Consider the following 46122-nt stretch of genomic DNA (forward strand, 5'->3'; position numbering starts at 1 on the left):
ACTCGCCGTGAGCGAATGGACCGGGCTTGAATGGCTGCATCATGCCGGCGGGTATCTGGGCATGCTCACCGCCCTGCTGGCGTTTTATCTGTCCGCTGCGGAAATCATCAACGAGACCCATGGACACGTCGTATTACCAACTGGCGCCGTGACAGAGCAACTTGCTGTGACTTTGACGATTCAGGAAGAGCTGCGCAACGCGTGATCAGGTGTGTTGCAAAAGGCGCCTGCTGCCGCGGCGTTCGGGCAGCAGCGCCGCCCCTAGAGCATTTCGATCATCACTTTCAACGCATGCGAATCAGCGGCGCTGCCGAAGGTTTCGTAGGCATCCAATACCTCTTCGAGCTGGAAGCGGTGCGTGATCAGCCTGGCAGGATCGAGCCGGCCTGAGCGCACTGTCTTCAGCAGCATCGGCATGCTGACAGTATCGACGAGTCGCGTCGTGATGGAGATGTTGCGATCCCACAGCGATTCCAGGTGTAGATCCGCCTTCACCCCGTGCACGCCTACATTGGCGATCACACCGCCCGGGGCGATCAGCGCCTCGCACAACTCAAACGTGTCCGGTACGCCCACGGCCTCGATCGCGCAATCCACACCGACGTGGTCGGTCAGTTTCATCACCGCCGCGACCGGATCGGCCACCCGGCTATCGATACACGCCGTTGCCCCGAAGCGGCTCGCGACCTCGAGCCGATGCTCATCGCGATCGATCATGACGATCTGGGCCGGCGAATAGAACTGCGCGGTCAGCAACGCAGCCAGGCCGATCGGGCCCGCGCCGACAATCGCCACGGTGCTGCCCGGTTGCACTTTGCCGTTGAGGACGCCGCATTCGAAACCAGTCGGCAAGATGTCGGACAGCATCACGAGCGCTTCTTCGTCGGCACCCGCGGGAATCGGATAAAGACTCGTCTCCGCGTGCGGAATGCGCACGTATTCAGCTTGCGTTCCATCGATCCGGTGGCCGAGAATCCACCCACCGGTCGTGCAATGCGAATACATGCCGCGCCGGCAATAGTCGCACTTGCCGCATGAGGAGATGCACGAAATCAGCACGTGATCGCCCTCTTTCAACGAACTCACAGCGGCGCCGACCTGATGCACGACGCCCACCCCTTCGTGGCCGAGAATGCGGCCGGGTTGGCAGGTCGGAACATCGCCCTTCAGAATGTGCAGATCGGTACCGCAGATCGTCGTGCGCGTCACCTTGACGATGGCATCGGTGGCTGAGACGAGTTGCGGCATGGGCCGCTCATCGAGCGACTTCTTGCCGGGACCGTGATACACCAGCGCTTTCATGGATGACCTCCGTTGATCGGTGAAACCGCCGAGTGACGTACACCAGTCCTATGTGCGGCGCTCCGTGTCCGCCGCCTCGCGGATCAACAGCACGGGGCACGTCGCATAGCGGACGAACCGCTCCGCCACGCTGCCGATCACCATGCGCCGCAAACCGCGGCGCCCGTGTGTGCCCATCACGACCAGGTCCGCGCCACGGCGTTGCACGCAGCGCATCAATGCGCTGGCGATGTCCTCGGCGATGCCTTGCGTCTCCACGATCTCGGTGTCGCCCGCGACGTTGAGCTCGCGCATCTGGGCGAGCGCGCCATCGAGCAGGCTGACCCCGACTTGCCGAGCAGCGTCCGTCAGCAGATGCGGATCACATGCGCCCGCGTAGGTGAAAGCCGCCGACTGATCCAGCACGTACACCGCCGTCAACTTGCCGCGCGAGAGCTTCGCGAGCTGGACCGCTTCGGAGAGCGCGCGTTTTGCGGCTTCGCTGCCGTCCACGGCCACCACGATGTTTGCGTACATGACTGCCTCCTGAAGAAAACGTTGAAAGACCAGCTGAAGATCAAACGCGCGCGACGCCTCGCTCGAGAAGCCGTTCGGCGGCATCGAAAGCCGCCAGTATCGCGCCGTCGGGATCGGCACCCTGCCGCTGCTCGAGCGGCACCAGCTCACCCGTGCGCAGGACCAGATCGAGACGCGCGTCGAACATGAGGTGGTTCAGCGTCGCGCCCGGCACGCCGCGTCGCGCGCCGGACATGTCGTTCAGCGCTCGCTCGTGAATGGCCTCGATCGTCAGATGGCAACCGGAAATGGCTTTGCCGAACCGTTGGAGGCGCACCAGTTGCGCTGCTGCCTCCGACTCGATTTGTGCGGAACCGGCAAATCCGAGGTAGATGACCTGCATATCGATTCCCATGCTGCCTCCGCGCGCGCTGTTCCGCCCGTCGGCCGTCGCGGCAGCCGACGCCGCGCACGGCAGCGAGCCGATGAACTGATCATCGGCGCTATTCACGCCTGCCGATTGACCTGCATCAACGGCGTGGCAGTGTATGCGGGACGCGATTTGGCGCTAGTCGCCTGCGCTGGCAGTCCCCATCTCGATCCGTTGATCCAACTCAACGGGCGTCCCTGCAGCGCAGGTATGGTCTAGACACCATCTCCACGTCATCAAGGGACCCCCACATGAATAATTCCGCATATCCCGCCATGCAACCGGTCGCGCATCAGACTCGGGAACAAGCGATCGCGGACGGACATTTCTATCTCGTCGGAGGCGGTATTGCGTCGTTGGCGGCCGCCGCCTTTCTGATCCGCGACGCCGATGTACCCGGCTGTCTGATCACGGTCCTCGAAGCGCTCGATAAACCGGGCGGCAGCCTCGACGGCGGCGGCTCGCCCCAGGAAGGCTACGTCGTGCGCGGTGGCCGCATGCTCGAAAGCAAGTATCTCTGCACCTACGATCTGTTCGACTCGATTCCCACGCTCGATGGCCGCGGCAGCGTCACGAAGGAAATCTTCGACTGGAACGAGACGATCCGCACTTCCTCGAAAGCGCGGTTCGTGCGCGACGGCCGCCGCGAAAACGCGCCCCCTTACGGGCTCGCCGAAACACAACTGCTCACGCTTGGCCGTCTTTCGCTCGAACCGGAAGCGCTGCTTGGCGACAGCCGAATCTCCGATCACTTCGAGCCCGCTTTTTTCGAAACCAACTTCTGGACCATGTGGTCCACGACGTTCGCCTTTCAGCCCTGGCATAGCGCCGCCGAATTCCGGCGCTACCTGCTGCGTTTCGCGCATATGACGCCGGGCTTCAACCAGATGCACGGCATCATGCGCACGGTCTACAACCAGTACGACTCGATGGTGCGGCCGCTGCGCAAATGGCTCGACGAACGCGGCGTGCGATTTCGCGCCAACACACGGGTAATTGATCTGCGATATGACGAAAGCGGAGAACTGAATCGGGTCGCGGGCATTGTCTGCGAGCAGGACGATCGCCGTGTCGAGATTCCGGTCGGTGAAGAGGACAAGGTCATCGTGACGCTCGGTTCGATGACGGCAGGATCGAGCCTCGGCGGCACGAATCGCGCGGCGGCGTTCAATCATGACGACAGCACCGGCGCATGGGCGCTGTGGAAAACCATCGCCGCCGGGCGCACCGAGTTCGGCCATCCGACGGTCTTCGCCGATCACGTCGACGAATCCAGATGGCTCTCCTTTGCCGCGACGCTGCACGATCCGACACTGTTCCGCCTGGTCCGCGATCTGACCGGCAACGTGCCCGGCGAAGGCGGTCTGATCACGTTCCCGCAATCGAACTGGCTCGCCTCGATCGTCCTGCCGCACCAGCCGCATTTCATGGGACAGCCGAAGGACGTCGACGTGTTCTGGGGTTATGGACTCTTCGTCGACCGGCCGGGCAATTTCGTCGGCAAGCCGATGATCGAGTGCACGGGGCGCGAAATCATGACGGAGCTTCTCGGCCATCTGCACATTCAGGCGCAAGCGCCGCGTATTCTCGACGACGCGATCTGCATCCCGTGTCTCATGCCGTTCATCACCAGCCAGTTCCTGCGACGCAAGCGCGGCGACAGGCCGAACGTGGTGCCCGAGGGCTGGGCGAACCTCGCGTTCGTCGGACAGTTTTGCGAGTTGCCGAACGACGTCGTGTTCACCGTGGAATATTCGGTGCGCTCCGCGCAGACCGCCGTCTACACGCTGCTTGGGTTGGACCGCTCGGCTCCGGCGGTGTACAAGGGCCCGTACGACCCTCGCGTGGTATATGGCGCTGCTTCGGCGTTGCACAGCCGCTAACCACGATGCAGTTTTCGCGCCCCGTGCCGACACGCGCTGACAGGCCCCGCGGCATGCATACGCTGAGAGGAACGCCGTGGATCTCGACGGGACACCGACGTGGCGCTGCGCACGCTCTGCCCGCACTTCGCCGTGAATGCAAATGCGGCGGCTATGGTGGTCGCCGACGGCGGTAATGGGCGCGACCGCCGTGATGATGCTGCTGCCGGCCTAGACATAGCATGCGGATCAGCAGGCCCACTCCAGCGCCTCGTAATGCGCGAGATGATGTTTGAGCACGCTGACGAAAAGCGCCAGCGACGCGGCCACCACGCCCCGCTGCACCTCGGTGGCGCGCACCTTGCATTGCGCAACGGGCGCCTTGCCGGCCAGGGCGCGCATTTCGTCGAACGCGGCTTGACTACCCAGGCCGCCGAAGCTGCAGAAAAACGCCACATGCCGGAACTTCAACCGGTTCTCGAGCAGATACTCACGCACTGGCGCCGACACCGAGCCGGCCGAGACGGGCGTGCCCACCACCACGAGGTCGTACTGCGAGGTATCGAGTCCTGCCGGGACGATCTCGGCCGGCCGCTTGCGCCACGAGTCGGCAAGACAGCGCATATAACCCATCACGCCGCGCCGCTCGGTGCAGTCGCAGATTTCTTCGAGGTCGGCTGACAGCATCCTGGCGAGCGTGGATGCGAGCACGCGCGTGGTACCGGTACGCGAAAAGAAAACGACTAGAACGCGGGCTTCAGACATGACTCGCTCCTTCTGTGGAAACGCTCGGGCGCGCGCACGGGCGCCACGCATGTCCGCAGCATAGGCTGCAGTGGGCGCCGGTTCATGACACAGTTCAAACAACGCTTTCACGCAACGCGCCTGCGTCGCCGTTGATCTGCATCAACGGGGCCGCCGCCATCGTTCCTAGAATCAAGCTCACTTATCCGCGCGTCACCGTCCCTTCCCAGGAGCGACTGCCATGAGCTACAAAACCATCGTTGTCCATCTCGACACCAGCCCGAACGCGCACCCGAGGCTCGAAATCGCGCTGCGTCTGGCCAAACAGTTCGGCGCGCATCTGATCGGCGCGTTCGCCGTCTTCAGCCCGGATCCGCGCTCGCTCTACGTGATGGCCGGGACCGCGGAGTATTACCGGACGCATGAGGAGTTGCGCGCGGAGAGGCGCGCGGCGCTCGAAAGACTGTTTCACGCCGAACTGCGGCGCGCCGAGGTGCCGGGCGAATGGGTCGCCATCGATGAACCCGCCAGTCTCGCCGTACCGCGTGCGGGCCGCTGCGCCGACCTCATCGTGGCAGGGCAGGACAATCCCGCGGATCCAGAATCGTATGTCGGCGACTTCTTTCCGGAAAACCTCATTCTGTCGTGCGGCCGCCCGGTGTTGCTGGTGCCGTATGCGAGTAATGAAAGGTCGACAGGCGACCGGGTCCTGGTCGCGTGGGACGGCAGCCGCGAAGCCACCCGCGCCGTGCACGATGCGCTGCCGTTCATGCGCACGGCGCGCAGCACGACGATCCTTACTGTCAACGGTATCCACGAGGGCGAGCGCGCCCGCATTCCCGGCGCGGATATCGCCACCGTGATTGCACGGCACGGCGTGCAGGTGGAAATCGCCGACATCGAAACCGGCCCGGGCGGCTCGGTCGGCGACGTGCTGCTCTCGCAGGTGGCCGACGGCGGCGCCGATCTGCTCGTGATGGGCGCCTACGGCCACGCCCGCTGGCGCGAGTTGGTGATGGGCGGCGCCACGCGCACGATTCTCCGCTCAATGACCGTGCCCGTGCTGATGTCGCACTGACTTCCGCACGTTCTCTTCCCGTTCAGGAGTGTTCGCCATGTACCAACAGATTCTGGTTGCCGTCGACGGCAGCGAAACTTCGACGCGCGCGCTGGCCGCCGCGGTCGAACTGGCTCGCGAGTCGGGGGCGCGGCTGCAGCCGCTCTACGTGGTGGACGTGCCGTTGATGTCCTACGACGTGCCCGGCTACGACCCATCCTATGTGCGCGACGCGCTCGTCGAGGAAGGCCGGCACGTGCTCGCCGACGCCACCGCGCTGATGGCCGGCGCGGACGTGAAAGGCGCGCCGCGCATAGTCGAAACCGACCTCACGGGCGAAGACATCGCGCATCGCATTCAGAGCGCGGCGCAGGACTTCAACGCCGACGTCGTGGTGCTCGGCACTCACGGCCGCCGCGGCGTGCGGCGGCTGGTGCTCGGCAGCGTCGCCGAACATTTTCTGCGCATCGCCACCTGTTCGGTGCTGCTGATCTCCATGCATTGCGCGTCGCCCGCAGCGAAAGTCGCCCAGGCCGCGGAAGAACCCGTCAAGGATCCGTCATGAATTGCAAAACCCTGCTGGTGCACCTCGACGACAGCACCCATAGCGCGGCCCGGCTCGCCTATGCGCTCGAGGTGACTGCGCTCCACAACGCCCATCTGATCGGTCTCTATGCCGTTTGCGAAGAGCTGACAAGACCGGTCTTTCTGCATGGAGAGGGGCGCTGGAGCGCCGCCTGCGAGGCGCAACGGGACCACAACCTCAAGCGTGCGCAAGCGGAATTCCTCGCGGCGGCCGAGCGTGCCGGGCACAGCGTCGAATGGCGCGCGCCGGGCGGCCCGCCGACCGCGGCGGCGATCCTGCACGCACGCCATGCCGATCTGCTCATCCTCGGCCAGCATGATCCGCACGACACGAGCGCATATGTGGCGCGCCAGTTCGTCGAGGACGTGATCATGGGTTCGGGGCGACCGGCAATCGTGCTGCCCTATGCAGGACCGGTCCGATCGCAAATGGACAACGTGATGATCGCCTGGGACGGCGGCCGCGAAAGCGCGCGTGCCGCAACCGACGCGCTGCCGCTCCTGCGCCGCGCCAGTTTCGTCACGGTCATGAAAGTGCAGAGTCAGCCGCGCTATGGCGAGCCGACCGGCATCGACGTGGCCGCCTGGCTCGAGCGGCACGGCATCGAGACGAGCTTCACGACGATACCTAAGGTGTCCGGCGTCGACACCGGCGCCACCCTGCTTAATGCGCTGGCCGACCGCCACATCGACCTGCTGGTCATGGGTGCGTATGGCCATGCGCGGGCCCAGGAACGGCTGCTCGGCGGCGTCACGCGCACCATGCTGGAGGCGATGACCGTGCCCGTGCTGATGTCGCATTGAGTGACGCACGATACCGAGCCGGCGCGCGGGCATCCACACCAAGGGACGAGCGCGCCGCCCGGCGGCACTGGCATGTAACTGGCGTTTCACGCACAATGTGCGCAAACCTAGCTATTCGCACCGCCCAAACACTGCCGGACAGACGTGCCTGCTCTGCGCGCCGCCGGACCGACGCCGGCGGGTAGCGCGACCGATCCTTGTCCGCAGTCATTCCAAAGAGGCGCACATGCCCGTCAGCGGTAAGACGCCCACCTCGCGCAGTGCCGGTTTGCGCGGGCTGTTCGGCTCGCTTGGGTCGCGGCCCGTCTTCGTGGCGGTGGCAGCGTTCGTCGTGACGCTTGCTACCCTGCTGGCTGCACGACGCTGGCTCGACCCCGCGCTGTTCATCTGCGTCGCCGCCGCCTTTCTTTTGGCCACAAGCGTGTTCATGCTTGTTCGCGCGCGTCGCAATGGCTCTTCCGCAGGCAGAGGAGCAAGCACCGGAACCAGCCAGTCCGCTTTGAATGAAGCTCGCATGATGGCGATCATCCGTTCGTCGATGGAAGCGATCATCACTATCGACGAACAGCAGCGGGTGGTCATCTTCAATCCGATGGCGGAACAGGTTTTCGCCTGCTCCGCCATGGATGCGATCGGCGCGCCGCTAGCCCGCTTCATTCCGGAGCGATTTCGGGCAGCGCACGCGCAACACGTCGAGCAGTTCGGCGTGACCGGCGTGTCGGACCGGCAGATGGGCAAGCAACGTGTGCTATCGGGGTTGCGCGCCAACGGCGAGGAATTCCCGCTCGAGGCATCGATCTCGCAGATTCGCGATGGCGACACCCGGCTTTACACCGTCATGCTGCGCGACATCACGGAACGCGTCAAAGCGGAGCGCGCGCAACGGCAGGCGCGCGAAGAACTGCGCGAACTGTCGGCCAATCTGCAGAAGATACGTGAAGACGAGAAAACGCGTATCGCACGCGAACTGCACGACGATCTCGGCCAGCAACTCACTGCGCTGAAAATGGACATCTCGTCGGTCGAACAGGCGCTGGACCCTTCGGCAAGCACACCGGTGCGCGAGCAGTTGCAAGGCATGCGCCGGTTGATCGATGCGACCGTGGCTTCGGTACGCCGCATTGCCGCCGATCTGCGGCCGGTCATGCTTGACGACCTCGGACTGATTCCCGCGATCGAATGGCTCGCCAACGACTTCACCAACCGGTACGGCATCGACGTGGAGCGTGACATCGAGACTGGCGACGCGCGCTTCAGCCCGGCAGGCGCCACGGCGCTGTTCCGGATCGTGCAGGAAGCGCTAACGAACGTTGCGCGCCATGCCGATGCCACGCTGGTCACGCTCGGCCTGCGCGCGAAGGATGGGACCTTCGAGCTGAGCATCGCCGACAATGGCCAGGGCGCGCATCGAACGGACGAGCCGGCCGCCAAGTCCTTCGGCTTGCTCGGCGTTCGTGAACGTGCGCACATGCTCGGCGGAGCGGTCGAGATTCATACTGCGCACGGCAAAGGCTTTGTGCTGACTGTCACCATTCCGACGGAGAGCGTGCAAATACAGGAGGTGCAAGCATGACCCGCGTCCTGATCGCCGACGACCATGCGCTGGTGCGCGACGGTCTGCGTCATATCCTGCAGGGCGCGAGCGGCTTCGAAGTGGTCGGCGAAGCGAACGATAGCGCCAGCACGATCGCGCTGATCCGCGAGCGGGCCGCCGACGTGCTGGTGCTCGACCTGTCCATGCCCGGCCGCAATGGCGTCGAATTGATCAAACAGATCAAGGAAGAAAAGCCGACGCTGCGCATCCTCGTGCTGACCATGCACGCCGAGCAGCAATACGCGGTGCGCGCGTTCAAGGCCGGTGCGTCCGGTTACCTGACGAAAGAAAGCGCAAGCGCCGAACTGGTGGTGGCGGTAACCAAGGTTGCCGTCGGCGGTGTGTACGTGAGCCTGGCGATGGCCGAGCGGTTCGCGCAAAGCCTCAATGAACCAACCGATCTGCTGCCGCATCAACGTCTGTCCGATCGGGAGTTCGACGTCTTGAAGCGGATTGCAGCCGGTCAGACCATCACCGAGATCGCGGCCGAACTGTGTGTGAGCAGCAAGACCGTCAGCACGTACAAGACGCGCATCCTCGAAAAAATGCAGATGCCGCACGAAGCGGCGCTGGTGCGCTATGCAATGCGCCACAAACTGGTCAGCGACGACGAAGACGACATCTAGACGGATTTGCAGCGCTCTCAGCGATTCTCGTGGTTCGCCTGATTTATGTAGGAAATCCCCTACAGACCTTCCCATACGCCTACTCGAAGTTCGCTCCCCGCCGATTTTATTTTGAGACAGCGCGACAGATACTTCGAGCCGTGAACTCAAGCCCTGACCGCTCCGCCCTGCGTATTTTTCTAGTCGACGATGCACTACTGGTGCTGCGCCGTATGGCCGCGCTGTTCGGGGCACTTGACGGCGTAGAGATCGTCGGCGAAGCCGAAGAGCCCGGTGCGGCATTCGCGGGCATCGACACGCGCGCGGTCGATCTGGTCGTGATGGAACTGCATCTGAACGGCGGCACCGGCATGGAATTGCTAGCGTTGCTTGCGCAAAGAATACCGCATGTGATTGTCATGGTGCTAACGAATCATTCCGGCGCCTGGTTCCGGCACGCGTGCCTAAAAGGTGGCGCCCATTACTTTTTCGACAAGACCGGCGAATTCGATCTCGCGCGAAACACGATCCAGCGGATCGCCAGCGAGCATCGCACGCGCGCCCTTTTTCAACCAGGAGCACATCATGTCTGACGTCGCCGCCTATTCCGTCATTTCGCCCGCGCTTGCCCGTCAGCAAGCATCGCCGACTCCTGGGCAAGTGCCGGCCAGCGTGCGCGCGCCGCGCAAGGATGCACTGCGCTGCACGGCCTGCTCGATGCGTTCCATCTGCATGCCGCAAGGCCTGACACCCGAGGAACTGCAAAGAATCGAATCGCTCATCTGTCCGTCGCGGACCATCAAACAGGGCGAAGCGATCTACCGCGCGAACGACTCGTTCCAGAATATCTATGCCGTGCGCGTGGGCTCGTTCAAGACCGTCGTCATGCATCGCGACGGCCGCGAACAGGTCACCGGCTTTCATCTCGCCGGCGACTCGCTAGGCCTGGAGGGCGTCTGCTCCGGCCACCATAGTTGCGATGCCGTGGCGCTGGAGGACAGCAAAGTTTGCATCATCCCGTTCCATCTGCTTGAAACCATGTGCCGCGAAGTCAAAGTCGTCCAGCAGCACGTGCACCGGATGATGGGCGGCGAGATCGTGCGCGAGTCGTCGCAGATGATGCTGCTCGGCACGATGTCCGCCGAACAGCGGGTGGCGACGTTCCTGCTGAATCTGTCTGACCGCCTGAGAATGCGCGGGTATTCGCCGGCCGAATTTCACCTGCGCATGACACGCGAGGAAATCGGCAGCTATCTGGGGATCAAGCTCGAAACAGTGAGCCGGATGCTCTCCAAATTTCAGCGCGACGGATTGCTCGATACACACGGCAAGGACATCCGGATTCTCGATCACGAGGGCCTTGTGCGGGTTTGAAGCCGGAATCGGCTCGCATTCCGGCTCGCGGCGGTCGACGCCGCCATTGTGGAACGGCGTCAGCCGTCAACACCGACCACGCTATCGGATAACGAGCACGGCCGCACCTGTCAACCTGCCATCGCGCAGATCGCTCAGCGCCCGATTGGCCTCCGTCAGCGGATAACTCGTCGTTTCAATCGTGAGACGCGTCTCGGCTGCAATTCGCATGAAGGCGAGCCCGTCATCGCGGGTCAGATTCGCGACCGACACCACGCGTCGCTCGCCCCACAGAAACGCGTAAGGGAACGACGGAATATCGCTCATGTGAATCCCGCCGCAGACCACCACACCACCCTTCGCAACCGCTTGCAATGCTTGCGGAACGAGCGCACCGATCGGTGCGAAAAGCAATGCCGCATCGAGCTCGTCGGGCGGCGCCTCGTCGCTGCTGCCCGCCCACGCCGCGCCGAGACGCAGCGCGAGTTGCTGGGCTGCGTGATCGCCGGAGCGCGTGAACGCATACACCGTGCGTTGCTGATGATACGCAACCTGCGCGACGATATGCGCCGCGGCGCCAAAACCGTAGATGCCGATCCGCTGCGCGTTGCCCACCATGCTCAAGGTGCGATAGCCGATGAGACCGGCGCATAGCAGCGGCGCTGCCTCGAAGTCCGTGTACTGCTCCGGCAGATGAAAGCAGTAGCGGCTGTCGGCGACGGTGCGCTCAGCGTAACCGCCGTCGATCGTATAGCCCGTGAAGCCGGGTTCGTCGCACAGATTTTCCCGCGCCGACAGGCAGTAGCGGCAATGCCCGCAGGTGTGGCCGACCCACGGCACCCCCACCCGGTCGCCAACGGCGAACCCCGTCACGCCCGCGCCGAGCCTGGCTACCGTGCCGACGATTTCGTGGCCCGGAATGACGGGCCGTTTGGGATGCTCGAGTTCATGGTCCACCAGATGAAGATCGGTGCGACACACGCCGCACGCGTGAATATCGATCAGGATCTGGCCGGGACCGGCCGCGGGGTCGGGCACTTCCTGCTCTCGCAGCGATGCTGCGCTACCGTCGAACACCATTGCACGCATACCGTTCTCCTTGAAACTCCAAGCCGGTTCGCACCGGGAGGACACGACCGCACTCGGCCGCCTCGCCCGGAATTCACTCGCAAAAACGGAAATAACCGCTGTGTAGGAGCATAGGTTTGCCGCCGATCTCGTTGAGCAACTGTCTCGCTGCGTGTTCGATAGGATGCCGGTTCGAGTTGAACACGCCAATCAGATCATCTTCGCGCAGGGAAGCGGCACCGAAATGATCTTCGAGCGCTTCGGCGGTGATCGCGCACTGGACGCGAACACCATTCACTTCGGCAGGGAACGCGACGACGAGGTCGCGCGCGCAATACTCAGGACATTCTTCGCGGAAATGGATCTTCATGACCATCACCTGGTTCGCTGCGCAGGAAAGGAAGCTGTAACGGGGCGCGCCACCCTTCGAGGCGGTCGGCCTGCGCGACGCCCGCCTGTCACCAGCATAGGAGCTATGCGCGGCACGTCAAATTCGGGCCGTGCATCCAGGTTGATCGAGGTCAATGGCACACGACTCGCCGCCCCTACTGGTGAGCGTTGCGCAACGGAACGGTTTTCGCGTAGCGCCGAGCACTCACCGGGAGGAGGTACTCGCATGGTTTCGCATTCGAATGCACAAGACGCGGACGAACCTCTCGCTGAAGTCAACATCACGCCGCTGGTCGATGTGATTTGTACTGGTCGTGATTCTTCTGGTCATGGCGCCAATGCTGACCGGATCGCTGCAGATCAATCTTCCAAAGCCGCGCGCAACGGCGTGGGCCGCCGCGTTACGAGTCAGGATTTCGCGCCGCCTCACGACCCCAACTCCGCCGGATGCGCACGCGAGATCAACGCGAGCTGCATACTGCTGATCCGGGCACGAAACACCGACCACGCCGGTAGTGAGACCGAACCACCACAGGTGCGACAGTCAATCACCGCACCAGCGCGTTTCTCGCAGCCAGCGCGCCCTACATCCCCCAACGCAACGACGGCGTATGGACCGGGCTGTCCCAGTGGCGGGCCATTTCGTCGTCCAGCACACATAACGTAATCGAGGCGCCCGCCATCTCGAGCGAAGTCGTCAGCGCACCCACCTGTGCCCGGCCCACCTTCAGGTCGCGTTGCTGAAGCCACGCGCGCGTCGAGTTGAAGAGCAGGTAAAGCTCGCCAAGCGGTGTTCCACCAAGGCCGTTGATGAGCACCAGCAATTCAGCCCCGGCTTGGGGCTTGAGGTCATCGACGATCGCTTTGAGCAGTTCCCCCGCAATCGCATCGGCGCCTGAGAACTTTGCGCGGCGCCGGCCCGGCTCACCGTGAATGCCCACACCCACTTCGATCTCATCATCGCCAATCTTGAACGTCAGCGTTCCCGCGGCCGGCACGGTGCAACTGCTGAACGCCACACCCATCGAAGCGGTGCGCTTGTTGATCCGGTCGCCGAACGCCTTGCACTGTTCAAGGTCGGCGCCGCTTTCGGCCATGCTGCCTACCAGCTTCTCAACGATCACCGCGCCAGCTACACCACGCCGCCCGGTCGTGTAGCTGGAGTTTTCCACTGCTACGTCATCGTTGATCAGTACCATCGCGTTTGGGATCTCGGACATCTCCGACGCCATTTCGAAGTTCATCAAGTCACCCGAATAATTCTTCACGATGAATAGCACCCCCGCACCGGTATCGACAGCGTCGGCAGCAGCCATCATCTGATCCGGCGTAGGTGATGTGAAGACTTGACCGGGACAGGCTGCGTCGAGCATTCCATAGCCCACAAAACCGGAGTGCAACGGCTCATGCCCCGAACCGCCGCCCGATATCAATGCCACTTTGCCCGGTTTAAGCGTCTTACGACGCACGTACACCGGTTCGTTGTTGAGTACGACCAGGTCGCTATGCGCGGATGCAAATCCCGCCAGACTTTCGGCGAGGAAATCGTCGACGTGGTTGATGAATTTTTTCATGGTCTGGCCTCCTTTCACACCTGGTTGCGCGCCAGATGCGCGCATACGGCGGTGATCATGATCTGACTGGAACGCGCACCGGGGTCGATATGGCCGCGCGAGCGTTCGCCCAGAAACGATGCCCGCCCTTTGGTCGCGAGCATATCGCGGGTGGCGAGCATGTTCTGCTCGGCCACCTGCGGCAATTCATCCAGCACTGTTTTTCGCGACGTAAGTGATTCGATGGTCGCAAGCTCCTTGAAGCGCGCCGCAACGGGAATCAGCACGTCCATCATCGTCTTGCTGCCTACGCCCGTCTTACCCCGCTGTCCGACCGCTTCGACGCCCGCCGCAAACATGAGGGCGGTGCCCGCAACATCCAGCGGATTGTTCGCCGATGCTTTCGCCATCCCGTTCAGCAACGAAAAGAACAGCGGCCCGGATGATCCGCCGACCGTCGACAGCACCTTGTTCGCCGCGAGTTCCAACGCGGCCCCTAAGGTTTCCGCTTCGATGTCCGCACGCATTGCAAGCAAGGCCTCCATGCCGCGCAGCAGATTGAAGATGTGATCGCCATCGCCGATCTGCTGGTCGAGTACGGCTATTTCGTCCGTGTGTTCCTTGAGCGCTGCGTATGCGGCGTCGATACACTCCATGACCGTTTTGCCGTTCATGTCGAGATCCTCCTGCCGTCTGCACGGAAATATAAGAGGCTGCCAGCGGGCAGCGAAACGCCCACCGACTGCCCCGGGCTGAAATTGCGCTCGGCCATCGTGGTCGCCACAACCGCAGTTCCTGCGTGCTCCAAAATCAACAGATGACGCAGCGGTGAGTATTCGAGCACCTTCAGGTCGAGTGCGTCGCGTGCATGATGGGTGCCGGGTGAATCACGCGCGTCGCCCTCGTGCAGGACCACGTCTTCAGGACGAATCGCCACGGTCGCGGTGCCGGTCGGCACCGCTGCTGAATCGAACAGCGTTGGCGGCAACAGGTTGATCGGCGGCGAGCCGAGCCGCTGCGCCGCGCTCAATGAAACCGGATTACCGTAGACCTCGCGCGGTGTGCCGAGTTGCACCAGACGGCCGTGTTCAAGAATGCCGATGCGGTCGGCGAGTGTGGTGGCTTCCACCTGATCATGCGTGACATAGAGAATGGTCGCGCCAATCGTACGATGTAGCCGCTTCAGCTCGATACGTAATTCCTCACGCAGTTTTGCATCGAGCGATGACAGCGGTTCGTCCATCAGAAACACTTTCGGCTCGCGCACGAGCGCACGCCCGATCGCGACTCGCTGCATTTCGCCGCCGGACAAATGCGTTGCCATGTTGTCGAGCTTCGCTTCCATATGCAGCATCTGCGCGACCGCATGCACGCGCGCGCGGACCTGTTCCTCGCTGCTGCGACGACGTGGCGAGCGCAGCGGAAACGCAAGATTGCCGAACACAGTCAGATGCGGATACAACGAGTATTGCTGAAAGATAAACGCGACATCGCGATCGGAAGGATGGACGCCGGTGGCGACCGCGCCGTCGATCAGCACGTCGCCGGCATCGGGACGTTCCAGTCCCGCGACCAGGCGCAGCGTAGTGGTTTTGCCCGCGCCGCTCGGTCCGAGCAACACGACGAATTCCCCGTCTTTAACCTCGATCGACAGGTCGTCCACCGCAACGATGTTGCCGAAGCGCTTCGATACATTACGTAGCTGGACTTCAGCCATGAACGTCTCCGTTGACAGAAAGCGTGGAAGCAGCGCCCGGCAGCAGGCGTTCAGTAGCGGCGTCATAAAGCAGCGTGCGTTCTTTCCGAAACGACAGACCGACGATCGTGCCCGCGGCAACACCAGCGTCTTTGCTTGCCCGCACGCGCACGACGCCAAGCGCGGTTTCAACCGCCAATACCTGGTGCGAGCCGAGGTATTCGTCGGCGATCACCTGACCGCGCAGCGGACCGTGCTCGTCGAGCATGACGTGCTCCGGTCTGATTCCCAGCAATACGTGCGCGGCAGCGGCATCGCAAGGCGGTACGGAAACCGACGCGCCATGCAGACTCACCTGCTCCTGTCCCGCCGTAACCGCCTCGTCGACGGGCAAGAAATTCATGGGCGGACTGCCGATGAAGTTGCCGACGAACACTGTCGCGGGGAAGTGATAAATCTCATGGGGCGAGCCCGCCTGCAACACTTCACCTTGATTCATCACGACGATATCGTCCGCCATGGCCATCGCCTCACTCTGATCGTGTGTGACGTACACCGTGGTGGCGGCGAGCGCGTTGTGCAGTTTGCGCAATTCCAGACACATCAGTTCACGAAAGTCCGCGTCGAGCGTGCCGAGCGGTTCGTCCATCAAGAATGCTTTCGGTTGCCGCACGATCGCGCGGCCGAGCGCCACGCGTTGCCGGTCGCCGCCGGACAGGCCGCCAGTCTTACGATCGAGAATGTTCTCGATGCGCAGCATATGCGCCGCTGCATCGACCCGGGCGGCGATCTCGCTGCGCGACACGTGTTCGTTCCTCAGTGGAAAAGCAATGTTATTGCGCACCGTCATATGTGGATACAGCGCAAACATCTGGAACACGAAAGCAATATCGCGTTGCCGCGCGCGCAACGCAGTGACGTCCTCACCATCGATCAGGATCTGCCCGGAAGTCGGCAGCTCCAGCCCCGCAATCATCCGCAGCGTTGTGGTCTTGCCGCAGCCTGACGGTCCGAGCAGCACGACGAAGCGTCCCGCACCGATGGTCAGGCTGGTGTCACGCACCGCGACAAAATCGTCGAAGCGCTTGTGGAGATGAGCGAGAACGATCGTAGACATGATTCAGCCGGGAAAATGGCTGGTGACGACGAACGCGAGCGCGCCCACCAAAAGGACCGGAAACGACCAGGTGAAGAGCGCCAACGAAAACGGCTGCACAAGCATCGCTACACCTAAGCCGATCAGTACCGTCGATGCACCCTCGCTGTAGCTGCGACGTAACAGCCAGCGGTGCGGCGGAATGACTTCGCGTTTCATTTGCGCACGGCTCCGAAGGTGATGCCCCGCAACAGATGCTTGCGCAGCAGGACGGTGAAAAAGAGAATCGGCAGCACGAATAATGTTGTTGCAGCTGCAACGGCCGGCCAGTCCTGACCGCCTTCTCCGATGATGAATGGAATGAATGGCGGCATGGTCTGCGCATCGCCGCTTGTCAGCAGCGAAGCAAATGCGTATTCGTTCCATGCAAAGATCAGGCAGAAGATCGCTGTAGCGGCAATGCCCGTCATCGCTTGCGGCAACACCACCTTCACGAAGGCCTGCAAACGCGTGTAGCCATCCACTAGCGCGGCCTCTTCATACTCGCGCGGGATCTCATCCATGAAACCTTTAAGTAGCCAAACCGCAAGTGAGACATTCACCGCCGTGTACAGCACAATCATGCCGACATAGCTGTCGCTCAAACCCAGTGCGCGATACATCAGGTAGATCGGAATGGCGACGGCAATGGGCGGCATCATCCGTGTGGAGAGAATGAAGAACAGCAGATCGTCGGACAGCGGCACCTTGAAGCGCGAAAACGCGTATGCCGCCAGCGTGCCGAGAAATACCGCAAGAAACGTCGAGCCAAATCCAATGACAAGCGAATTCATGAAGCGCGGCAAAACCTTCGACGGTCCGGCGATCACCATGTTGCGCTTGCGCACCTCACGCTCATACCAGGTCCGCGCAGGCGGCAGGCTCGCAATGAACTCAGGGGTCTGCCGCGAGCGGATCGTGAGCAGGTTTACATAGCCTTCCATGGAAGGCTGGAACAGCACGACGGGCGGATACGCTATCGCATCTTCCTGCGTCTTGAAGCTCGTCAGGAAGATCCAGACCATCGGTAACGTAGCAATCAGCGCATACGTGATAACGACCGCAGCCGCGAAGCGCTTGGCGCGCGGAGATGACGCCACCACCGAATGTTGTGTCGTAGTCGGTCTCATCGCTGTTTGATCCGGTTAAGTGCCTTCACGTAAATGTTCGCCGCACCGAATACCGTCACGAACAGAATGATTGCGAGCGCGGACGAATAACCTGTCTGCCACTTTTCGAACGCGGCACGCTTGAGCGTGATCGATACCGTTTCGGTAACCGAGCCCGGGCCGCCCGATGTCAGCAGGTTCACCATATCGAACATCTTGAAGTTTTCGATGCCGCGAAACAAAACCGCCAGCATCAGGAACGGCATGGTCATGGGCAACGTGATCGACCAGAACTGACGCCACGGCGTCGCGCGGTCCACTTCCGCTGCTTCGTAAATATAGTCGGGAATTGAACGCAGACCCGCCAGGCAGATGAGCATGACGTACGGTGTCCACATCCACGTATCGACCATCACAATGGTCCACGGCGCGAGCGCTACGTCGCCGATCATCTGGAATGACCCCGGCGCGATGCCGGTGAAGAAGCTGACGATATCGTTGAAAAGCCCCGTCTGCGGTTGCAGCAGGAACGTCCAGAAGTTGCCCACTACCGCAGGCGATAGCATCATCGGCAGCAGGATTAGCGTAGTCCAGAAGCTATGTCCGCGGAACTGCCGGTTGATCAGCAATGCAAGACCGAATCCCAGCAGCACCTCCAACCCGACCGACCAGAACACGAAACGCGCGGTCACCTGCATCGCGTACCAGATATCTTCGTCGGTCAGGATGTCGACATAATTGTCGATACCGACGAAACGCGCCGGCACGCTCGGCATGTTCGACTTGAAGTTGGTGAACGACAGGCGAAGCGCCCAGATCAACGGAAAGATGTTGATCGCAAGAAGCAGCAGAATGGTCGGAAGAATGAAGAGCCACGCGATGGCCCGATCCGACAGTCCACTTAGCCGCTTCGCTATGCGCGTTGACGCTCCCGCTTCGAGACTCGTGGGAGAAAATGGCTTATCTGCCAACATGCCTGGCTCCTTTAAGCGGACCAGAGACAGGCCGTTCAGCCGTCGCCGGTCCAGTCAAGTCCAGCTAAAACCTAATACTTCCCTTCTTGCTTAAAGACCTTGGTCCAGTCTTTCACCAGCAGATCCAACGCATCTTTGGCCGTGCCCTTATCGGCCACGACGTAATCGTGCACACGCTTCTGCATGTCGAGCAACAGTTCGGCATAAGCCGGCTCTGCCCAGAAGTCTTTGACGATTGCCATCGACTTCAGGAACGCGGGTGCGAACGGTGCGCTCTTCGGGAAGTCCGGTGCGTCCACCACCGATTTGGCCGCCGAATAGCCGCCCAGTTGCCACCATTTCTTCTGCACGTCAGGTTGCGCAAACCACTTGATATATTCGAGCGCGTCTTCTTTATGGTCCGAGTACGAGACGACCGAGATGCCCTGCCCGCCCAACTGAGTGTATTGCTTCAACTCACGCGGATTGACGAAGAAGCCGATCTTGTCGCCACCGACATTCGGGTCTTTATAAAGCCCTGGAAAGAACGCAAACCAGTTCATCTGCATCGCCACCTGACCCGACTTGAACGCGTCGAGCCCTTCCTGCATGTAGGCGTTGGTCATGCCTGGCGCCGTGCAACACTTATAGAGTGCCTTGTAGTATTCGAGCCCCTTCACCGCGCCCGGCGAGTTCACGAAGCCATCGAGGTGATAGGGCTTCTTGGGATCCTGATACTCAAAGCCGAAGTTGTACAAGGCATTGGTCACGCCCATCGTGATTCCCTCGGATCCACGCTCCGTGAAGATATACACGCCATAGACCGTCCTGCCGTCAATCTTTCGACCCTGGAAGAATTCCGCAGTCTGCTTGAGTTCATCGAGCGTAGTAGGCGGCGCGAGCTCACGGTTGTATTTCTGCTTGAATTCCGCGCGCAGTTCTGGGCGCGCAAACCAGTCCTTGCGGTAAGTCCATCCGACCGCGTCAGCCATCGCAGGTAAGGCCCAATAGTTCGGCGTATTCTTTGGCCACTCCGAATATCCCACCACCGTTGCCGGCACGAAGTCGTTCATAGAGATCTTGTTCTTGGTGAAGAAGTCGTTGAGCTTCACGTAATGTCCATTGACCGCCGCGCCGCCGATCCACTGACTGTCGCCAATGATCAGATCACACAACTTACCGTGCGAATTGAGTTCATTGATGAATCGGTCGGCATAACTGGTCCACGGTACGAACTCGAACTTCATCTTGATGCCGGTCTTGGTCGTGAAATCCTTCGACAGTTCGACCAGTGCATTGGCGGGATCCCATGCCGCCCAGCAGAGTGTCAACTGCTTGTCCTGTGCCTGCGCGCCCGTTGCAGTGCCGAGCCCCAGCGATATGAGGGTTGCCGCCACTACCCTCGCTGACGTTAGACGTACCATGTCTCTTCTCCTTGTCTTTCTCGGGTCTCCAACCTGATGACATTCAGCGCCCATGCGCCGGGCACCGCATTTCGGCTCTGGCAGATCAGAAGTCGATCCGCGTGTCGCGAGCGTCAGGCATGCGCATTCTCACGAAGATAAATCCGGGTCTCCGGCGTGGGGATGGCAAGCGCCCCCCGGACGTCGTTAAGAAAATTAATCGCGGCGAGCCCAGCCCAATGGACAATGCCGCGCACGTCCTGATCGAGGATCACGTCGATCGCACGTTCCGACAGTTGGGTGCGGGTCTCCGCAGTGCATTCGTGGCCAATCAGGACGAGGTGAACCTTGTCGCCGGACTCCTGCAATGCCGCTGCAATGCCGGAAATGCCGCCGCCCGTCACATACACGCCGACCAGGTCCGAATGGCGCGCACTTAAGCCCTGTACGGCAAGGCCGGCGCCATCGTCGTCTTCGGCGAAGTCCGGTTCGGCGATCCAGCGCAGGTTGCGGAAGTCCTCCTCCAACACTTGCGAAAAGCCGGTGCGACGTTCCACCTGGTCATGCAGACGCGACGATCCCGATAGCACGGCAACAGTGCCAAGCTTCGCGCAAAGGAAGCGCCCCATCAGTAGTCCTGCCGTGCGTCCGGCAATCCTGTTGTCGACACCCACGTACGCGGCGCGCCGGCTTGCGGGTAAATCGGAGAACACTGTGACGACTGGCACGTGAGCGTCGCTCATCTCTTCGATGAAACGCTCAACCCACGGATAGTCGAGAGGTGCGAGAACCAGCGCGTCGTAGTCGATCACTTCAGCGGCGAATGCCGCGGTCTCGCGTTGGCTGGAAAAATCGCAGCGGTAAAACGAAGGCGTTATGCGATGCTCGCGAAAGAAGCTGGCCGACAGCGCAATATCTCGCTCGACGTGATCGAGAAAGCGGGAGTTCACTTGCGGCAGCACGAACGCGACTCGGAACGAGCTGACCTTTGCCGGCCGGCCGCGGCTCGCCCGCTCATCACGCAGATTCGCGAGTGCAAGATGCACGCGTTCGGCAGTTTCCGGACGCACAGCCTGATCGTCGCGCAGGACACGATCGACCGTGGCCACGCTGACGCCAGCCCGACGCGCAATCATCGTACGAGTAGCCGGCATGGGTCTCCTCCGGTGCCGAGCGAAGAATTGTTTTGTTTTACTGAAGGTAGTTTTTTCTAAGAAAAATGCAAGCTTTTTCTCCAAGGAAAAAGCGTCATTGCTTTGATGAACAGAGCGACCCTTAATAGGGCCCGCGAGCGCAAGGGACGGCGCAGCGGGCGCGGGATCGCGAATCGCACTGAGAGTTGACGGCGTGCGGCGGCGCCTAGCGCCCGAAGAGAGAATCCCGGCCAACTACCTACGGTCCGCGGTTTGTAGTTGATCTCCGCAGGCACCCACGACGCTTGAACGGTGGCGCGAACGAGGAATTTGAAGTCATCGTTTACCGCGTTGAACGCAGCGACTCCAAGGGAGATTGGGGGTGACGCCGGGCGGCGAGCGAGTTCTGAAGCAATGAAGTGCTCGCGTGTGCTTTGGGTCGCACAAATGGAAACGGCCATTTACCGACCCAAGTCTGTTCACAATTCATTAGCCGAAGCGATCCGCCTCGGCCGTCCCACGCTCACGACACCGCCAAACACATACCTTTGCTGCGACACGGGACGGATTGTTACGGCTGTGCGCCGTTTCGGCTCGATAGATGAGCGACGGCTTTCCGGGCAGCACTGCGGGCGGCGACCAATGTCGAGGGGCATTCCGCGCGTGTGACATTGGCGGCCACACTGTCGCCGCGCAGCGGCCCGCCTCGATGCGGGGCCGCTACCCGTGCTTCGATCCGACGACGTCCAGCACCTCCGACGACGGCGCGGGTGTCGCGGTCAGTGCAGCCGCCGACGCTGCTTCAGACGAAACCAACCCATTCAACCTTCGTTCGGATCATATGGCGACGCCCGGTTTTCAACCTTCCATTTCTTCTCAGCTTCCGTATCAGGCCGAGGTGGTCGAATGCCGTCGATCAACCACAATTCTCGCGGCGTTTCGCCGACATGCAACTCGTAGTGATAGCCTCGATCCTGGACGAATGGTGCAATCGCAACGTTCGCCTTGCGCAGCCAGGACGCCGTCCACTCGACGTCCTTGGAAATGTGTCTGGCGAATTGGTCTAATCTGATTCTGACAAAGTCGCTTCGCGGCTCACCCCCCATGAAGAAGGAGTCTTTCGGCTGTTCATGAAACAGAACACCTACGTAGAAGCGAGGAATGATGTAAATGTCGGCGATTCGCTTGGCCATTTCCTGCTTGTCATCTGCCGTGTAGGCGCCGACCGGATGATAGATGTTCCACAAAGGCATTTTTGTCTCCATGCATCAATAGATGCCGCGTTTCTTAAGTCAGAACATCTAAGTCTCTTGCGAGAAATGATGAACTTGACATCAGTGAGGCGGCGGTATCGGTAGCCCAGGGACAGGCTACCGGTTAAAACCATTGCTCCTCGCAGCGCAGCGTTCTTAGGGAAGGCGATCCCGCTACCCATCAGTTCGCTTTAGAACCAGGCCGGATTCACAATCCATCAATTGCGACTCATCGGACGGAAGCGCACAGTCACTTCGTCGTTCCAACATCGGAGTCTTTCGACCCTGCACTGCACCGATGATCGGCACCGTAGCACGCTCTTACCCCGTTCTATTGGCGACCGGGAAGGCTGAGTATGCAGCGAGCTTCGTCAGGCGTTGCCACGTCTGCGCCGATACTTTTGACGATAGCGACCGCACGTTTAACCAGTGCTGCGTTGCCCGGCGCCAGTTCGCCTTTGGCAAGATAAAGATTGTCCTCGAGACCGACGCGCACATGGCCGCCAAGAATCACGCTTTGCGCCACGATCGGAAATTGGGCGCGCGAGATGCCGAACGCCGACCAATGCGCGTTCTCGGGCAGATACCGCTTCATCTGAAGAAGGCTCTCGGTGTCGGCGGACGCTCCCCATGGAACACCAAGACACAACTGGAACAGCGGTGCCTGCAGAATCCCCTGCGTTTCGATCAGGTGGCGCGCGAGGCGCACGTGCCCGAGATCGAATACCTCGATTTCCGGCTTCACGCCTGCTTCCTCAATCAAGGTTGCCATTTTGACGAGATGGTCGGGCACGTTGACGAATGCGCGATTGCCGAAGTTCATGGTCGCTACGTCCAGAGTGCAGATTTCCGGACGTAACTCGAGCACATGTTGGACGCGGGCCTCGGGCGTCATCATCGTACTCAATTCACTTCCCCGGTTCGGGTCTTCGTCGCTGGGAACGAAACGTGCACCCGGGCCCGTCGTCAGATTGATCAATATCGGGCACCCACTACCGCGGATACGAGAAACGACTTCTTTGTAGAGCGACAGCTCAGTGCTTGGAACGCCTGTCCTGGGGTCGCGAACATGGATGTGAGCGATGCTCGCACCGGCCTCACATGCAGCAATCGCCTCATTGGCGATTTGCTCGGGCGTCACGGGTACTGCAGGGCTCAGCCGCGGGGTATCGTCGCTTCCAGTTAGCGCGCAACTGATAATCGTCTTGTTCGTCATAGTGTTCGGTGAAAGGGAAAGAGGAACGAGGCGCCACAATCGCGCCCTTCGTCATGGGAGCAGCGTCAGGCTCCCCGTTCAAGGGGCCCGTGCAGGGCCGAACGGTGCCGCCCCGACGGGGGCAACCCTGATCAGCTTCTTGTTGACGAACTCGTCGAAGCCCAACTGAGACAGCTCTCGACCAAAACCTGAACGCTTGACGCCACCGAATGGCAGTTCCGCCGCCGTGCCGAACGGCTGATTGACGAACACCATGCCGCTGTCGATCTGCGCGGCGACCCGCTCGCCGCGTTCGGTATCCGCGGTGAACACCGACGCGCCAAGACCGAATGGCGTGCCATTGGCGAGTGCGATCGCGGCGGCTTCGTCCTCGACGACGTGGAAAGCGGCGACCGGGCCGAACAGTTCTTCGGCAAATACCGGGTTTTTCGGCGCGATGTCGGTTAGAACAGTCGGTTGCAAGTAGAAACCCGGGCGCTCGACGCGCTTGCCGCCACATGCGATGCGCGCGCCGTGCAATGTCGCGCGATCGATCTGCGCAAGCAGCAGATTCAGCGCGCGCTCGGATGCTACCGGGGCGACGGCGGTCGCCGGATCGGCCGGATCACCGGTCTCGAGCGCTGCCATCCGGTTCGCGAAGCCTTCGAGGAATGCGTCGCCGCGTGCCTTGCCGACCACGATGATGCGCTTGGAACTGACGCATAGTTGACCTGAATTTAACATGCGGCCCGCGACCGCGCTCTGGATCGCCCAGTCGAGCGGCGCATCCTCGAGTACGATGAACGGATCGCTGCCGCCCAGTTCGAGCACGACTTTCTTCAGATTGCGGCCGGCACGCTCGGCGACGGCGGCGCCGGCGCGCGCGCTGCCCGTCAGCGTCACACCCTGGACGCGCGGATCGTCGATGACGCGCCCGGCCTGCTCGATCGAGATGAACAGATTCGTATATACGCCTTCGGGCGCACCCGCTTCCTCGAACAGTCGCGCGAAGGCCAATGCCGATTGCGGCACGTTTTCGGCATGCTTGAGCAGCAGGACGTTACCCACCATCAGTTGGGGCCCGGCCACTCGCGCAATCTGGTAGTACGGTAAATTCCACGGCTCGATGCCGAGCAGCACACCGACCGGCTCGATGTGCACGGCCGCGCCGGGCGCTTCTGCAAGCGGCCGGGGCTGCAGATAGGTTTGTGCGTGCTTCGCGTAGTAGTCGAGAATGCTGGCCGCCGATTCGACTTCCCTAAGCGCTTCACCGCTGCGTTTGCCCATTTCCAGCGTCAGATAGCCGGCGTATTCGACAGCCTTTTCCCGCAACAGCGCCGCGGCGCGCGACACAATGCGTGCCCGATCGCTGACCGGACGGCGGCGCCAGTCGGTTTCAAAAGCGCGATGCGCGGCAGCGAGCTTCGCTTCGAGCAATTGGTCGGATATGTCGTCGTAGGTGGCGAGCAGTTCGCCGGTAGCAGGATTGACAGTCGTGTACGGCATGGAGTTCTCCGCGAAAAGGTTGGCATTGAGTCATCGCATTGACTAATGTTAACGCCGTTATCTCACCTTCCGAACAAATTTTTTGACCAGGAATAACCCTCATTGAACTTGATGTTAACGGTGTTACTATGGTCAGGTATTTTTTAAATTGAGGAAGCGAAATGGCAAAGGGATATTGGGTGGCAGCGTATCGGGCGGTCCATGACGCAAGCAAACTCGCGGCGTACGGCGTCCTCGCGACACAGGTGGTGAAAGCAGCCGGCGGGAAATTCCTGGTGCGGGGCGGCGAGGTCGTTGCGTTCCAGGCGGGTCTCAAGGAACGGACCGTCGTGGTCGAATTTCCGAGCTTCGAACAGGCTCTTGCCACGTTTCAGAGCGAGGCTTATCAGAAAGCGTTGGCCGTACTGGCGGACGGAGCGGAAAGGGACGCGCGCGTCGTCGCAGGCGTCGACGACTGAGATGCTCGCTGGAGGCTAACGAGGCCGAGCGCACTGTAAGACAGCGCGGGCGTTGTTCACTCTGGGGCCGCGTTCGGTATGCTACCGATATCGCATCACAGACTGCATTACGACGTTCGAATAGTCGAACCCCGTCTCGGGTCTCGCCGTAGTCTGATTGTCTTTCCTGCGACAAAGAAACGAACCTCTCCAGTCCTTCCTTTTTCGGCCAGGGAAAACGCTGGTAACAGAACAACACTCTCATGTTATGCTTGTTAACATATAAATCGAAAAACACTTGAACCTGACGAAATGGAGCAAGAATGGACGAAGCAATTGTTCTGAAAGAACTCAAAGGTCATGTGACGGTTCTTACGATGAACCGTCGCCCACATAACCTGATGGGTCCGACGCTGTATCGCGCGCTACTCGAAGAATTCAACGAAGCGGTGAAACGCGGCTCGCGCGCGATCCTGCTGCGCAGCGGTCTGCGGCACTTCTCGGCCGGTGCCGAAGTCTCGCTTTTTCCGGATCGCATTGCCAGGCAGGGCAAGGCGCTGATGGATCCGCTCGAGGTGCTTCGCGGCTTCGAGACACTACCGATCCCGATCGTCGTCGCGGTGAACGGTACATGCCTTGGCGGTGGCTTTGAAGTGGCGCTCGCCTGCGACTTCAGCGTGGTCGCCGAATCGGCCAAGATCGGGTCAGTCGAGGTCGCGCTCGGCCTGCATCCGCTGCTCGGCGGCATCCAGCGTCAGGTGATGCGGGCCGGCCCAGCGCGTGCAAAAGAGCTCGCGATGCTCGGCCGCCGTTACGACGCGGCAACGCTCGAACGCTGGGGCCTGATCAATCTCGTCGTGCCCGACGACAAACTCGATGAAGTCGCGCTGTCGGTTGCGCAGGAACTGGCGGCCGGCCCGACCATCGCGCATGCCGCGACCAAGCAGCTCGTACGGGTCGCGGTCAACGAGGGTGTCGCTGCCGCCGACGAAGCGATGTTCGAAGTGCAGAAGCCGATCTGGGCGTCGCAAGATCTCAAGCGTGGACTGGATGCCTTCGATACCGCTGGCCCCGGCACCGCCACTTTCGAAGGGAATTGACATGGCCGGACCACTCGAAGGAATCAAAGTCGTCGATTTTTCGCGGGTGCTGGCAGGTCCGCTGTGCGCCCGGACGCTGGCGGATCTCGGCGCCGACGTTATCAAGATCGAGCCGCCGCGGCCCGACGTGTCGCGTGCCGCATTCCCGAATCGCGACGGCATGTCGGGCTACTACGCGCAGCAAAATAGCGGCAAACGCAACGTCAGCATCGATCTGAACGCGCCTCACGCACGAGAGCTTGTACTAAGCCTGTGCGACGAAGCGGACATCATCGTAGAGAATTTTCGGGCCGGCACGCTCAAAGGGTTTGGACTCGACTACGAGACGCTCGCGAGGCGCAATCCAAAGCTGGTCTACGTCTCCATCACCGGATACGGCCAGCGCGGCCCCTGGGCCTCGCGCATGGCCTACGCGCCGACAGTGCAGGCTGAAACGGGATTCACGCACAACACATTGCGCCATTTCGACAGCGCGGGTGACGGCCCCAGGTGGACCGATCCCCTGTCGCACGCGGACGTCTATGCTGGCCTGCAAGCGACGATCGCCGTGCTCGCAGCAATGCGCAAACGTGAAGTAACGGGGCGCGGCCAATACATCGACGTCGCGATGGCTGCCGTGATGCTGTCGATCAACGAACGCGCTCACCTCGATCTCGCGGGAGTCGATACCGGTGCGGAGCCAGGCATTCTCGGTGCTGCCGACGGCCCGCATTTCGTCGGCCCCGGCGGCGAAGAGTTCGTGGCAGCGCAAAGCATCATCGGCAGCAACACGTTTCCAAACTACCTGCGCGCCATGCGCCGTATGGACCTTGCGCGGGATCCACGCTTCAGCACCGCTGAGCGCCGCCTGCGGAACTACAAGGCACTGCACGCAGTGATCCAGACATGGATGCTCTCATTCCGCGATCTCAGGACGCTCGATGCGCAGCTCGACGAGGCCAAGATCGCGATAGGCCAGATCCGTACGCTGAAGGAATTGGCAGAGACCGATTGGGCGAAGCAGTGGGGTGCGGTGCACGAGGTCCCGGATCGCCGCGGCGGCTCGTATCTCATCCACGGCTATCCATGGCGCTTTTCCGATGACGAGCTTGGAATGCGCAGCGCACCGGCATTTCGCGGCGAACACAACGAGCAGGTGTTCCGCGGTGCGGGCTTGTCGGAGGGCGAGATTCGCCGGGCGATTGATGCGGGCATTCTGGTCGGCGGCCCGCCACCGTCCGCGAAGGAGATCGACGCCGCTGTTATTGCGGAAGCACGGGCCAACTAAATGCAACTACGTGTCGCGGCGCGCTAACGGGCTGTAGCCCGTGCGCAAGCGCTGTCGCGACTGTTGCACGTGACAGGCGGCGTCTTGCACTGACACGCCACCGTCGCGAGCGGTCGATTGCGCTGGAGTGAAACATGATCGTTACGGTAGATGAGACCCACGACGCCGCGGCGCTCAGTTGGGTTGAAAGCGCCAATACGCTGGAAACCGATTTCCCCTTGCAGAACCTTCCTCTCGGCATATTTCGTACAGAGGCAAATGTTGTGCCGCGAATCGGTGTGCGTATCGGCGATGCTGTTCTCGACGTGCATCGATTGCTCGAGGCGGACGCAATTGAGGTGCATTCGCCCGAAGACGACGCACTGCGGCAGAACACCTTGAATGCATGGATGGCGTTGGGACGGGCGTCTTCGTCGGCATTGCGGCGCAAACTGTTTGCGCTGCTGCATTCGTGCACGGAAGGGGCGGTTCGCGAGACCGTGTCGAATTGTCTGGTGCCCGCGAGCGCATGCACGATGATGTTGCCATCGCAGATTGGAGATTTCACCGACTTTTATACGTCGATTCATCACGCGAGACAGGCCGGCAAACTCGTGAGGCCGGACGCACCAGTCCAGCCCAACTTCAGAAGCATGCCGATTGCCTATCACGGACGAGCGTCGTCGGTGATGGTCAGCGGTGAGCCATGCCGTCGGCCACTCGGACAAACCAGTGCGACGAGTGGATATCGGCCGACGACCAAGCTCGATTTCGAGCTCGAAGTCGGCTTTTACGTGGGCGAGAACACGCATGCGATGAAGCGGTTGTCCGTCGACTCCGCTGAAGATCACCTGTTCGGTCTCTGCCTTGTCAACGACTGGTCCGCGCGGGACATCCAGCGCTGGGAAAGCGCACCGCTGGGTCCCTTTCTGGCGAAGAGCTTTATGACCAGTGTGTCGCCATGGGTGGTCACGGCAGAGGCGATTGCGCCATTCAGGGTTGCAGCGCCAATACGTGGCGACGACGCGCCGCCGCTTGCGGCACAACTTACGTCGGCTTCCCACACAGCCTCGGCAGCAATCGACATCTCCCTGCGCACCATGCTGCAAAGCCGAAGCATGAGGGAGGCGGGCATAGCCGGCGTCGATATGGCGAACCCCAACTTCAAAGATCAGTACTGGTCCGTATCGCAGATGCTGACCCACCACGCCAGTAACGGGTGTCCGTTGCGCAGCGGTGATCTGATTTCGAGCGGCACCGTGTCGGGACCCGAGCGCGCTGACAGCGGATGTTTGCTGGAGCGGACCCGCGACGGGCGGGAAACGATCACTCTGCCGACGGGGGAAGTGCGAACGTATCTCGAAGACGGGGACACTGTCTCCCTCTCCGGCCGATGCGGGCGTGCAGGTTTCAGGACGATCGGCTTCGGAGAGTGCGTCGCAGAAGTGACCGGTGACCTTTGATAACCGCAGTGCGCCTCGTATTACCGGTATCAACACAACACGTCGGAGGACCGAATGGAAGTGGTGAAGCAAGCCTGTGTAGACGGGTCATCATCAGATGACAACGCCCTCCTGCGGAAGGCGTACGCTTCGGCGCAATGGAGGATACTGCCGATACTGTTTGGCTTATGGATGCTGGCGTGGGTCGGTCGTTCGAACGTTGCTTTCGCGAAGTTGCAGATGGTCGTGGATCTGCGATTCAGCGAAACGGTATACGGATTGGGCGCCGGGCTTTTCTTCGTCGGCTATGTGCTGTTCGGCGTGCCTACGACCATGTTGCAAAAGAAGTTCGGTGCACGCGCCGTGCTTGCCGGTGTCGCCGGCGGCTGGGGCATGACGAGTGTTGCGATGACGTTCGTCAATAGCGCACCGACGTTCTACACGTTGAGGTTCCTGCTCGGTGTATTCGAGGCCGGGTTCTACCCAGGTGTTGTGTTGTACTTCAATGCGTGGTTCCCGGGGACAAGGCGTACCCGCAATTTCAGCATTTTCCACTCCGGGTCGCTCTTCTCGACCGTCATGATTGGCTTGACGGGGGGATTCGTGCTCGAGCACTTAAACGGACTGGCCGGCTTTCAGGGCTGGCGATGGATGTTCTTCACTCAGGCTATCCCGACGATCGTGTTGGCGTGCGTCGCGTTCGCGATACTTCCGGATCTGCCTGGCGGCGCGAAGTGGCTTTCGGCGCGACAGCGTGAACTCATCGAGGATGATCTCAGGAAGAATGCCGAAACGATGGACGACATCGGCGTAGACGAGCGTCCCCTGTTACTCAACCCCGCTGTCTGGATCCTGAGCGCCGCTTATTTATGCCTCCTTGCCGCCACGGCGGCACTGTTTTTCTTCTCCCCGACGATACTGCGTGAGGCGGGATTCGGCGGGTACAATGAGATTGGCCGTGCCGTTGCCGGTGCCTGCATTCTGGGGGCATTGGGCAATGTGCTCATCTGCAGCATCGGGGGCGCCCCGCATCGCCGCCGGCTCTTCTGTGCGCTGGCGTCGGTCTTCACTGCGGTAAGCCTCTCGGCGCTCGTTTTTGTTTGGCACAGTAGTACCACCGCAACTTTCTTCCTGCTTGTTCTTGGCTTCGCGGGAACGGGAGCTGGTATAACGCTCTTCTGGCAGATGTCTGTCGGCCTGCTCAGCGGTAAGTCGCTGGTCGTTGGCGTGCCGTTAATCAGTTCCGTCGCCAATGTCGCTGGCTTCGTTACGCCCTTTGTGATCGGGTATGTTCGCGACGCAACGGGAACTTATGCGAGTGGATTCATCATGGTGGCCTGTGTCCAGGCACTTGGCGTCGTTGTTCTTCTGTTCGGCGTGCAGCGCATTGTCAGGAGGCGATCGCCGGTTGGCGATATATCGGTTAAAAGTGCAACGTGATTAGTCGATGCCGACGTGGGCGCGGCAGGCGCTCCCGGCAAGTACCCGCGTTTTGCACCGAAAAGCCGTTCTGGGCACTGCGCACCTCTGAGCGGCCAGGCATGCGATGTATTCCGACGCCCAGCCCCGCAACCGAGCCGCTAGAATGCCCGTAGCGACGCATGCTTGTTTAACGCGTGATCCGCGATATTGCGTGCCTCTTTGCGCAGAATTTATAATCATTTCCTTGTTTTGCTCCTCGAACGAAGGTCACGTGAGCCCCAAGTCATCTATCCCGAAGAATGCGGATTACCACCATGGCAATCTGCGCAACGCGCTCATCGAAGCGGGGCGCAGCGCGCTCATGGAGGTATCGGCACAAGACTTGAGCCTGCGTTACCTCGCGCGCATGGTGGGCGTCTCAGAAGCCGCGCCCTCGCGACATTTTGCGGGTATCGACGAACTGCTGGCCACGATCGCGGCAAGCGGCTATCGTGACCTCGCTGCGCTGCGCGTTGCGATCCGTGATAGCGAGGATACGGCGCTTGCCAAAGCGTACCGGATGATGCGGGTGTATGTTGAGTTCGCGCAGCGCCACAATGGGCTGTTCGGTCTGATGATCGGGCCTCGCATCGTGGCGCATCAAGCGTATCCAGAACTCGCCGAAGAAAGTAACAGGTCTTTTGGGTTGTTTTCCGAGACGATCGAGGCGCTGGCTATCGAGAGTGGTTGGGCCCACTCCGATCTCAAACTCGTGACCCATACCGCGTGGAGTACGGAGCATGGTCTCGCCACACTGCTCCTCGCCAACCGCGCGCCGCGCGCGGACACGAAAGTGGCGATACCCAAGTTGATCGACTTCGTTGTGATGACGCTACTTGGCGCCATCACGGCGGGTCCGGATCATCTCCAGAGCGTGATTCAGCAATGCGCGCCCCTTCAGAAGCCAGCGGTTACACGCACAGCTCGAAAGCGCGCCAAAGCGTAGGCGTCGTCGCTGTCGAGAACGCGGCACCGGTGACGCGCTCTGGAATATCGTTTTGAACGTGTACGACGTCCTAATCAATGAGTGTTGAGTTCGAGACGATGTTGTGGGGCACGGGGTTGAGCCGACATTTGAATGGCCGAGCCCGATCCGACGTTGGATCAGCGGAATGCTCCGCCATTGATCGGTGCGCCTTAGGCAGACAATCGACCCGCAACGTTCTTTCGGTTTTCTCCGAAGCACACACCGCGAGCGCACCGCAGCTCATATCGGGACAACTTCCATGACCCGCACCGGCGATGTGGTTTCAATCACGCGCTCAAGTCCCAAACCTGAACCCTGGAGCAGTTGGTCGAATTCAGCTCCTGTACGCTCCCGCGCGGTACCGAACATGGCCATCATCTGCGTGTCGACCAGATAACCGCTCGGCCGTCCGATCGCCGGGTCCGGCTCAAGGATCTGCTCCACGATCAGTAAGCGCGCGCTTCGGTTCATTGCGGCACGGCAGTTGCGAAGAATTCGAATGCAATCTTCGTCGGACCAGTCGTGCAGAACGCGGATCAGAAGGTAGATGTCCGCGCCTTCAGGAACGAGATCAAAGAAGCTCCCGCCCTGGACATCGATTCTTCCGTTCAATCGCGCTTCCGGCGGTATTGCGGCTACGACGTCATCGCGGTCAAAAATTACTCCGCGCGGCGACGGGAACCGGGCGAGTACACGGCGCAGCGCCTCTCCGTTGCCACCACCAATGTCGACGATTAGGTTCGCCCCGGAAAAATCATAGCTAGCGGCAAGCGCCTGGTGCCGATGATCGGGGAAGTTCGCCATGAAGGCATCAAAACTCCGAGCCTCGTCGGCGTGTTCACGAAGGTACTGGAAGCGGCTCATGTTCCAAGCGGCTTCATGCGGAGTGTCGCCGGCGAGCGCAGCATCCAGAACACCCCAAGCCTTCCACGAGCCGGGCGCAGTCCAGAACCTTGCTCCGTAGTGAAGGCTGTTCGGTTCATCGGTCCTCAGGAGCACGGAGCGCGGAGAGTGGGACACGCGTCCGTCCGTGCTTATACGAAAGACGCCGAATGCGGCCAGCGCCCGTAGCACTCGAAGCAGTGGCGAAGCAAGCACTGCACAGGCTGTAGCCAACTCGCTGATATTGCGACTTCCCGTTCTCGGAATCTTGTCCGCGAGACCAAGATCAGCCACCAGCCGGAGCATCCGCGAGACCTGAAATCCGCGAATGAGAAGATCGAGGGCTTCTCGATCATCCTCAGTTTCATGATCGGTCACGGCAAACCTCCGCAGTTGATTGCCTGCACTCAAAACCAGGGTTCCGGCCACCTCTGAGTCGCGTTGACCTGACCGGGACCTGCAGATGGCAATGCACGAATCACAGCTACCGCAACCTACTGCAGAGTCCCTGCGGCTCCTATCCGGCTGCCGGCAAACGCCAAGGCTGCGGGCTCAAGCAAATCGTCAGTGCAAGCGGCCGGCGCTGCTGGATACCGGTAGTGCCTTAACGGTCAAGGCCACGGGATTGCTCGGTCGATTAGTCGCCGGAGGCTACATCTCTGGGCTGATGCGGCGATATATCGCAAGTCTACGCTCAGCCATCGGAAAGATTGGACGGCTTTCGGAACCGGCCGGTATTGACGGGTTCCGAAGGATCGAGATCGGAATGGCGGTCATCTGCGTCGACCACCACGCGAACTTCCGCACTCGACCCACGCCTGCCGTTCATGGGAGACATTTCCACCGTCAGTAATGACACTCATAGCTGACACCGAGCGTCGATTTCCTTAAGCGTTGCTGTCGGGATCGGGTTTAGAACGGAGCAGCCAATTGGCCGCAAAATGCCGTCGATCGGTCCATCTGCGCCGCCCGTACAACGCCTGCGACGGCTAGGCGTCCGAGCGCTTCAGTCGCATCGAAACCGAGAAGCGTTCAGCCGGATGGACGCTGATCGATACCTCAAAGGTTTCCCCCGCAGAGTCGAGATATCGTCGCACAATCTCAAGCGCCGCACTCCCCTTCTCGACTTTCAACCTTTCCGCCATCTCCTGCGAAATCAACGCGGCGTGCACGTCCTGCTGGATCTCCGCGATGCAGCGACCGTAGCGCGCTTCGATTAACGAACTGATCAGCGTGTCCGGTTGAGCTCGCGCAGCCTCTGCGACTTCCGTATAAGCCGGGTCGATATACACGTCGGTCCAACCGACCGGCGGACTCTCCCTGTCGCCGTCGATGCGCAGGCTCGAAACGCGCAGCCATCGCGCACCGTCTGAACATTTCAGAGTCTTGGCGAGCCTGCCGCTTGCGAGGATCTCCTCCGTCGATTGCACCAGACGCAAGTGCTGGGAGCCGAACTGCACGAGATCGTCCACCGATGCGAGCGACGGCCGAAACTCGTTCGTCGGCTGCGCCGATTCGACGCGCGTTCCCGCGTTCTTGCGCCGCGACACGAATCCCAACTGCTGCAATTCATGCAGCGCTGCGCGAATCGTATGCCGGCTCGTCTGATAGTGGTCGCGCAGTTCAAGCTCGGTAGGCAGATACGAGCCGACCGGATAGCGGCCGGACGCAATGCCCTCAGTCAAGTGGCGAGCGATGTCGGCGAAGTGCGGTTTGTTCATTTTTGGGTCGCGATGCAGTCGATTTATCAGGGGCTAGGGTAAATCATAGCTTGCTCAACATGTCCGAACATATTAATTTAATTATGTCCGGACATATCGTTGATTCTGCGAATGGTACCGGCCCTTTTAAGCCGCTTTCCGGCACTTTCAAGAGGATGTCATGACGAGTCGCAATGTCCCTATGGCCAGCACTGTGGTCGATTCAATCCTGTTCCGCGATGCCTTCGGCACGGCGAAGATGCGTGAACTGTTCTCCGACTACGCCCTCGTGCAGCGCTACATCGACGTGGAAGTGGCGCTGGCCAGGGCTGAAGCGCGCGTCGGCGTGATTCCGGCCGACGCGGCGGAAGTGATCGCCCGTGAATCGACGATCGAGCGGATCGATTTCGATCACATGCGTGAGGAGACAGATATCGTGGGTTATCCGATTCTGCCGCTGGTTCACCAGCTCGTCGGCATGTGCGGCGACGCGGGCCGCTACGTGCATTGGGGCGCGACGACACAGGACATCATGGATACGGCGGTCTCGCTGCAAGTGCGCGATGCGCTCGACGTGATCGACAGCGACATACGCGAGCTGCGCACGATTCTGGTCGACCTTGCAAAGAAACACCGCGATACACCAATGGCGGGCCGGACTCATCTTCAGCAGGCGCTGCCCGTGACGTTTGGCTACAAGGTCGCGATCTGGCTGGCGATGTTCGACCGGCATCAGCAACGCCTCGCGGAGCTGCGTCCGAGGGTGGCTGTCGTCCAGTTCGCGGGCGCCGCGGGCACGCTGGCCTCGCTTGGCGACAACGGTTTCGAGGTTCAGAGGGCGCTCGCCGACGAACTGAAGCTAGGAGTGCCTGCAACCACGTGGCACGTGGCGCGCGATGGTTTCGCCGAAGCGGTGAACCTGCTCGCACTCGTGACTGGCTCACTCGGCAAGATCGCGCTCGACATCATGATCATGGCGTCGACGGAGTTCGCTGAAGTGTACGAGCCGTTCGTCAAGGGACGCGGAGCGAGCAGCACCATGCCGCAAAAGCGCAACCCGATTTCCAGCGAACTGATGCTGGCCGCGGCGAAAGCGGTGCGTCAGCACGCGGGTCTGATGGTCGACGCGATGATCCAGGATTTCGAGCGGGCCACGGGTCCATGGCACGCGGAATGGATCGCGATTCCCGAGAGCTTCATCCTTTCGGCTGGCGCGCTGCATCAGGCGAAGTTCGCGCTCGGGGGATTGATCGTCGACACCGAACGCATGAAGCACAACCTGGGTATCACCAGAGGGTTGATCGTCGCGGAGGCGGTCATGATGGGCATGGCGCCGTTCACCGGCCGCCAGCAGGCTCACGATATCGTCTACGACGCATGCCGTACCGTCAACGAGCAAGGCGGCACGCTCGCCGACGCGCTCGCGGCGCTGCCCAACGTCACGACGCACTTCGACCGCGCGGCGATCGATCGAATGACCGACCCAGCCAACTATCTTGGCCTCGCGCCGCAAATGGTTGATCGCGCCGTCGAATTGTCCAGCGGCATCTGAGTGAAAGACGTGGAGAAGCACACATCATGAACAACGAGATCGCATCAAACGAAACGCCGAACGTGCCGCCGCCCAGAAAGCTGCCGTGGTACCGCAAGCTCGGCATGCAGGTTCTGGTCGGGCTGATTCTCGGAATTGCCGTCGGGCTGATTTTTCCGAAGGTGGGTGGACAGCTTAAGGTACTGGGCGACATCTTCCTGTCGCTTATCAAGGCCGGTGTCGCGCCACTGGTGTTTCTCACTATCGTGCACGGCATCGCGTCGGCTGGTGATGTCAAGAGTGCGGGCCGCGTAGGATGGCGCTCGATTGTCTATTTCGAAGTGGTATCGACCATTGCGTTGATGGTCGGCCTGCTGGCGGGCAACCTGCTGCAAACCGGAAAAGGCATGACGGCCGTCGCCGTTGGAGCAGCACCGCCGGTGGTTGCAAAGATGGACTCACACGGCTTCGTCGCGTTTGTCATGCACATCGTGCCGGACAACTTTATCGGCGCTTTCGTCAAGGGGGAACTGCTGCAGGTGGTGGTGCTGGCCGTCATGGTGGGTATCGGCATACTTGCGATTCCTGAACGCCGCCGCGTCAGGATCAACGAGGGACTCGACCTGGTTTCGGAAGTCCTGTTCTCGTTTATCAACCTGGTCATGAAGCTGGCCCCGCTTGGCACCTTCGGCGCGGTCGCTTACTCGGTGGGCAGCAACGGTACTGCTGTGCTGATTGCGCTTGCCCAGCTCGTTTTGAGCTTCTATGCGGTCGTGATCCTGTTCATCGTCGTTGTCATGGGAATCATCGCGAAGCTGGCAGGTTTCAGTCTGTGGCGCTTCCTGCGCTACATCAAGGATGAGATCTTCATCGTGCTCGGGACCGCTTCTTCCGAGAGTGCACTGCCGCGCCTTTTGATCAAGCTTGAACGGCTCGGCTGCGCGAAGCAGACGGTCGGTCTCGTGCTGCCTACCGGCTATGCGTTCAATCTCGACGGCACATCGCTCTTCATGTCGATGGGCGTGCTGTTCATTGCCCACGCGTACGGCGTACCGATCACGCTGGAGCATCAGATCGGGCTGCTATTGCTGATGCTGCTCACGTCCAAGGGCGCGGCCACGGTGTCGGGGGGATCGTTCGTGGTGTTCGCGGCGACGGTTGCTTCGACCGGCATTCTGCCCGTCGAAGGCGTAGCAATCATCTTCGGCGTGTACCGCTTCATGTCGATGGCGATCGCCACCTGCAACACGATCGGCAACAGCCTCGCCACGGTCGTGATCGCAAAGTGGTCGCGCACGTTCGACGCGCAAATTGCCGAGCGGCACTTTTATCCTGAGCGCTATCCGGACACCGCACGGGCCGACGAGCGTCTTGCCGACGGCAACTTGCTGCCCGAGGACATGAACGACGCGAATCCGCACCCTGCCGGGATTCCTTTGAAAAGCGCCGGCAACACACCGTGATTCGATTGACCGACCGCCCACGCGCGCTGTTCCCAATCGTGAGCGCCGCGTTGCTCAGATGGCAGACTCAGGCAACGGTATTGAAACGGTATTCGGTCGATCAGTCTGGCCGAAAGGCGTTCGGCTAACCATTGATCGCGACAGCAGACGCAGGGCGCAGTGGCACGCGTGACGTGAGTCGGCCCAGTCTAACGGCGGCGCCAAGACTTACTGTTCAAAGTCTTCAAACGCTAGTCGCCATCGCGGCGGACCGCATCAAGCTGCATCATAAACAGGCACCATCACGACCATTGGGAGTATCACCATGACGGCAGCAACACGGACTGAGCAGGATGCCTTTGGCACTGTCGAAATTCGTTCGGATCGGTATTGGGGAGCGCAGACTCAACGAGCACTTGGCGTATTCGAAATAGGCGAAGAGCGTTTCCCGGCGGTATTAGTGCGCACCTTCGGTTTGCAAAAGTTCGCTGCCGCACGCGCCAACGTGCAGTGCGGCGTGCTCGCTCCGGTGCTTGCCTCGGCGATCGAGACGGCCGCTCTTGAACTGCATGAAGGGCTATGGGACGACCATTTCCCGCTCACGATATGGCAAACGGGGTCGGGGACACAGACCAATATGAACGCGAACGAGGTCATTGCGAATCGGGCGAACGAGCTACTCGGGCGCCCGCTTGGGACCAAGGCGCCCGTCCATCCGAACGATCACGTCAACGCGTCGCAATCGTCGAACGACAGCTTCCCGACGGTGATGCACGTAGCGGCCGCGATCGAGATGACGGGACGCTTGCGACCCGCGCTAGATGAACTGCGTTCGGCGCTCGCCGAGCGTAGCCATGCATTTGCCAGCGTAGTAAAAATCGCCCGTACGCACCTGATGGACGCGGTGCCGATGACGATGGGCCAAACGTTCGCGACGTTCGAGCACCAGATCTCCAATGCTCTTGCGCGCGTCGACGGTGCGTTGCCGCGACTCTTGACCATCCCTCAGGGCGGCACGGCAGCCGGCACGGGATTGAACGCGCCCCGGGACTTCGACGGCTTCTTTTGCGCGACGCTCGCGGAGGCAACCGGACTGGCGTTCGCTCCCAATCCGCACAAATTCGAAGGGATGGCGGCACACGACGCTTTGGTGGAGGCCTCGGGTGCGCTAAATACAATTGCTACCTCGCTGCTGAAGATAGCGAACGACATACGATTTCTTGGTTCCGGTCCCCGTTGCGGGCTTGGCGAATTGCTGATCCCCGACGACGGGCTGACCTCTTCGATCATGCCCGGCAAGCGTAATCCCACGATTGCGGAGGTTCTTGTGCAGGGGTGTTTTCAGGTAATCGGCAATCACCAAACGATCACGCTCGCTGGCGCATCCGGCAACTTCGAATTGAATGTCGCAAAGCCGGTGTTGATCTACAATTTGCTGCAGTCGCTGCGTGTTATCGCCGACTCCGTCCGCGTATTTTCACGGCGACTCGTTTGCGGAATTGAAGTTGACCGTGAACGTCTTGTCAAGAATGTGAACCAAGCACTGCTCGCAGTAACGGCACTAAATCCAATACTCGGATATGACCGCGTTGCGCAGATCACGGCAACAGCCTTGGAGGATCGGATCACGCCGCGTGCGGCAGCAATCGCGCTCGGTTTTATTGACGGCGACGAGTACGATCGGCTGGTTGATCCAGCCGTGCTGGCTCGAGGCGAGCGGCTCTAGCTGTCTCACGCCCTCGGGCGGTCCTTCCCGGCCAACTCATCACTATCGGTAGTGGATCATTAACGCTCTTGCTTGACCGCAGGAATGGGGTCTCCAGCAACATTCACTTGCGAACGGCGGTTATGAGCGCGACAGTGGACGCACCGACGTATGTCTCTTCATGGCCGAACCCGGGCCGACGACGATCCGCAGGCCGACCTGTTGTGGACATTCGATCCGAGCCAAATAGTTGGCCGGTTTCGGACCTGAAGCAGAGACTTCCACCGCACGCCCGAACGTCGTGCCCGAGCCCTTTTTAGCGCACCCCCTGCAGCGGTTGTACACGAATCTGCATCTTGCCGTTCAGACTGTTCACCGTCCGAACCTCGTCAAAGACTTTGTCCTGCTACTGAAGCGTCGGTATGTCGCGCAAGCCTCCGGCGCGGGACGCTTCCGCCGACGCCTATTGGTCGATCACGAAACGCCCGCGCACGGCTCTGCGGCGATGATCCGACTCGACTCCATCACGCGATCGTTCACACCTTAACCGTCTGAAACTACGTCTCGGACAGCGACAGCAATTAGGCGTCAGCCAATACGATCTCGAACGACAGCATCGCATGGCAAAAGCCTATGGACCTCGTCAAGCTCCTTGGCGTGATGCGCTCCCCATTCGATCAGAGAATCCAGGATGGGTCGCAGGCTTGCGCCAAGCGGGGTGAGCAGGTATTCGATCCCTTGACTGTCCCCAGCGCTGGGCTGCCGGCTCACCACTCCGTGTTCCTCTAGCGCTCGCAGCTGCTCGATCAACACCTTCTGCGAGATGCCGGCAATGCGCTTCTCCAGCTCGCACGTGCGTTGCGGGCCATCCAGCAGCACATAGAGGATGACCGCCTTCCAGCGTCCTGAAAGGACGGCTAGCGCTCGCTCGCCCGGCAAGCCCGGTAGCTTGTTGATGATCTTCATTTGCTCACCACTGACCAAACGGTGTGTAGAGGGGGCGACTACCGAAAAGTAAGCTTTCGATCGTAACCAATCGAAGGAAGACATATGGCCAACCTGTTCGAATCTCAAGTCCTTGGCGGCATCGTTCCGCTGAAGAATCGCATTGTCCTGGCACCCATGACTCGCACGCGGACGTCAGATCGCGATGTCCCCAATGAACTGATGGGTACCTATTATGGGCAGCGGGCCGGTGCCGGCCTGATCGTGACCGAGGCCACCGACGTTGCGCCATCCAGCAAAGGCTACGCCTTGACGCCCGGCATCTACACAGAAGCCCAGCGGCAGGGCTGGCGTTGCGTGACCGATGAAGTTCACCGCCATGACGGTACGATATTTTTGCAGATATGGCATGTCGGCAGGATGGCGCATCCGTCGATCATGCCGAATGGCGAGGCCCCTTGGGGGGTGACCGGGGAACGGGCTGAGCATTCCGATGTGTTTGCCCACGATGCCGATGGCAAGTTGGGCTTCATTCGTGCAGGCACGCCAAAGCGCCTCAGCACCGATGAAGTGTCGGCTTTGGTCGGCACCTTTTCCCAGGCCTTCGCCAACGCCCGGCAGGCCGGTTTCGATGGTGTCGAAATCCACGGAGCCAACGGCTATCTGTTCGACCAGTTCATGAACTCGGTGCTCAATACCCGAGACGACCGCTACGGAGGCAGCAATGTCGAAGATCGCACGCGATTTCTGATGGAAGTCGTTGAAGCGGCGGTGCGTGAATTGGGTCCGGGGCGCGTTGGCGTTCGGTTGTCTCCGTTCGGCAAGTACAACTCCATGCCGGCGGACCCTCTTGCCGAGGAAACCCTGCTGTACGTGGCAGAGCAATTGGGTCGCCGCGGCGTGGCCTACATGCATCTGGTCTACCAGCTCATGCCTTCGGGAAACATGGAGAGCAGCGAGTTCAAGGAACGGCACATCGACCACGTTTTGCTCGCCAAGGTTCGCGCCGCTTTTCCCGGCGCGATTATCTGGTGCGGCGGCTTCACGAACCGCGAGAGCGCTCAGGCTGCGCTCGACACCGGGCTAGTGGACCTGATCGCCTTCGGCAGACCCTACATCGCAAACCCGGACCTGGCGGAGCGGCTCAAGCATGGCTGGCCGCTAGCCGAAGCCGACCCATCGACCTTCTATACCCGCCGCGGTGAAGTGGGCTACACGGACTTCCCCGCCTATTCGGTCGAGCGCGCGGAAAGTCGTTGAAGTGCGGGGTCCCAGCCTTGGCAGAGGAGCCCGGCGTGGGCTTCGATGCAGGAGTCGTGATCGCAACAAACGAATTCAATCGAGTCTCTGGGCTTGGAACAGCTTCGTAACCCGCGCACATGAGAGAACAGAATGGCTACACCCGCAGCGTCAACTGAAATAGACGTATCAACAAAACTCCCAGTATTGGGATTACTTGCATTGGCCACAGCCTGCTTCATTGGAATGATGACCGAGGCCATGCCGGCCGGATTGTTGCCGCAGATTGGCGCGGATTTGAATGTTTCGGCCGCGCTGACTGGGCAGCTCGTCACTGCCTATGCGATCGGCTCGATAATCGCAGCTATCCCCTTGACGGCCATGACGCGCGGATGGCGTAGAAGGTCAGTGCTGCTGCTGGCCATCGGTGGCTTCTTCGTGCTGAATACGGTGACGGCCCTGTCGACGAACTACGCGATTACACTCGCAGCACGGTTCTTCGCGGGAGTCTTCGCTGGCCTGCTTTGGGCTCTCGTTGCGGGTCACGCCAGTCGCATGGCCCCCGAACATCTGCGCGGCCGCGCCATCGCGATAGCGATGGTAGGCGCACCAATCGCACTGTCGCTTGGTATCCCGCTCAGCACCGTCCTCGGACAGGCTGTTGGCTGGCGCTCCGCCTTTGGCGTCATGAGCGCCCTGACAGTTCTGTTGCTGGCGTGGGTTCGCTTTGGCGTACCCGACTTTCCGGGCCTCGCCGCAAGTCGCCACCTGTCCATCAGCAAAGTGTTTGGCATTCCGGGTGTGAAGCCTGTGCTGATCGTCACGCTCGCGTATGCGATGTCCCACAACGTCATCTATACCTACATCTCGCCGTTCCTCGCCTCGTCAGGCATGTCGGGCAGCGTGCAAACAGCATTGTTCGTCTTCGGCGTGAGTGCTCTCGTCGGCATCTGGATTATCGGCGTCCTCGTTGACCAGTGGCTGCGAGAACTCGTCCTTGCTAGCGTCGCTATGTTCTGCCTCGCCTCCGCAGCAATGTTCATCTGGCAAGAGTCTCCTTTCGTAATCTATGCGAGCATCGCAGCGTGGGGGCTTAGCTTCGGCGGTGCCGGAACGCTGTATCAGAATGCATCCGCAAATGCTGCTGGCGAGGCGGCTGATGTCGCACAGTCGATATTCGTCACTTGCTGGAATATAGCAATTGCAGGCGGCGGCCTGGTCGGTGGCGCGATGCTTACGACGCTTGGCGCTCGTTACCTGCCTGGCGTGATTGCTCTTCTGCTCGTGCCGACATTCCTGGTGGTCTGGTTCGGTCGCCGCCACGCCTTTCCGGCAAAGTGACGAACCTGGAAACGCTATCTGGGCCGGCGCAGACGTTCGAACGTCTGCATGAATGCATGGATCAACGTCCCGATGTGGCCGACTTCCGCCCTACGAGCGATCGGCCGTAGCCAACCCTTCCCGAACGCTCGACAACCGGTGGTCGTATTTCTCTTTTCGGAGGTGCGATGGTCATTCGAGGCGCTGGCGCCTGACTTTCTTCTCTTTGTACAGTGGCCTTCTTCCGGTGACTGGACTAAGGCAAAATAAACGCGGAAGTCACGCGCGACCGGCGGTATCGCACCGCTCGCGTTGCGCCAATCGGACGCGTGGAGATGCGCTATGGAAAACCTCATGAGAAACTGCTCGGCGCTTGCCGCGTTGACGCTCCTGCTGACTGGATATGCCGCCGCCGGCGTGCCACAAGGCGCGCCACATCTGAGCCCAACGGAGTGCCGTGACCTGGCCGCGATTAGAAGCAACGCGCCTCGGACGAAGTCGCAACACCAAAGCGAGCTTTCGGCCCTGAGGAAAGCGGGCTACAACCCATCACCTTGGCACAACGACCCACACTACCCAGCGAATCTACACGCGGCGCAGCGCCAGGTCGACCATTGGTTCGAAACGGAATGCAAGCAGTCACATCCCAAGTGAGAGGCCCCTGGAGCCACTACGGACCTCCTCGGACTTAGCGCGCAGCAACCGCGCATCGCATTGCAGCGCAGCGCAGCGCTGATCCCTTGCAGCGTGGGCTGCAGTCCGTTGTTTTGCGAGGAGAAAAGTGAGCACGCTTGGTGAGGAACCGGAAGCGAATTCAAAGAGGCCCCTCGTTGGCGGGGCCTCGAGCTACGAAACACCGTGTTTCTGTTAGTACGTCACAGAAGCCCCACTGCCAGTAAAACTGTGCTGGGTAGGAGCGTCATTTGCATAGTCTGAAACGGCCTGGATGATGTTCACGATCTGTTGCGGCAACCTGCCGCCGCTGACGGCGGTCATTGCAGTACGATCCATCTCAACGGCTACGGGGAGGTCTTTGATTGCCAGCGTGTTCATTTCGATTCTCCAAGGGGAAATTAGTCAGTCAGGAATGTCAGAGCCTGTTTTGAGGGTGTCGCCACTCCTCGCGGATGTTCAACGCAAAGTGCGTGCCAAACGGTGGCGTCGCGGCAAGCGATCACACAACTAGTTGAAATATTGGATTTTTAATGGCGACCAGTGCGAATTGATAGAGAGACGTGCGCGCTGCGGCCGGTGGGTCGGATCCAACTCTCCGCCTGGCGCTGTGGGTTAGATCGCGACACATGCGGTCCGCCTACGTACTCCGTGTTTGTACGATGTCCTCAAGGCTTGGAATCCGATCGAAGCCTGACGACAATGAGTCTGTCGCGGACAGTCTCGCTTTCCTGCTGGACTGCTATGGCCACCATACTGCTGTGGCCTACGATGGCGAAACTGCGCTCAGGCTCCTTCGTACCGGCGCTTTTGAAATCACTTTCCTTGACGAGAAGCTGCCCGACATAAAAGGTAGTGCTGTCGCATGGTCGCTGAGGGAAACGCCGATTCGCGGCTTTCCTCGTTTCAATGACGGGAGACGCTTTGTCTATTTGCAGAAGCCGTTCTCCTGCGAGGCACTCATGCAGGTCATCGAAGACGCTCGCTGCCGCAGCGATGCGAATACTCGCCAAGCCGCCTAGACCAGCTGTTGTCGACGGAAGCGCACACAACCCATAGTCGGAGGTTCAACGGCAAGCCTCTTCCGGGCCACGGAGCAAAGCGAGCGGCAGCTTTCAGCATGAAAGCTAATTTTGAATGTCTGGCCGAGTGAGCGGGCGACCGGCTGAAGTCGGGAGCAGAAAATCGAATCGATCAATGAAGCGCTGCACTGATAGCGAAGATCGCATGGAATAGAGTCGACGAGGACGCGCGTCGGGACTCGGTGTCATTCGAGCGCTGAAGTTATCATTGACACTCTTCTGGACTCGATGCCGTTGCGGACATACTGACCTCCGAGCTCCATCGCGGCGTTCGGTGCAACCAGTCCAGACCTTCCTTAGGATAGGTCCATGCAAACCACCTCGCGAATGCGAGTTCTTCAACAAATTCCGCGCAGTGTCTGGGTACTCGGCTTCGTAAGCCTGTTCATGGATGTTTCATCCGAGATCGTCCATAGTCTGTTGCCGATGTTCCTCGTGGCAAGTCTGGGTGCCAGCGCGGCCACGATAGGCCTCATCGAGGGCATCGCCGAGGCCACTGCCCCCGTTGTGAAGGTGTTCTCGGGAACCCTGAGCGACTATCTGGGAAATCGCAAATGGCTCGCCGTAGTGGGATACGGACTGGGCACGCTGAGCAAACCGTTATTTGCGCTCGCGCCCACCATCGGTGTCGTGGTGACCGCACGAATCCTGGACCGGGTTGGCAAAGGCATCCGAGGGGCACCGCGCGACGCGCTGGTGGCCGATGTCACCCCGCCAAATCTGCGAGGTGCCGCGTTCGGGCTGCGCCAATCGCTCGATACCATCGGCGCCTTCCTCGGACCACTACTGGCCGTTGTCATCATGCTCGTATGGTCGGACAACTTCCGACTCGCTTTCTGGCTCGCTGTGATTCCTGGCCTGCTCGCCGTCGCGTTATTGACCTTCGGCATCGAAGAACCAGCGTGCGAACTGGGCGCAAAGCGGGTCAATCCGATTCGCTGGGCAAATGCGAAGCAGCTCGGCGCCAGATATTGGTGGGTAGTCGTCGTGGGTGGGGTATTCGCACTCGCCCGGTTTAGCGAAGCTTTCCTCGTCTTGCGCGCCATGGGAAGCGGCGTGCCAATTGCGCTGGTTCCACTCGTGATGGTCGCAATGAACGTCGTGTATGCGTTGTCCGCCTATCCGTTCGGGAAACTCGCAGACACGATGAGTCACACCCGACTGCTGGTCGCCGGCCTGGTCGTGTTGATTGCATCGGACCTGGTGCTGGCGCACGGCACGCACTGGACAGCCGTACTCGTGGGTGTCGCGCTGTGGGGTCTGCACATGGGGATGACGCAGGGGCTGCTGGCCACAATGGTCGCTCACACTGCTCCGGCGCAACTACGCGGCACTGCCTTCGGCTTTTTCAATCTGTTGAGCGGCGTCGTTACCCTTGCGTCGAGCGTTATCGCGGGTGCCTTGTGGGATCGCTTCGGGGCGATTTCGACCTTCTACGCGGGGGTCGGCTTCTGCATACTAACGATCGCGTTACTGTCGTTCGGACGGTCGCTGAGCGCGGTGACGTCTCGCTAAGTCAACGTAATTTCCCGACCTCCGAAAGGTGCCATTCGCACCGTCGTCCGGACTTCGCGCGTGACGTACTGCTCAAATCCGCGTAGCAACGGACGTTCAAAAGCTTTCTTCGACTGACCGGAACTGGCCGGGTCCGGTCCAATATTGAAACGACAAGGCCGCTCGCCGTCGATGCTTTCGGTGGTGTGATCCACTGAAGTATGCAGCACAA

At 60.8% G+C, this 46122-nt stretch carries 45 protein-coding genes and 1 pseudogene; 23 read left to right on the plus strand and 23 right to left on the minus strand.

What is annotated here, in order from left to right:
- Positions 1-205, plus strand: a pseudogene (locus P0D80_RS41360) (acetate uptake transporter); the annotation flags it as partial.
- 56 nt (positions 206-261) lie between these two features.
- On the opposite strand, the gene P0D80_RS41365 reads toward P0D80_RS41360, so the two are convergent.
- From P0D80_RS41365 to P0D80_RS41375, 3 genes are read right to left on the minus strand one after another with little or no spacing between them, the layout of a single operon-like run.
- Positions 262-1302 carry a zinc-dependent alcohol dehydrogenase family protein gene (locus P0D80_RS41365; RefSeq protein ID WP_408179534.1) on the minus strand — a complete coding sequence of 347 codons (1041 nt, stop codon included), beginning with the start codon at positions 1300-1302 and terminating at the stop codon, positions 262-264.
- A gap of 48 nt (positions 1303-1350) precedes the next feature.
- Positions 1351-1818, minus strand: coding sequence for a universal stress protein (locus tag P0D80_RS41370; protein WP_408179535.1), 468 nt, complete (start codon positions 1816-1818; stop codon positions 1351-1353).
- A gap of 40 nt (positions 1819-1858) precedes the next feature.
- Positions 1859-2212, minus strand: a complete 354-nt coding sequence (locus P0D80_RS41375) for a hypothetical protein (RefSeq protein WP_408179536.1) — start codon at positions 2210-2212, stop codon at positions 1859-1861.
- 266 nt (positions 2213-2478) lie between these two features.
- Here P0D80_RS41375 and P0D80_RS41380 point away from each other — a divergent pair, with 266 nt between their 5' ends.
- The gene (locus tag P0D80_RS41380; RefSeq protein ID WP_408179537.1) at positions 2479-4110 is read left to right on the plus strand and encodes an oleate hydratase; all 1632 of its coding nucleotides are present in this window, start codon (positions 2479-2481) and stop codon (positions 4108-4110) included.
- Positions 4111-4338: 228 nt separating this feature from the next.
- Here P0D80_RS41380 and P0D80_RS41385 read toward each other — a convergent pair whose 3' ends face one another.
- Entirely contained in the window at positions 4339-4854 is a 516-nt protein-coding gene (locus tag P0D80_RS41385; RefSeq protein WP_408292386.1) for a flavodoxin family protein, read from the minus strand.
- Positions 4855-5074: 220 nt separating this feature from the next.
- Between P0D80_RS41385 and P0D80_RS41390 the strand changes: the two genes are divergently transcribed.
- The 7 genes from P0D80_RS41390 to P0D80_RS41420 all read left to right on the plus strand — a co-directional run bounded on the left by P0D80_RS41390 (position 5075) and on the right by P0D80_RS41420 (position 10852).
- Positions 5075-5911, plus strand: coding sequence for a universal stress protein (locus tag P0D80_RS41390; protein ID WP_408292388.1), 837 nt, complete (start codon positions 5075-5077; stop codon positions 5909-5911).
- Between the two features lie 37 nt (positions 5912-5948).
- Positions 5949-6455: a universal stress protein gene (locus P0D80_RS41395; RefSeq protein WP_408292390.1), complete on the plus strand. Its 507-nt coding sequence runs from the start codon at positions 5949-5951 to the stop codon at positions 6453-6455.
- A complete protein-coding gene (locus P0D80_RS41400) occupies positions 6452-7279 on the plus strand; it encodes a universal stress protein (RefSeq protein ID WP_408179540.1) in 828 nt (275 codons plus the stop codon). The genes P0D80_RS41395 and P0D80_RS41400 overlap by 4 nt, the downstream gene beginning before the upstream one ends.
- 226 nt (positions 7280-7505) lie before the next feature.
- The gene (locus P0D80_RS41405; RefSeq protein ID WP_408179541.1) at positions 7506-8852 is read left to right on the plus strand and encodes a PAS domain-containing sensor histidine kinase; all 1347 of its coding nucleotides are present in this window, start codon (positions 7506-7508) and stop codon (positions 8850-8852) included.
- Positions 8849-9499, plus strand: coding sequence for a response regulator (locus P0D80_RS41410; RefSeq protein WP_408179542.1), 651 nt, complete (start codon positions 8849-8851; stop codon positions 9497-9499). The genes P0D80_RS41405 and P0D80_RS41410 overlap by 4 nt, the downstream gene beginning before the upstream one ends.
- A 140-nt stretch (positions 9500-9639) precedes the next feature.
- Positions 9640-10071 (plus strand): response regulator, encoded by a 432-nt coding sequence (locus P0D80_RS41415; RefSeq protein ID WP_408292435.1) that lies wholly within the window; start codon positions 9640-9642, stop codon positions 10069-10071.
- Positions 10064-10852, plus strand: a complete 789-nt coding sequence (locus P0D80_RS41420; protein ID WP_408292393.1) for a helix-turn-helix domain-containing protein — start codon at positions 10064-10066, stop codon at positions 10850-10852. The genes P0D80_RS41415 and P0D80_RS41420 overlap by 8 nt, the downstream gene beginning before the upstream one ends.
- Positions 10853-10933: 81 nt before the next feature.
- On the opposite strand, the gene P0D80_RS41425 is transcribed toward P0D80_RS41420, so the two are convergent.
- The 14 genes from P0D80_RS41425 to P0D80_RS41490 all read right to left on the minus strand — a co-directional run bounded on the left by P0D80_RS41425 (position 10934) and on the right by P0D80_RS41490 (position 25225).
- Positions 10934-11920 carry a zinc-dependent alcohol dehydrogenase family protein gene (locus P0D80_RS41425; protein WP_408292395.1) on the minus strand — a complete coding sequence of 329 codons (987 nt, stop codon included), beginning with the start codon at positions 11918-11920 and terminating at the stop codon, positions 10934-10936.
- A 73-nt stretch (positions 11921-11993) separates the two neighbouring features.
- Positions 11994-12278, minus strand: a complete 285-nt coding sequence (locus P0D80_RS41430) for a DUF1488 family protein (protein WP_408292397.1) — start codon at positions 12276-12278, stop codon at positions 11994-11996.
- A gap of 595 nt (positions 12279-12873) precedes the next feature.
- Complete coding sequence (dhaK, locus tag P0D80_RS41435; protein ID WP_132379658.1) at positions 12874-13863, minus strand: dihydroxyacetone kinase subunit DhaK; 990 nt, start codon at positions 13861-13863, stop codon at positions 12874-12876.
- 14 nt (positions 13864-13877) lie between these two features.
- Positions 13878-14516: a dihydroxyacetone kinase subunit DhaL gene (gene dhaL / locus P0D80_RS41440; protein WP_408179547.1), complete on the minus strand. Its 639-nt coding sequence runs from the start codon at positions 14514-14516 to the stop codon at positions 13878-13880.
- Positions 14513-15559, minus strand: a complete 1047-nt coding sequence (locus P0D80_RS41445; RefSeq protein ID WP_408292400.1) for an ABC transporter ATP-binding protein — start codon at positions 15557-15559, stop codon at positions 14513-14515. The genes dhaL and P0D80_RS41445 overlap by 4 nt, the downstream gene beginning before the upstream one ends.
- Positions 15552-16655, minus strand: coding sequence for an ABC transporter ATP-binding protein (locus P0D80_RS41450; RefSeq protein WP_408179549.1), 1104 nt, complete (start codon positions 16653-16655; stop codon positions 15552-15554). Before P0D80_RS41450 ends, P0D80_RS41445 begins: the two co-directional genes overlap by 8 nt.
- 3 nt (positions 16656-16658) lie before the next feature.
- On the minus strand, positions 16659-16853 hold the full coding sequence (locus P0D80_RS41455; protein ID WP_132379666.1) for a hypothetical protein: 195 nt from the start codon (positions 16851-16853) through the stop codon (positions 16659-16661).
- Positions 16850-17803, minus strand: coding sequence for a carbohydrate ABC transporter permease (locus P0D80_RS41460; RefSeq protein WP_132379668.1), 954 nt, complete (start codon positions 17801-17803; stop codon positions 16850-16852). The genes P0D80_RS41455 and P0D80_RS41460 overlap by 4 nt, the downstream gene beginning before the upstream one ends.
- A complete protein-coding gene (locus tag P0D80_RS41465; protein ID WP_132379670.1) occupies positions 17800-18756 on the minus strand; it encodes a carbohydrate ABC transporter permease in 957 nt (318 codons plus the stop codon). The genes P0D80_RS41460 and P0D80_RS41465 overlap by 4 nt, the downstream gene beginning before the upstream one ends.
- A 71-nt stretch (positions 18757-18827) precedes the next feature.
- Entirely contained in the window at positions 18828-20159 is a 1332-nt protein-coding gene (locus P0D80_RS41470; RefSeq protein ID WP_408292404.1) for an ABC transporter substrate-binding protein, read from the minus strand.
- A 113-nt stretch (positions 20160-20272) separates the two neighbouring features.
- Positions 20273-21292 carry a LacI family DNA-binding transcriptional regulator gene (locus P0D80_RS41475; protein WP_408292437.1) on the minus strand — a complete coding sequence of 340 codons (1020 nt, stop codon included), beginning with the start codon at positions 21290-21292 and terminating at the stop codon, positions 20273-20275.
- Between the two features lie 800 nt (positions 21293-22092).
- A complete protein-coding gene (locus tag P0D80_RS41480) occupies positions 22093-22524 on the minus strand; it encodes a tautomerase family protein (RefSeq protein WP_408292406.1) in 432 nt (143 codons plus the stop codon).
- 331 nt (positions 22525-22855) lie between these two features.
- A complete protein-coding gene (locus P0D80_RS41485; RefSeq protein WP_408292408.1) occupies positions 22856-23740 on the minus strand; it encodes a beta-keto acid cleavage family enzyme in 885 nt (294 codons plus the stop codon).
- Between the two features lie 78 nt (positions 23741-23818).
- A complete protein-coding gene (locus P0D80_RS41490) occupies positions 23819-25225 on the minus strand; it encodes an NAD-dependent succinate-semialdehyde dehydrogenase (RefSeq protein WP_408292410.1) in 1407 nt (468 codons plus the stop codon).
- 161 nt (positions 25226-25386) lie between these two features.
- On the opposite strand from P0D80_RS41490, the gene P0D80_RS41495 reads away from it, so the two are divergent.
- The 6 genes from P0D80_RS41495 (at position 25387) to P0D80_RS41520 (ending at position 31857) form a co-directional block, all read left to right on the plus strand.
- The gene (locus P0D80_RS41495) at positions 25387-25683 is read left to right on the plus strand and encodes a DUF1330 domain-containing protein (protein WP_132379680.1); all 297 of its coding nucleotides are present in this window, start codon (positions 25387-25389) and stop codon (positions 25681-25683) included.
- Positions 25684-25985: 302 nt separating this feature from the next.
- Positions 25986-26762 (plus strand): enoyl-CoA hydratase/isomerase family protein, encoded by a 777-nt coding sequence (locus P0D80_RS41500; protein ID WP_408179554.1) that lies wholly within the window; start codon positions 25986-25988, stop codon positions 26760-26762.
- Position 26763: 1 nt separating this feature from the next.
- A complete protein-coding gene (locus P0D80_RS41505; RefSeq protein WP_408292413.1) occupies positions 26764-28029 on the plus strand; it encodes a CaiB/BaiF CoA transferase family protein in 1266 nt (421 codons plus the stop codon).
- Positions 28030-28163: 134 nt separating this feature from the next.
- The gene (gene fahA / locus P0D80_RS41510; RefSeq protein WP_408292415.1) at positions 28164-29471 is read left to right on the plus strand and encodes a fumarylacetoacetase; all 1308 of its coding nucleotides are present in this window, start codon (positions 28164-28166) and stop codon (positions 29469-29471) included.
- A 54-nt stretch (positions 29472-29525) separates the two neighbouring features.
- The gene (locus P0D80_RS41515) at positions 29526-30890 is read left to right on the plus strand and encodes an MFS transporter (protein WP_408292417.1); all 1365 of its coding nucleotides are present in this window, start codon (positions 29526-29528) and stop codon (positions 30888-30890) included.
- A gap of 145 nt (positions 30891-31035) precedes the next feature.
- A complete protein-coding gene (locus P0D80_RS41520) occupies positions 31036-31857 on the plus strand; it encodes a TetR/AcrR family transcriptional regulator (protein WP_408292419.1) in 822 nt (273 codons plus the stop codon).
- A gap of 261 nt (positions 31858-32118) precedes the next feature.
- On the opposite strand, the gene P0D80_RS41525 is transcribed toward P0D80_RS41520, so the two are convergent.
- Complete coding sequence (locus P0D80_RS41525; RefSeq protein WP_408292421.1) at positions 32119-33138, minus strand: methyltransferase; 1020 nt, start codon at positions 33136-33138, stop codon at positions 32119-32121.
- Between the two features lie 611 nt (positions 33139-33749).
- Positions 33750-34481, minus strand: a complete 732-nt coding sequence (locus P0D80_RS41530) for a GntR family transcriptional regulator (protein ID WP_408179560.1) — start codon at positions 34479-34481, stop codon at positions 33750-33752.
- Positions 34482-34641: 160 nt separating this feature from the next.
- Here P0D80_RS41530 and pcaB point away from each other — a divergent pair, with 160 nt between their 5' ends.
- The 3 genes from pcaB (at position 34642) to P0D80_RS41545 (ending at position 39159) form a co-directional block, all read left to right on the plus strand.
- Positions 34642-36012 (plus strand): 3-carboxy-cis,cis-muconate cycloisomerase, encoded by a 1371-nt coding sequence (gene pcaB, locus P0D80_RS41535; protein WP_408292424.1) that lies wholly within the window; start codon positions 34642-34644, stop codon positions 36010-36012.
- A gap of 26 nt (positions 36013-36038) precedes the next feature.
- Positions 36039-37454 (plus strand): cation:dicarboxylate symporter family transporter, encoded by a 1416-nt coding sequence (locus tag P0D80_RS41540; protein ID WP_132380542.1) that lies wholly within the window; start codon positions 36039-36041, stop codon positions 37452-37454.
- 304 nt (positions 37455-37758) lie between these two features.
- The gene (locus P0D80_RS41545; protein WP_408292426.1) at positions 37759-39159 is read left to right on the plus strand and encodes a class II fumarate hydratase; all 1401 of its coding nucleotides are present in this window, start codon (positions 37759-37761) and stop codon (positions 39157-39159) included.
- A gap of 567 nt (positions 39160-39726) precedes the next feature.
- Here P0D80_RS41545 and P0D80_RS41550 read toward each other — a convergent pair.
- Positions 39727-40104: a winged helix-turn-helix transcriptional regulator gene (locus P0D80_RS41550; protein WP_132379694.1), complete on the minus strand. Its 378-nt coding sequence runs from the start codon at positions 40102-40104 to the stop codon at positions 39727-39729.
- Between the two features lie 84 nt (positions 40105-40188).
- On the opposite strand from P0D80_RS41550, the gene P0D80_RS41555 reads away from it, so the two are divergent.
- From P0D80_RS41555 to P0D80_RS41565, 3 genes are all read left to right on the plus strand, one after another.
- On the plus strand, positions 40189-41343 hold the full coding sequence (locus P0D80_RS41555) for an alkene reductase (protein ID WP_408292428.1): 1155 nt from the start codon (positions 40189-40191) through the stop codon (positions 41341-41343).
- A gap of 132 nt (positions 41344-41475) precedes the next feature.
- Entirely contained in the window at positions 41476-42663 is a 1188-nt protein-coding gene (locus P0D80_RS41560; protein WP_408179565.1) for an MFS transporter, read from the plus strand.
- A 321-nt stretch (positions 42664-42984) separates the two neighbouring features.
- Positions 42985-43296 (plus strand): DUF4148 domain-containing protein, encoded by a 312-nt coding sequence (locus tag P0D80_RS41565; RefSeq protein ID WP_408179566.1) that lies wholly within the window; start codon positions 42985-42987, stop codon positions 43294-43296.
- Between the two features lie 213 nt (positions 43297-43509).
- Here P0D80_RS41565 and P0D80_RS41570 read toward each other — a convergent pair whose 3' ends face one another.
- Positions 43510-43695 carry a hypothetical protein gene (locus tag P0D80_RS41570; protein ID WP_132379702.1) on the minus strand — a complete coding sequence of 62 codons (186 nt, stop codon included), beginning with the start codon at positions 43693-43695 and terminating at the stop codon, positions 43510-43512.
- Positions 43696-43976: 281 nt separating this feature from the next.
- Here P0D80_RS41570 and P0D80_RS41575 point away from each other — a divergent pair, with 281 nt between their 5' ends.
- Positions 43977-44336: a response regulator gene (locus P0D80_RS41575; RefSeq protein ID WP_408292431.1), complete on the plus strand. Its 360-nt coding sequence runs from the start codon at positions 43977-43979 to the stop codon at positions 44334-44336.
- Between the two features lie 369 nt (positions 44337-44705).
- Positions 44706-45911 (plus strand): MFS transporter, encoded by a 1206-nt coding sequence (locus tag P0D80_RS41580; protein ID WP_408179567.1) that lies wholly within the window; start codon positions 44706-44708, stop codon positions 45909-45911.
- Here the strand turns inward: P0D80_RS41580 and P0D80_RS41585 are convergent.
- A partial coding sequence (locus tag P0D80_RS41585) for a hypothetical protein (RefSeq protein ID WP_408292433.1) occupies positions 45908-46122 on the minus strand: 215 nt, incomplete at its 5' end. The genes P0D80_RS41580 and P0D80_RS41585 overlap by 4 nt on opposite strands.

Source organism: Paraburkholderia sp. RL17-373-BIF-A, assembly GCF_046030175.1.
GTDB lineage: Bacteria > Pseudomonadota > Gammaproteobacteria > Burkholderiales > Burkholderiaceae > Paraburkholderia.

Coding starts and splice junctions, on each gene's coding strand:
- P0D80_RS41365 (WP_408179534.1), bottom strand. CDS start 1,302: ATGAAAGCGCTGGTGTATCACGGTCCCGGCAAGAAGTCGCTCGATGAG.
- P0D80_RS41370 (WP_408179535.1), bottom strand. CDS start 1,818: ATGTACGCAAACATCGTGGTGGCCGTGGACGGCAGCGAAGCCGCAAAA.
- P0D80_RS41375 (WP_408179536.1), bottom strand. CDS start 2,212: ATGGGAATCGATATGCAGGTCATCTACCTCGGATTTGCCGGTTCCGCA.
- P0D80_RS41380 (WP_408179537.1), top strand. CDS start 2,479: ATGAATAATTCCGCATATCCCGCCATGCAACCGGTCGCGCATCAGACT.
- P0D80_RS41385 (WP_408292386.1), bottom strand. CDS start 4,854: ATGTCTGAAGCCCGCGTTCTAGTCGTTTTCTTTTCGCGTACCGGTACC.
- P0D80_RS41390 (WP_408292388.1), top strand. CDS start 5,075: ATGAGCTACAAAACCATCGTTGTCCATCTCGACACCAGCCCGAACGCG.
- P0D80_RS41395 (WP_408292390.1), top strand. CDS start 5,949: ATGTACCAACAGATTCTGGTTGCCGTCGACGGCAGCGAAACTTCGACG.
- P0D80_RS41400 (WP_408179540.1), top strand. CDS start 6,452: ATGAATTGCAAAACCCTGCTGGTGCACCTCGACGACAGCACCCATAGC.
- P0D80_RS41405 (WP_408179541.1), top strand. CDS start 7,506: ATGCCCGTCAGCGGTAAGACGCCCACCTCGCGCAGTGCCGGTTTGCGC.
- P0D80_RS41410 (WP_408179542.1), top strand. CDS start 8,849: ATGACCCGCGTCCTGATCGCCGACGACCATGCGCTGGTGCGCGACGGT.
- P0D80_RS41420 (WP_408292393.1), top strand. CDS start 10,064: ATGTCTGACGTCGCCGCCTATTCCGTCATTTCGCCCGCGCTTGCCCGT.
- P0D80_RS41425 (WP_408292395.1), bottom strand. CDS start 11,920: ATGCGTGCAATGGTGTTCGACGGTAGCGCAGCATCGCTGCGAGAGCAG.
- dhaK (WP_132379658.1), bottom strand. CDS start 13,863: ATGAAAAAATTCATCAACCACGTCGACGATTTCCTCGCCGAAAGTCTG.
- dhaL (WP_408179547.1), bottom strand. CDS start 14,516: ATGAACGGCAAAACGGTCATGGAGTGTATCGACGCCGCATACGCAGCG.
- P0D80_RS41445 (WP_408292400.1), bottom strand. CDS start 15,559: ATGGCTGAAGTCCAGCTACGTAATGTATCGAAGCGCTTCGGCAACATC.
- P0D80_RS41450 (WP_408179549.1), bottom strand. CDS start 16,655: ATGTCTACGATCGTTCTCGCTCATCTCCACAAGCGCTTCGACGATTTT.
- P0D80_RS41455 (WP_132379666.1), bottom strand. CDS start 16,853: ATGAAACGCGAAGTCATTCCGCCGCACCGCTGGCTGTTACGTCGCAGC.
- P0D80_RS41460 (WP_132379668.1), bottom strand. CDS start 17,803: ATGAGACCGACTACGACACAACATTCGGTGGTGGCGTCATCTCCGCGC.
- P0D80_RS41465 (WP_132379670.1), bottom strand. CDS start 18,756: ATGTTGGCAGATAAGCCATTTTCTCCCACGAGTCTCGAAGCGGGAGCG.
- P0D80_RS41470 (WP_408292404.1), bottom strand. CDS start 20,159: ATGGTACGTCTAACGTCAGCGAGGGTAGTGGCGGCAACCCTCATATCG.
- P0D80_RS41475 (WP_408292437.1), bottom strand. CDS start 21,292: ATGCCGGCTACTCGTACGATGATTGCGCGTCGGGCTGGCGTCAGCGTG.
- P0D80_RS41480 (WP_408292406.1), bottom strand. CDS start 22,524: ATGCCTTTGTGGAACATCTATCATCCGGTCGGCGCCTACACGGCAGAT.
- P0D80_RS41485 (WP_408292408.1), bottom strand. CDS start 23,740: ATGACGAACAAGACGATTATCAGTTGCGCGCTAACTGGAAGCGACGAT.
- P0D80_RS41490 (WP_408292410.1), bottom strand. CDS start 25,225: ATGCCGTACACGACTGTCAATCCTGCTACCGGCGAACTGCTCGCCACC.
- P0D80_RS41495 (WP_132379680.1), top strand. CDS start 25,387: ATGGCAAAGGGATATTGGGTGGCAGCGTATCGGGCGGTCCATGACGCA.
- P0D80_RS41500 (WP_408179554.1), top strand. CDS start 25,986: ATGGACGAAGCAATTGTTCTGAAAGAACTCAAAGGTCATGTGACGGTT.
- P0D80_RS41505 (WP_408292413.1), top strand. CDS start 26,764: ATGGCCGGACCACTCGAAGGAATCAAAGTCGTCGATTTTTCGCGGGTG.
- fahA (WP_408292415.1), top strand. CDS start 28,164: ATGATCGTTACGGTAGATGAGACCCACGACGCCGCGGCGCTCAGTTGG.
- P0D80_RS41515 (WP_408292417.1), top strand. CDS start 29,526: ATGGAAGTGGTGAAGCAAGCCTGTGTAGACGGGTCATCATCAGATGAC.
- P0D80_RS41520 (WP_408292419.1), top strand. CDS start 31,036: ATGCCCGTAGCGACGCATGCTTGTTTAACGCGTGATCCGCGATATTGC.
- P0D80_RS41530 (WP_408179560.1), bottom strand. CDS start 34,481: ATGAACAAACCGCACTTCGCCGACATCGCTCGCCACTTGACTGAGGGC.
- pcaB (WP_408292424.1), top strand. CDS start 34,642: ATGACGAGTCGCAATGTCCCTATGGCCAGCACTGTGGTCGATTCAATC.
- P0D80_RS41540 (WP_132380542.1), top strand. CDS start 36,039: ATGAACAACGAGATCGCATCAAACGAAACGCCGAACGTGCCGCCGCCC.
- P0D80_RS41545 (WP_408292426.1), top strand. CDS start 37,759: ATGACGGCAGCAACACGGACTGAGCAGGATGCCTTTGGCACTGTCGAA.
- P0D80_RS41550 (WP_132379694.1), bottom strand. CDS start 40,104: ATGAAGATCATCAACAAGCTACCGGGCTTGCCGGGCGAGCGAGCGCTA.
- P0D80_RS41555 (WP_408292428.1), top strand. CDS start 40,189: ATGGCCAACCTGTTCGAATCTCAAGTCCTTGGCGGCATCGTTCCGCTG.
- P0D80_RS41560 (WP_408179565.1), top strand. CDS start 41,476: ATGGCTACACCCGCAGCGTCAACTGAAATAGACGTATCAACAAAACTC.
- P0D80_RS41565 (WP_408179566.1), top strand. CDS start 42,985: ATGGAAAACCTCATGAGAAACTGCTCGGCGCTTGCCGCGTTGACGCTC.
- P0D80_RS41570 (WP_132379702.1), bottom strand. CDS start 43,695: ATGAACACGCTGGCAATCAAAGACCTCCCCGTAGCCGTTGAGATGGAT.
- P0D80_RS41575 (WP_408292431.1), top strand. CDS start 43,977: ATGTCCTCAAGGCTTGGAATCCGATCGAAGCCTGACGACAATGAGTCT.
- P0D80_RS41580 (WP_408179567.1), top strand. CDS start 44,706: ATGCAAACCACCTCGCGAATGCGAGTTCTTCAACAAATTCCGCGCAGT.